This window comes from Actinopolymorpha sp. B17G11, from assembly GCF_040196095.1.
GTDB lineage: Bacteria > Actinomycetota > Actinomycetes > Propionibacteriales > Actinopolymorphaceae > Thermasporomyces.
Window position 1 is genome coordinate 57,672 of sequence record NZ_JBEFTW010000003.1, and the last position, 57,671, is coordinate 115,342.

Below are 57,671 nucleotides of genomic sequence, written 5' to 3' on the forward strand. Positions count from 1 at the left end.
GTCAGATGTTGCGCGAGTACGCCCGGCTCGGGTGCGGTCCGGGTCCGCCCGACCGGCGAGAGGTGCGACGCCACCTTGAAGCGGTACCAGTAGTCACGTCCCGGATCGAGGCTGTCGAGCTCGATGTGGACGCTGTGCGCATCTTCCGGGCGGGACGTGACGCTGCCCGACGCGACGATGTCGCTGAACCGGTCGTCCTTCGCGACCTGCCACTGCACCGGCACCGTGGCGTCCGGCATGCCGCCCAGTCCGTCGTCGGCAAGGGGTTCGGGAGCAAGCCGGGTCCACAACACGAACCCGTCATGGCTGGGGTCCCCCGACGCAACCCCCAGGGTGAAGGGGTACATGCGGGCGTAGATCGGCGGTACCTTCTCCGCGGCATGTGCCGGTACTCCGGCCCCGAGAAGGGACCCGGCGGCCAGACTGCCGGCGAGAAACGTCCGCCTGCCAAGGCCGTCGGATCGGTCGTTCGTTGGGGACACGCTTCCACCTCCGCGTCGCTTCGGCTTCTTCGGAAAGCCCGTCGCGAACGCACGGTGTTCGTTCGGATGCGCTTCGGCGTTCGGGTCGGGTCCTCCAGGATGGGCGCCGATCAACGCCTCGGCGAGGCCTTAGCCGATCATGGCGCGGCCAACATCTGACATGCGAAGGCAGAAGGTTGGAGAAAAGCGCCGGCGGCGGGCTGTCAGCCGCCGGAACTCAGCCGCCCGAGATGGCGACCTCTGCGGCGGCGAGGTCGGCGCCCACGCCGTCCCGGTCCGACAACCAGCCCGCGGGCAGGGTCACCGGCCGCGGACTCCCCTGCCTCCCGCGCGGCAGCCCCAGAGCCGCCTGCGGAAACGGCTGATCGGCGTCCAACTCGGCCAGCAACGCGTCGAGCTCGGCCAGGCTGGAGACCAGGGCGAGGGCGCTGCGGAGGTGCTGGCGTACGGCGAAACCCTTGAGATACCAGGAGACGTGCTTGCGGAACTCCCGGCAGGCCCGGTCCTCGCCCATGTCCTCGACGAGCAACCCGACGTGCCGCCGCATCACGCGGGACACCTCACCCAAGGCAGGCAGCACCGTCGTGGGCTCGCCCGCGAAGACCGTCGCCAGGTCGCGGAAGAGCCACGGCCGGCCGAGACACCCGCGCCCGACCACCACTCCCGCGCAGCCGGAGTGCTCGACCATGCGAACCGCGTCCGCGGCCTCCCAGATGTCGCCGTTGCCGAGCACCGGGATGCCGACGTGGGCGACCAGCGCACCGATGGCGTCCCAGTCGGCCTCGCCGCTGTAGTGCTGCGCGGCCGTACGCCCGTGCAGGGCGATCGCCGCGCACCCGGCCTGCTCGGCGATCCGGCCCGCGTCGAGGTAGGTCAGGTGGTCGTCGTCGATCCCCTTGCGGGTCTTCATGGTGACGGGCACGCCGTAGGGCCGCGCCGCCCCGACCGCAGCCCGGAGGATGGCGTCGAGGAGGCCGCGTTTCCAGGGCAGGACGGCCCCGCCACCCTTGCGGGTCACCTTGGGCACAGGACAGCCGAAGTTGAGGTCGACGTGGCTGACGTCGTACTCCCCGCACAGGATCCGGGTCGCCTCGCCGACGTAGCGCGGGTCCACGCCGTAGAGCTGGACCGACCGGACCGCCTCCCCCGGATCGAACGCCAGCATCCGCCGGGTCGACTCGTCGCCCTCGACCAGCCCGCGTGAGGTGATCATCTCGCAGACGTACAGCCCCGCCGCCGGCGCAGCGCCCTTCCCGTTCCGCGACGGCCCCGCGGTCCCTGCCGCCTCAGCCTGTTCCCGACACAGCGTCCGGAACGCCGCGTTCGTCACGCCGGCCATGGGAGCGAGGACGACCGGCGGGTCCACACGGTGCGGGCCGACAGTCAGCGCCGGGGTTGCTGCTCGCATGCCCACATTGTGTCCCGTCCCCGGATGCCGGAGCTCAGGGACTCAGGACTCGGGACTCAGGACTCGGGCCGCAACGCGAGCGCCCCCGTGGGCAGGAGCTCTCCGCGGTAGGTCACCGCCTCGTTGTAGACGTCGGTGACCCAGCAGGTGAAGGCGTTCCGGTTGCCGACCTCGACGAGCTCGAGGCCGATGATGTCGCAGGTCACGCGAGCCGGCTTGAACGACTGCCGGGTCGCTTCGTAGATCGCCTTCTGCTCCGAGACCGGCAGCCGCTTGGCCGTCCAGCTCGCCTGGACCTCCGAGCGGCTCACCTTCGCGCGGACGCCGAACCGCGTCGAGGAGCCCCACAGCGAGACGTCACAGCTGAAGTTGTAGGTGCCCACCTGGATGATGTCGTTCTCCGACACGGTGCAGTCGGCCTTGGTGGTCTTCGGATCGACCACGCCCGCGGACTTCCACACCTCGGTCTTGAGCTGGTACGCGATCCGGGTGAGTTCGGTGTCGGACTTTGCCGGTGCCTTCGGCATCCGCGGAGTCGCGAACGTCTCCTCAGGTTGGGGCAGCGGCGACATGGTGACCGTCGGGGCCGCCGACTTGCGCTTCTTCGGCTTCACACTCGCCGGCGCGCTGGACATGGGTTGGGCGACCCGACGCGGCGACGTGTCGCCCTTGTGCGGCGTGCTCTCGGACTTGTCGGGCGGGAGCCGGAGCGCAGGACCAGATGCCTGGAGGGCGCAGCCCGTCACGAGCGCGAGGACCCACACCAACAGACCCACACCCGCAACCCGGCAGATATGTGCTCGTCGTGTCTTCACAGCAGTCGTGCCACCACAGCAGAGGAAAGGAGGACTCAGCAGCCGGCGAGACGCTCGGCGAGGTATCCCTCGACCCGGTCCAGGGACACCCGCTCCTGCGCCATCGAGTCGCGCTCACGCACCGTCACGCAGAGGTCCTCCAAGGTCTCGAAATCAACTGTCACACAGTACGGCGTACCGATCTCGTCCTGCCGACGGTACCGGCGTCCGATCGCACCGGCATCGTCGAAGTCCACATTCCAGCACGTACGCAGCTGTGCCGCCAGCTTCCTGGCCCGTGGCGACAGGTCCGCATTGCGGGACAACGGCAGGACCGCCGCCTTCACCGGAGCCAGCCGGCGGTCGAGGCGTAGGACGGTCCGCTTCTCCAGCTTGCCTTTGGCGTTCGGCGCCTCGTCCTCGGTGTAGGCGTCGAGCAGGAACGCCAGGAATGCGCGGGTCAGCCCGGCTGCCGGTTCGATGACGTACGGCGTCCAGCGCTCGCCCTTGTCCTGGTCGAAGTAGGACAGGTCGGCGCCAGAGTGCTTGGCGTGCGTCGTCAGATCGAAGTCGGTGCGGTTGGCGATCCCCTCGAGCTCGGCGAACTCCTCGCCACCGAAGCGGAAGCGGTACTCGATGTCGACCGTCCGCTTGGAATAGTGCGAGAGCTTCTCCTTGGGATGCTCGTAGAACCTCAGGTTGTCGGGATCGATGCCGAGGCCGACGTACCAGTCCCACCGGGTCTTGAGCCAGTAGTCGTGCCACTCCTCATCGGTTCCCGGTTCGACGAAGTACTCCATCTCCATCTGTTCGAACTCCCGCGTACGGAAGATGAAGTTGCTCGGCGTGATCTCGTTGCGGAAGCTCTTACCCGTCTGGGCGATCCCGAACGGCGGCTTGCGACGCGCCGAGGCCATGACGGTCGCGAAGTTGACGAAGATCCCCTGCGCGGTCTCCGGCCGGAGGAAGTGCAGACCGGTGCCGGCGCCGGATCCCCCGCCGTGGGACCGCTCGTCACCCGGGTCGACCGCACCGAGATGGGTCCTGAGCAGGCCGTTGAACATCCGCGGCTCGGTGAAAGCACCGGTCGTGCCGCACACCGGGCAGGCGACGTCGGCCAGGTCACCGGCGGGCGGCGTCCCGTGCTTGGCCGCATGCGCCTCCTCGAGGTGGTCGGCCCGGAACCTGCGGTGGCAGCTCTGACACTCGGTCAGGGGATCGACGAACGCCTCGACGTGCCCGGACGCCTCCCACACCGCCCGCGGCAGGATCACCGACGAGTCGAGCCCGACCACGTCGTCGCGGGAGCGGACCATGCACCGCCACCACTGCGTCCGGATGTTGTCCTTGAGCTCGACGCCGAGTGGGCCGTAGTCCCACGCCGACCGGGTACCGCCGTAGATCTCCCCGCAGGGAAAAACGAAACCGCGACGCTTGCAGAGACTGACGAGGGTGTCGATGCGGTCGGCTGGCACGTGGTCGCTCCATCCGGCTGGGTGTCGGCGGGGTACGCGGAACTCCACAGGTTACCGGGACGTTGCAGCACCTGACGCAGGGTTCGGACAGCCTGTGGGGGAAGATCGGGGTGAGAGGCGCCGGCCCAGGCGCCCGACCCGACCTGATGTCAGGAGAACCGTGTCCAGCGGGCCCCACTCGCCACGTCAGTCGCGCACCACCTCGGCCGCTCCGGCATCGAGCGGGTTCCGGGCGCGCGTCGAGAAGGTGAGCTATCCCCTCCTCGTCCGCCTGCACACCCTGCCGCGGTGGCTCGTCGCGCTCATCCCGGTCGCGCTGCTTCTCGGCGGCCTGACGGCTCCTCGGCCCTACAGCTCGGTGTGCCTGGCCGCCCTCGTCCTGGTGATGGGCTGGGTGGCCTATCTCGCCTGGCATCACGGCGATCGCCTTCGCCGGGTGTTCAGGGTCGTCGCCCTCGGACTCGCTGTCGTGGCGCTGGTCCTGAGCCTCCTGCCCTGAGTGCCGCGGGCGCGGGCGCGGTTGACATACCGGTCGCCCTAATTGACAATGATTCTCATGTTCTTAGGGTGGAGGCGGTCCCGGGGCCGCGGAGTGCTGGTCGGAGCCTGCGCGGGCGTCCTCCTGGTCGTCCTGGGGGGAGTCACCGGCTGCGGAACCGATACCGAAGGGGCCCCCGGAGCCGGCGACAAACTGGCGGTGATCACGGCCTTCTACCCGTTGCAGTACGCAGCGGAACGGATCGTCGGATCCCACGCCGACGTCACGAACCTCACCAAACCCGGCGCGGAGCCGCACGACCTCGAGCTCACGCCCCGAGACGTCGCGACGATCGAGGAGGCCGGGCTCGTCATCTACCTGAACGGGTTCCAACCCGCGGTCGACGACAGCATCGCGCAGGTGGCGGGCGGCCACAGCCTCGACGTCACCACCCTGGCCAGGCTGACCCGACCGGCCGCCTCGGACGTACATGAGGACGCTCACGAGGACGGGGAAGAAGACCACGCGGACAACGAGGCCCGAGGAGCGCCCGACCCCCACTTCTGGCTCGACCCGGTACGCCTCGCCGGGGTGGGCGACGGGATCGCCGAACGCCTGGCCGCCCTCGACCCCGACCACGCTCAGGCGTACGAGCGCAACGCCGGCGCCCTCCGCGCGGACCTGGAGGCCCTGGACGAGGAGTTCGCCACCGGCCTCGCGACGTGCACGAACCGTGAACTGGTGACGAGTCACGCGGCGTTCGGGTACCTCGCCGCCCGCTACGACCTCGAGCAGGAAGGCATCGCCGGGCTCTCACCCGAGCAGGAGCCGTCGCCTGCCGAGCTCAGTGCCGTCGCGACGTTCGTCCGCCGCCACGACGTCCGTACGATCTACTACGAGACACTGGTCGACCCGTCGATCGCGGACACGCTGGCGACGGAGACCGGGGCCGACGTTGCCGTCCTCGATCCGCTGGAAGGGCTCACCGACGAATCGGCCGGCACCGACTACCTGAGCGTCATGCGAGCCAATCTCGCCACGCTGGAGAAGGGCCAGGACTGCTAGTGCCCCCCGACGACCACCCGTCGTCCGCGACCACCGCGCCGCAGGTCACACCGCCCGCGGGCACCGCCGCGCGCGGAGGTCCCGTCGTCCGGATCCTCGGCGGCGCGGTGAGCTACGCAGGCGTGCCGGTCCTCAGTGGGATCGACGTCGAGGTCCACCCGGGCGAGGTGGTCGCGCTGCTCGGCCCGAACGGTTCCGGCAAGTCGACCCTGCTGCGCACCATCCTGGGGCTCGTCCCCCTCGCCGCCGGCTCGCTCGAGCTCTTCGGCACTCCAGGTGAGCGGTTCGGCGAGCGAGCTCGGATCGGCTACGTCCCGCAACGGCAGACCGTGGGCGGCGGTGTCCCCGCGACCGTCGGCGAGGTCGTGAGCACCGGCCGCCTGGTCAGCCACCGGTGGCGGCCCTGGCTGACCGGAAGTGACCGCGGCATCGTGGCCGACGCGATCGCGACCGTCGGGCTGGCCGAGAAGACACACGAGCGGATGTCCACCCTCTCCGGCGGCCAGCAGCGCCGCGCCCTGATCGCCCGCGCCCTGGCGAGCCAGCCCGACCTGTTGGTCATGGACGAACCGTTCGCCGGTGTCGACGCACCCAACCAGGAGATCCTCGCCGCCACCCTGTCCACGCTGGTCGCCGGCGGGGTCACGTTGCTCCTCGCCACCCACGAGATGGCGCCGGTCGCGGCCCTGGTCAGGCGTACGGTCGTCGTCGACCATGGCCGGGTCCGCTACGACGGGCCACCGACGGAGGCTGTCCTCAGCCTCGGAAGCGTCCGGTGACCATGGAGATCCTGCAGTTCGACTTCATGCAGCGGGCGCTGCTCGCCGCACTGTTGATCGGCCTCACCGCACCGGCGGTCGGCGTCTACCTCGTCCAGCGGCGGCTCGCACTGATCGGCGACGGCATGGGCCACGTCGCCCTCACCGGCGTGGGCGTCGGTCTCCTCACCAACACCGCACCGATCTGGACCGCGCTCGCCGCGACCATCGCCGGCGCGCTCGCGATCGAGTTCATGCGGACCAAGGGGCGCACCAGCAGCGACGTCGCCCTGGCCGTCCTCTTCTACGGCGGCATCGCCGGCGGCGTCGTGTTGATGGCCAAGTCACCCGGGAGCACGCCGGCCAACCTCAACGCGTTCCTGTTCGGGTCCATCACGACCACCTCGCCGGCCGACCTCGTCGTGTTCGCCGCGCTCGCGATCGGCGTGCTCGTCACGACGATCGGTGGTGCCCGGCTGTTCTTCGCGGTCGGGGCCGACGAGGAGTACGCCCGGACCGGTGGCCTGCCCGTGCTCGGGCTCAACGTCGTGCTCGCCGTGATGGTCGCCGTGACCGTCGTCGTGTCGATGCGGGTCGTCGGGCTCCTCCTCGTCAGTGCGCTCATGATCGTGCCGGTCGCCTCCGCCCAGCGTCTCGGCCGCAGCTTCGCCGGAACCGTCGCGACGGCCATGGTGATCGGCGTGGTCGTGAGCGTCGGTGGTGTCGGTGCGTCGTACTACGCCGACACGCCCTCGGGCGGCACGATCGTGCTGGCGGCGATCGCGGTGTTCGTCGTCATGGCGTTGGCGTCCGGGCTGCGCTCCCTGCTCCGGCGGCCCCATCGAGAGGCAGAGGATCACCTCCACCAGCACGGCCCCGGCTGCGGGCATCCTGCGATCGACCATGACGATCACATCGACTACGTCCACGATGGGCACCGCCATGCCGTCCACGGCGCGCACTACGACGAGCATTAGTGCTCTCCGGGACGCCTCGTCGCTGGCGTGAGACCGTCGGCGAGAATGGACCCGCGACCGGCGATCGAGGAGGTATCCAGGTGACCACCGGGCCGAAGCTGCGGGCGACCCGCCAGCGCGCTGCCGTCGCCGAGGTCCTCGACGGAATCGACGACTTCCGCAGCGCGCAGGACATTCATGCCCTGCTGCGATCGCGCGGTGAGACGGTCGGACTGACGACCGTCTACCGCACCCTCGCCTCACTCGCGGACGCCGGCGACGTCGACGCCATCCGTACCGCCGACGGCGAGACCGTCTACCGCCGCTGCGCGACCTCCCGACACCACCACCATCTGGTGTGCCGGTCCTGCGGGCGCACCGTGGAGGTCCAGGGCCCGGCAGTCGAGCGGTGGGCCGACCGCGTGGCTGGCGAGGCCGGATTCGTCGACGTCACCCACACGGTCGAGGTCTTCGGCACCTGCGGCTCCTGTGCGGCCCGGTGACAGCGACCAGCCCGTAGCGACGACCGGCCCGTGGCGACAGTGTGCCGGCCTGGACGAGGGCCCCTCAACCACATCGGCGGCGGCCCGGAGCATGATCACCGAGGGGGCCGGTCCGACGTCAGGAGCTCCCGTCGACGACGTTGGGCTCGGCCCCACCGAAACGCCGGTCCCGTTGGGCATAGATCTCGATAGCCCGCCACAGATCCCGCCGGTCGAAGTCCGGGAACAACGTGTCGAGGAAGACCATCTCCGCGTACGCCGACTGCCAGAGCAGGAAGTTCGAGGTCCGCTGCTCCCCCGAGGAACGCACGAACAGGTCGACATCGGGGAGATCCGGTTCGTAGAGATAGCGCGCCAGCATCCGCTCGTCCACCCGGTCGGCGCGAACCTTTCCCGCCGCGACATCCATGGCGAGCGCCCGCGCGGCATCGGCGATCTCCGCCCGGCCGCCATAGTTGACGCAGAACTGCAACGTGATCACGTCATTGTCCTGCGTACGCTCCGCGGCCTCCTCGAGCTCGGCGATGACGCTCTTCCACAACCGCGGCCGCCGGCCCGCCCAGCGCATGCGTACGCCCATGGCGTCGAGTTCGTCGCGCCTACGGTGGATCACGTCCCGGTTGAAACCCATCAGGAACCGCACCTCGTCAGCGGAACGACTCCAGTTCTCGGTGGAGAACGCGTAGGCCGAGAGCGTCTTCACGCCGATCTCGATCGCACCCTTGATCACGTCGAGGAGGGCGCCTTCGCCGCGTTCGTGCCCACGGGTACGCGGCAGGCCACGCGCTTTCGCCCAACGGCCGTTGCCGTCCATCACCAGCGCCACGTGCCGCGGCAGGAGGTCGACCGGGATCTCCGGCGGCCGGGCGCCGGACGGGTGCCGGTCGGGTGGGACGACCGGCGGGCGTGGCCGGACCGGCGGACGGCGGCGACGCCGCATTCCTGGGCTCATCCTGCGCCCACGCCTGTGTCCATGCTCGCGTCACTACCCGGCCCCGGCACCCGGCACGCCCCTCCTTCGCGACCTCGTTCCTCACCGACCACTCCACCCACTCGCTCGCCGCCCCGCTCCGTGCTCATGGTCCCGCGCGGCGCCGTATCCATGGTCCCGCCCCGCTCCGTGCTCATGGTCCCGCGCGGCTCCGTGCTCATGGTCCCGGGCGGCTCCAATCGCTCGACGTGCGGGAGGGATCGGAGGGCGCGTTCCAGATGCCACTGGAGGTACGCCGACACCATGCCGGTCGCCTCGCGGCGGTGACGGGCGTCGCTGGCGTCGGCCACCTCCCACTCACCGGTCAGCAGAGCCGCGAGGAGCCGCACCGTCTCCGCGGCCGGCAGCGCGACCCCCGCGGGCCGACAGTCGGCGCACACCATGCCGCCCGCCGCCGGGGAGAACGCGCGGTGCGGTCCCCCGATCCCACACCGTGCGCAGGCATCGAACGACGCTGCGTAGCCCGCGACCGCCAGAGATCGCAGCAGGTAGGAGTCGAGGATCAGTCCCGGATCATGCGCCACCTCGGCGAGCGCCCGGAGCGCCGCCACGAGCAGCAGGAACTGCTGGGTGGCGGGTTCCCGCTCCTCGGCGGTGAACCGTTCGGCCGTCTCGAGCATCGCCGCGGCCGTCGTGTAGCGGCCGTAGTCGGCGTACATCGCCTCGGCGTAGGGACGGCGGGTCTCCGCCTGCGTCACCACGTCGAGCGAGCGCCCCACCGCCAGCTGGACCTCGACGTAGGAACACGGCTCGAGGCGGGCGCCGAAGCGTGAGGTGGTCCGCCTGACGCCCTTCGCGACCGCGCGTACCCGACCGTGGTGCCGGGTCAGCATGGTGATGATGCGGTCGGCCTCGCCGAGCTTCTGGGTACGCAGCACGATCGCTTCGTCGACGTACAGGGTCACGCCGCCATTCTTACCTGTCGCCAGCCCCCGTGGCAGAGCAGGCACCGCACGGGGTTTGGCCCGCTGTCAGAGCAGACTCAGCAGCCCGATCACGGCGATGCCGTTGATGAGCAGATGCGCGACGATGGCGGGACCGAGCCGGTCGGTGACGAGCCGGACGTACCCGGCGGCCAACCCGGCGGCGAACAACAGCGCGACCCTCGTCGGCTCGAGGTGGATGACGGCGAACAGCCCCGCGGTCAGCAGGAGGGTTGGCCATCCACCCAGCCCGCGCCGCCGGAGCGCCGACCACCACGCCCCTCGAAAGTGCAACTCCTCGACGAACGGGGCGGCGAGCGCGAGCGTGGCCAGAGCCACGACCTGCCAGTCGGCCTGGGCTTCGCCTGCGGCGACACCCAGCGACGAGGTGGGAGTGTCGCCGGTGAGCTGCACATAGACGAGAACGAACACCACGGCGGCGACGAGGACCACCAGACCGCCCAACGCGCCGATTCCGAGGTCGACCGGGCGGAACCGCCACGCAAGGTCCGAACGCGGCCCGTTCCCACGCCGCAGCGACATCACGATCGGCAACCCGGCCAAGGCAAGCCAACCGACCGGAGTCGCGACGATTCCGGCAGTAACCGGATCGGCTCCCAGCGCAACCAGTGCGACCGACACGCCGAACGACAGTACGACGAACCCCAACAGCGCGGCGACCACGGTGGGAATACCCCACCGTGGGGATATGGGCGCAGACGCGACTGATTCGGGGGGACTGGTAGTCGTCACTCCCCCATCATCCCGCTTCCGCGACCCGCCAACTCGAGCCCTGGGTTTGACTGTGCGCCGATGAGGGGCAAGGGTGGAATGACCGGCAGTCAACGCACCAGGGAGTGATTCACCACCTGCCCAGCCGGCCAGGGCCCCTACGCGGCAGTGTGCGGTTCGCGCATGCCGTTCTCGAGTGGGGCCTGTTCACCATCTCCACACACTCGAATCCGAGGAGCAATTTTGCTTGCGCTCACCAACAACGCTGCGCTCGTCATCCAGTCCTTGACGAACAGCCCCGAGCTTCCCGGAAGCGCAGGACTGCGCATCACCGCGCAGCCTGAGGACCAGCAGAGCCTCAGCCTCGCGGTCGCCCCGGAACCCACTGATGGCGACCAGGTAGTCGAGGAGCAGGGTGCCCGCGTCTTCCTTGAGGCAGGCGCGTCGACCATGCTCGACCAGATGGTCCTCGATGCCGAGGTGGACGCTCAGGGCAGCGTCCAGTTCTTCCTGGGTACGCAGTCCGGCGGCACGCCTGCCGCTGGCGCAGCGACCAACTGACCGTCGTTCCTTCGGACCTCACCGAACGGACGATCTCACCTCGACCGCGGCCACAGCGTCGGCGGCGGTAGTGGTGCATGTCGACTCTGCCGGGACCGCGACAGAGTGCGTTCGACAAGCGCCGTCCCTGTCGAACGCACTCTGTCCCGGCCCGAGCCCGGCTCGAATGGTTGCACGAGACCTCGCGAGGGCTCGAACGCGTCGCGCAATGAGCCGGCCCGGTTCCAGCCTCCCCCAACGCCTGCCTCCGCGTGATCGCCCTGCCCGGTTCAGGATGTGCCGGCAGGATCCTCCCAGTACCACGCCTCGGGGTCGTACGCAGCGGGCGTCGGGTGGTGCCAGTCGTTGACGAGACCGCCGAGTGCCGTCTGCTCGCGGGTGGGTACGTTGCGCAAGCCCTGCTTGACGAGCTCGACCCTGGGGAAGTTCGCGACCGCGCCAAGGAAGAACGGTCCTTCCTCCACGTGGATCTTCACCATGTCCCAGAACATCCCGTCGCGTGCGACCGCGTCCGGCTCCACGCGTGCACGGTCCGCGAGATCCCATAGCTGCTCGATGGGTCCGCCCTCTTCGGGCTCCATCCGAGGTGGTGTCCGCTTGTACGGATCAACGTCGAGTTGCTGCTTCTCCACCGGGGTTCCGCGGACCGAGTAGAACTGTCCCTGCAGCGGCGCCCAGCGGGAGGGCTCCATGGGCATGAGCCACAGCAGGTCGGCGCCGAAGGTGAGGGTGCTCGTCTCCCACGCCGTCTTGCTCATGAGCTTGCCCTGCGCCCACTGGTCGTCCAACGCCTCCGGCGAGACCGGGCTGAGCCGGGTGTCGATGCCGATCGCGTCCCAGCTCTTCTTCAGGATGTTGTTCTTCTGCATGTGCTCGCCGCTTGGATCGGCGTCGGCGGGGTACTCCAGTCGTACGACGAGCTTGGTGCCGTCGGGCATCTCGCGCTTGCCGTCGCCGTCCTTGTCGACCACGCCGATCTCGTCCAGCATGGCCTTGGCCCGGTCTGGGTCGTAGTCGACCCAGGAGTCACGCCACTGCTTGTAGACAGCCATACCGTCGCCGCGGTGGAACTCCCGGGTCTTGGGCCCGTAACCGCCCGTCGTCAGGTCACCGGTGTTGAAGTAGATCGACTTCCGGACCTCGGCACGGTTGTAGGCCAGCGAGAGGGCCTGCCGGAACTCCTTCATCCGGATGAGCTTGCGCATCTTGGGGTCGTAGTAGTCCTGGCTGAAGAAGAAGATCGATCCGGTGCCCGAGCCGCTGTCCCAGAGGATCATGTCCAGCTGGTTCTTCGACTGCGTGGCCTTGATGCCCGACACGTCGCCGAGGTTCAGACCGGCGAACGCCCCGTGTACGTAGTCGAACTGACCGTTCTGGATCTGCAGCTTCATGGTCTCGGGATTGTCGACCACGCCGAAGTTCAGCGTGTCGACGTAGGGCAGCTGGTTGCCTTCCTTGTCGACCACCCAGTAGTACGGGTTCCGCTCGAACGTGGCCGACCGTCCCTCCCGACGTGACTTCAGCAGCCAACCGGTCATGGTCGGCGATTCGGGGTTGGTGGTGGCGTTGCGCTTCGCGTCGAAGATCTCCGCCCAGTTCTCCGGGACGCTCTTGTTGTACTTGGGATGGAACTGCTTCATGTAGTGCTTGGGTTCCATCCACGACGCGGCGATGCCCCGGTTGACCCAGTTGGCGATCATGTCCGGCACCATCGGGGCGGGCGCGTCGAAGGTCATCACGAGCGTCAGGTCGTCCGGCGCCGCGAGCTTCGCGATACTTCCCGTCCCCGAGCGCGCCTCGTCCGGTATGCCTTCGGCGTACTCCTCGTTGAGGACCATGTCCTCCCACCAGAACATGATGTCCTCGGTGGTCCACGGCTCGCCGTCCGACCACTTCAGACCGGCACGGAAGTGGAACGTCCACTCCGACGCGTCCTCGTTGCTCTCCCAGCTCTCCGCGAGGCCCGGTCCGAGGTCGAGTCCGTCGTTGAGCCAGCGAAGCGGCGAGTGGCCGTACATGTATTCCTTCATGTCCCAGCCGTCGGTGCTTTCTGACACGAGCCGCATGCTTCCGCCGTACTTGCCCGTCGTGGCCCACCGGTGCGGGATGACGTACGGATGTTCCGGCAGTCGCTCGGCGACCGGCGGCAGGTCTCCCGCCTTGACCAGCTCGGCGAGGCTGGGTGCCTCGTTGAGCTTCGCCGGCGGTGGCAACGGCTTGGGCTCCGAACCCTTGGCCGCCTTGCCGGTCGGGGCCTTGGTGGTGCCGGAGTCCCGACCGGGCGTGTCGCCAGAGCCGGAGCACGCGTTGAGCATCACCCCGCCGACTGCGAACGCGGCGCTGTAGAGAAATCCCCGCCGGCTGAGTGTGTCGCGAGCCGCCATCGTCACGACCTCCAAGAATGCGATCGGCGGCCTGCGTCGGCCGCCAGCCAATCGTCGATTCGATTCGACATAGAAACGTGGCCGAAACAGTAGTCCGGAGCAGCGGAGTACTGTCAAGGCTGCAGCCGTGAGTGCTGCCTTCGTGTCCATTACCGGACACACTCGCCTTGCCTCACAGCGGATTGAGACCGCTTGACAGGTTTTCTCAGGCCGCCGTAGCGTCCGAGCCGACAGGGCCCGCATCGTCGAACGTCATCGAATTGATTCGACGATGTGTTCCGTCGCCTTGCTGTCCGGTGGTCAGTGAGAGGATGAGGCGGCGCGGACCCGAAATGAGATGTTGAGTTTGCCCGCACGGCCGGAGGGAGCATCGGTGGTCACCATTGCCGACGTCGCCCGCAGGGCGGGTGTCGCACCCAGCACCGTCTCCTACGTCCTGACCAACCGCCGGAGCATCTCCGCCACCACCCGGCAGGCCGTCGAGGAGGCGATCCGCGACCTTGACTACCGCCCGCACGCGGGAGCCAGGGCACTCCGTGGCGCACGGACGCGGGTCCTCGCCTTGTCCTTCCCGCGGGAGACGGTGCCCTACCACGCGATCGGCGGTCGCTTCGTCCACCACGTCAGCGCGGCTGCCCGCGCCCACGGCCACGACCTGTTGCTGCTGTCGGCGGAGGAGAGCGTCTCCGGACTCCGCCGGGTCGCCGGCAGCCGGCTGGCCGACGGTGTCGTCGTGATGTCGGTGCTGACCGACGACCCGCGGATCCCCGTGCTCGACGAACTCGGCTTCCCCGCCGCGCTGCTGGGACGCCCGCGGGCCAGCGGCGGCCTGCCGTGGTCCGACTACGACTTCGAAGGCGCGGCCGCGTTGGCCGTCCGGGAACTCGTGCGCGCGGGTCACCGCGCACTGGCGTTCGTGAGTTCCTCGGATGCGGAGTTTCGCGCCGGGCTCAACTACGCCCCGCGGGCATTGGCCGGTGCCCGTGCCGCAGCTCGGGAAGCCGGAGTGCACCTGACCGTCATGCGCTCGTCGTCCTCGCACCGCACACTCGTTCGCCGGACTCAGGCCCTGCTCGCCGCCGATCCGGCGCCCACCGCCGTGATCCTGCACCACGAGGTTCCCGCCATGCCCGCCATCCTGCGCGAGGCGGGCTACTCGATCCCGCGCGACATGTCGCTGGTCGTGATCGGCGCGACACCTGACCTCGCGAGCGACCTTCCCGTCGCGCGCTCAGAGCTGCCCGTCCAGGAGATGACCCGCACGGCGGTCGAGCTGGCTCTGGCCAGCATCGAGGGCGAGGTGTCGGGAGGTGGGTTGATCCCGGCACGATGGACCAAGGGGCAAACTATCGCTCCACCCCGCGCCGACCATGGCGGCCGGCGCGCATGACCCGAGACGACCGATGCCAGCTGATCACCTTGTGGGAGACATGGGCACGAGCGAGCGCACCATCCGAGTCACCGTATGGAACGAGAACGTCCACGAGACGACCGAGGAAGCCGTACGACAGCGTTATCCCGAAGGGATCCATGGCGCGATCGCGGCAGGGATCCGCGACCAGTTGGGAGCGGGCGCGGCCGTGCGGACCGCGACCCTGGCCGACCCCGAGCACGGACTCACCGAAGAGGTGCTTGCCGACACCGACGTCCTGACCTGGTGGGGACACGCCGCTCACGGCGAGGTCAGTGACGAGGTGGTCTCCCGGGTCCAGCGCCATGTCCTCGGCGGCATGGGCCTCGTCGTCCTTCACTCCGGACACCTGTCGAAGATCTTCCGCCAGCTGATGGGCACGACCTGCACGCTGCGCTGGCGAGCGGGGGATGACCGGGAGCTCGTGTGGACACTGAAACCGCATCACCCGGTCGCCCGCGGAGTGCCGAGCCCGATCGTGATCCCCGCCCAAGAGATGTACGGCGAGGTCTTCGACATCCCGGATCCGGACGAGCTCGTCTTCGTCAGTTCGTTCACCGGTGGTGAGGTGTTCCGCAGCGGTTGTGTGTTCTACCGCGGCAACGGGCGGATCTTCTACTTCAGCCCCGGCGACCAGGCCTACCCCGTCTACCACCAGCTCGAGGTACGACGGGTCATCAGCAACGCCGTGGCCTGGGCGGCGCCGACCGGCGACGGCCGGGACGCCCCGAAGCTGCGCAACAGCCCGCTCGGCTGGTATGACGAAGAGGCGGAGGGGCAGTCGTGACGAATCCCGCCAGCGGCTCGTCCGGCACGAGCTCCTCAGACGGCAACGCGCCCCTGCGGGCCATCCTTGTCGGCGTCGGTGCGATGGGACGCGGTTGGCTGCGCAACCTCCAGGCAGCGGACGACGTCGAACTCGTCGGCGTCGCCGACCTCGATGTCACAGCCGCCAAGGCCGCACTCGACGACGCCGGGCTGAGCGGCGTTCCGGTGGCTGGCACCCTGGAGGAGTTGGTCGACGAGACCGCGGCCGACTTCGTGGTCGACGTGACGATTCCCGAGGCGCATCATGCGGTGACGATGCAGGCGCTGCGCCGCGGGCTGCCCGTGCTGGGTGAGAAGCCGTTGGCGGCCACGCTGTCCGAGGCGCTGGACCTGGTAGCCGCGGCCCAGGTGTACGACCGCCTCTTCATGGTCAGCCAGAGCCGCCGCTACAACCCGCAGCTGTTCGCGTTCCGGCGGATGATCCGGCAGCTGGGCGGGCTCGGCATCCTGGTGGCGGAGTTCTTCAAGGCCCCGCATTTCGGTGGCTTCCGCGACGCCATGGACCATCCGCTGGTGCTCGACATGGCGATCCACACCTTCGACAGCGTGCGGTTCCTCACCGGAACCGAGCCGGTCGCGGTCTACTGCGATGAGTACAACCCCGCGTGGAGCTGGTACACCGGCGACGCCGCGACGACCGCGATCTTCGAGATGAACGACGGCTCACGCTTCGTCTACACCGGCAGCTGGTGCAGCGAGGGGTTGGAGACGTCCTGGAACTCCGCGTGGCGCGCCAGCGGTGAGCACGGGACGACGTTGTGGGATGGCGACGGTCCCCCGACCCTCGAGATCGTCGAGGGCCGGGCGACCGCGCCGGTCAGCGACACCGGCGAAGTGGATCCACTCGACGGAATCGCTGGCTCGTTGCGGGACTTCGTTCAGGCGTTGCGTTCCGGCACGCCGCCGATGGGCGAGGCACGCGACAACCTGATGAGCCTCGCCATGGTGCACGCCGCGATCGCGTCGGCCGGCAGCCGCCAACGGGTCCTGGTCGCCGACGTCCTCGCTCAAGCCCACGCCGAAGCGCTGGCCAGCGTCGACGACGCCGCCGTGGGTGATGTGCTCCGGTCCTGGACAACACTCACGCCGCCATCCTGAGTCCGGCCGCCGCGGTCGCGTCGCCGTCGTACGAGTCCTGCCATTTCCCCACGATGCACGGTGAACTGCCGTGCATCGCGGGGACTGTTGACCGCGGCGCGGTTCAGCGGCGGGCGCGGTTGACGGCTGAGACGACGGCCTTGAGCGAGGCGCTCACGATGTTGGCGTCGACACCGACACCCCAGCACACCTCGTCGCCCACCTCGCACTCGACATAGGCGGCCGCGGTGGCGTCGCCTCCCGCGCCGAGCGCGTGCTCGCTGTAGTCGAGGACCCGAACGTCAATGCCCACCTGACCGATCGCGTCGACGAACGCGGCAATCGGGCCGTTGCCCTCACCGGAGAGCGTGCGCCGCTCCCCCGCGACCAGGACGTCGACCGTCAACGCGTCGCGCCCGTTCGTCATCGTCGAACTGTGCACCGAGTCGAGCGCGAGATCCGTGCCAGGGTTGAGGTACTCCGCCTCGAAGATCCGCCAGATGTCCGCGGCCGGGACCTCACCACCTTCGGTGTCGGTGTGGTCCTGCACGATCCGGCTGAACTCGATCTGCAGCCGCCGCGGAAGGTCCAAGTGGTGCTCTGCCTTCATCACGTAGGCGACGCCGCCCTTGCCGGACTGGGAGTTGACCCGGATCACCGCTTCGTACGTACGACCGACGTCCTTCGGGTCGATCGGGAGGTACGGCGCCTCCCAGGCGAACTCCCGCACCGGCACCCCGGCAGCAACCGCCGCTCGCTCGTGCGCCTCCAGGCCCTTCTTGATCGCGTCCTGGTGCGAACCGGAGAACGCGGTGTAGACGAGATCGCCGGCGTACGGATGACGCGGGTGGACCGGTAGCTGGTTGCAGTACTCCACCGTGCGGCGGATCTCGTCGATGTCGGAGAAGTCGATCTGCGGGTCGATGCCCTGCGAGAAGAGGTTCAGCCCAAGTGTCACCAGGCAGACGTTGCCGGTGCGTTCGCCGTTGCCGAACAGACATCCCTCGATCCGGTCGGCACCGGCCATCACGGCCAGCTCGGCGTCGGCGATCGCCGTGCCCCGGTCGTTGTGGGTGTGGACCGACAGGCAGACGTGCTCGCGCCGGGACAGCTGCCGGCTCATCCACTCGATCTGGTCGGCGTAGACGTTGGGCGTCGACCGTTCGACCGTGCAGGGGTAGTTGAGGATGATCTCGCGGCCGGCTTCGGGCTGCCACATGTCCATGACGGCCTCGCTGACCTCGAGGGCGAAGTCGAGTTCGGTGTCGACGAAGATCTCCGGGCTGTACTCGTAGCCGAAGTCGGTGTCGGCGAGCAGTTGGTCGGCGTACTTCATCACCCACTCGGTGCCGTTGACCGCGAACGCCTTGCACTCCTCGCGGTCCACGCCGAAGACGACCCGGCGGAACAGCGGCGCCGTGGCGTTGTAGAGGTGGATCGTGCCGCGCTTGGCACCGACCAGGGACTGCGCGGTGCGTTCGATCAGTTCCTCGCGGGCCTGGGTGAGGACGGAGATCGTCACGTCGTCGGGGACCAGGTCCTCTTCGATCAGTTGGCGGCAGAAGTCGAAGTCGGTCTGGCTCGCCGACGGGAAGCCGACCTCGATCTCCTTGTAGCCCATCTTGACCAGCAGGTCGAACATCCGCCGCTTGCGGGCCGGGCTCATCGGGTCGATGAGTGCCTGGTTGCCGTCGCGGAGGTCGGTCGAGAGCCAGCGGGGTGCCCGGGTGATCCGGGCGTCGGGCCAGGTGCGGTCGGCCAGCTCGACGGGAGGGAACGCATGGTAGCGATGAAAGGGCATGGCGCTGGGACACTGACGGTTCGGCATCGGAAAGTCCTCGGGATCTTCGCTGGGTTCTCGCTGACGTGTCGGCGCGGCCAGGACGTCGAAGAACTCCGCGGCGAGGAGCCCGGCCTCTTAGAGGGCCCCGCCGCGGCAGCGAAGGAGGAGTCGCACATACCGCATGAGGTGACCCACCTTAGCGGGCGTTCCGGCGGACCGCGCAAGTGGCCTGGTCGATCGGCGGATTCGGGGTCGAAATCCCGTTGCTCTCCGGCCGCCTCTGGCCGCACCCTTGGCTGCTATGGATCTCCAGCGCCTTGACCCCCGTGACGACGCCGCCGTGGACGCCTCGATCGCTCTCGACGACGCCGTCCGGGCGGTCGACGAGCCGTGGAACCCGTCCTGGCCCCGTCGCTCGTACGTCGCGCACCTCACCCACGGTTGGGACGGCGAGCCCGGCGAAAAGTGGCTGCTCTGGGAAGCCGACCGGGTGATTGGCCACCTCTCGCTGCACCTGTCGTACCGCGAGAACCTCCACCGCGCCGGCGTCGGGATCGTGGTCCATCCGGACGAACGCCGCAAAGGGCACGGGACGCGCCTGCTCGACGAGGCATTGGAGCGTGTACGCAAGGCCGGCCGGAGGCTGGTGGGGACGGGCACTTTGGCGGATTCGGGGCATGCGGAGTTCGCCAGAACGATGGGTTTCAAGAACGTTCTGGTCGAGGTGCACCGGCGCCAGGACCTCCAGGCGATCGACCACGAGCGCGTCGCCGAGCTGCGCGAGAAGGCCCGCGAGGCCGCCCGTGACTACACACTGCTCCGGGTGACCGAGGCCATCCCGGACGATCTCCTCGACGCGGTGGCCGAGCTGACCGGAGCCATCAACGACGCGCCGACCGGCGACATGGAGGTCGACGACGACGTCTTCGACGGCGCCCGGATCCGTGCCTTCGAGGCCGGCCGCGCCGCGGAAGGCGTCCACATGTACCGCCTCATCGCCCGCCTCGGCACTGACGGCCCGCTGGCCGGTCACACCATCGTGGGCGTCCACCCGGACCTGCCCGAATGGGGCGGCCAGTACGACACCGCGGTGGCGCGGGCGCACCGGGGCCACCGGCTCGGCATGCTGCTCAAGGCGGAGATGATGGCGTGGCTCGCGGAGGCGGAGCCACAGGTGCGCTGGGTGGACACCTGGAACGCCGAGTCGAACTCCCACATGATCGGCGTCAACGAAGCCCTCGGCTACCGGATCGCCGCCCGCTACGACAGCTGGGAACGCGACGTCTGACCAGGCCGTTCCGCTCTGACCCGGCGGACGAGGTCCTCGGCGGCGCCGGCCCAGTGCGGGAAGTCGAAGGAGAACCCCGCGTCCCGTAGCCGACCTGGGACGACTCTGCGGCTCTTCAGCAACAGTTCGGTGTCGGTACGAATGACGAAGGCGCCGAGCTCGGCCATCCACCTGGTGGCCGGCAGGCCCAGCCGGGTTCCCCACGCCGAACGCAGGGCACGGATGAAGTCCCGATGCGGCAGAGGTTCGGGCGCGGCCAGGTTGACGGGTCCCGCGAGATCGTCGCGGCCAATCAGGAGGTCGACCGCGCGAACCATGTCCTGCTCATGGATCCATGAGACGTACTGTGCGCCGCCCGCGACGGGGCCGCCCAGACCCAGCCGAACCATCCGGAGCATGACGTCGAACACCCCACCTCGGTCCGGACTCATCACCATCGCAGTGCGTAACGCGACACTGCGGGTGTGCGGCGTGTCGGCCTGATCCTGCGTACGTTCCCACGCCTTGGCGATCTCGACGCTGAACGCCCAGTAGCCGGGGACGTCGGGTTCGGTTCCGCCGATGATGCCCGTCGCCTCGTCGTTCGGTGCGTCGAAGCGGTGGGCGTAGATCGTGGCGGTGCTCATCTGCAGCCACACACGGGGCGGCGTCGTCGCCTGCTCGATGGCCTCGCCCACCGCGCGCGTGGAGTCCACCCGTAAGTCCATCATCGCCCGGAGGTTGGACTCGGAGTAGCGACAGCTCACGCTGCGGCCAGCGAGGTTGATCACCGCGTCACAGCCGTCGAGTTCCTTGGTCCACGCTCCTTGCGTACGGCCGTCCCAGCTCTCGTGGCGGACGCCCGGCGCCAGTCCTCGGCCGTCGCCTCGGCTGAGAACCACGACCTGGTGGCCCGAGCGCACCAGCGCGCGGCTCAGGATGCGCCCGACCTGACCGGTGCCACCAGTAATCACGATCTTCACAGGCTCTCCTCACCGCGCGGTCCTTCGCCCGCACCGTCACCACGCCACGGTCAGAAGCCCAGGCGGCGGAGCTGTTTGGGGTCGCGCTGCCAGTCCTTCGCCACCTTCACGTGCAGGTCCAGATAGACCGGCGTTCCCAGCAGCGCCTCGATCTGGTGGCGTGCCCGGGTGCCGACGTCGACCAGCCGGCGGCCCTTCGTACCGATGACGATCGCCTTCTGGCTCGGCCGTTCGACATAGAGGTTGGCGTGAACGTCGAGCAGCGGCTTGTCGTCGGGTCGGTCCTCGCGCAGCCCCATCTCCTCCACGACCACCGCGATGGAGTGGGGAAGCTCGTCGCGTACGCCTTCCAACGCCGCCTCGCGAACCAGTTCCGCGACGAGAATCTCTTCGGGTTCGTCCGTCAGCTCCCCCTCGGGATAGAGCTGCGGACCAGCCGGAAGTTGGCTGATGAGGAGATCGGTGAGCAGGTTGATCTGGAACCCCGAGGTGGCCGACACGGGGACGATCTCGTCCCAGGTGATGCCGGTGTCGTCCGCCAGCTTCGAGACCGCGAGCAGCTGCTCGGACATCGCGGTCCGGTCCACCAGATCGGCCTTCGTGACGATGGCGACCGTCGGCCGCCGGCGGACCTTCGCGATCTCGCCGGCAAGGAACCGGTCACCTGGTCCGATGCGTTCGTTCGCCGGCAGGCACACACCGACGACATCGACCTCGCCGAGGGTGGTGAGGACGAGGGCGTTGAGCCGCTCCCCGAGCAGAGTACGTGGCCGGTGCAACCCAGGGGTGTCGACCAGCACGAGCTGCGCCTCGGGCCGGTTGACGATGCCGCGAACAGTGTGACGGGTCGTCTGTGGCCGGGCCGACGCGATCGCGACCTTGCGGCCGACGAGGGCGTTCGTCAAGGTCGACTTGCCGGTGTTGGGGCGTCCGACCAGGCACGCGAAACCGCTCCGGTACTCCTGCGTACTCTCGCTCACCCCGTTGATTCTCCCTTACGCCTTCGCGGCTGGAGCTCTGGCAGCAGGAGCTTCAGGTCGACCTCGGAGCTTCAGGTGGACGCGGACTCCGTGACCGAGCCGTCCGCACCCGCGAGAAGGATCGGGACGCCCTCGCCACCCAGGTCGCGAACCGCCGCGACATCCTCCGTGGCCACGGCGGCTTCCTCGGCCACGACAGCGGCGGCCTCCAGGCCCTCTGCGCCACTGGATACCGCCATGGCCACCGCGAGGCGCAGCGCGGAGAGCTGGAGTGACGACAGCGAGACCGTGGCCGCCGTGTAGGTGCGTCCGGTGGTGTCACGCACCGCGGCCCCCTGCGCACTCCCTGCCCGGGATCGGGTGGCCCGGGCGAGCGTCACGATCTTCGCGTCCTCGGGATCGAGCTCCTGACTGGTCACGGACCGATCCTAGAGGGGCGACCGAGAGCCTGTGGCCGGTGCAGGCCCGTCGGCATTCGGGATCCGTTCGTCCACCCGAAGGACTTCTAGGATCGTCCGCATGGGACGTGTTGCGGGCAAAGTGGCATTGGTGACCGGCGGCGGAGGCGGCATCGGGCAGGCGACTGCCCAACTGTTGTGGGAGGAGGGCGCATCGGTCTCGGTGGTCGACGTCGACGCCGGCGAGGCCGAGCGTGCGGCGCGCGAGATCGACGCCGGTGGTGACCGGATTCTCGCCCTCGGCGCCCGGCTGGACGAGGAGGCCGAGGCGCGACGGGCGGTGGACGAGACCGTAGGCAGGTTCGGCCGCCTCGACATCCTGGCCAATGTCGCCGGAGTCCGCGTCTACGGTCCCGTTACGGAGGCCGACACCGGCTCCTGGGACACCATTCTCAAGGGCAACCTGCTCCAGGTCGGCTACTGCTCGAAGTTCGCGGTGCCGGCGATGGTCACCTCCGGCGACGGCGGAAGCATCGTCAACGTCTCGTCCGCCAACGCCCTGCGTGGTCGCAGCGGGATGGCGCAGTACGACGCGACCAAGGCGGCCGTGCTCGCGCTCACCCGGTCGATGGCCCACGACCACGCGGCCGAGGGGATCCGGGTCAATGCCGTGTGCCCGGGCCCGACGCTCACGATGTTTCACGTCCGCAGGCGGGCGGCCTCGACCGGTGAGAGCCTGGACGAGGCGCGCGCGGCGCTTGCGGCCGGCACACCGACGTTGCTGAAGCGACAGGCCGATCCGCGTGAGATCGGCTACGCCATCGTGTTCCTCGGCAGCGACGAGGCGTCGTATGTCACCGGCGCGACTTTCATGGTCGACGGCGGCCTGTCGGCGTAGGAAGTGGAGGAACGACCGCTCGCGAAGGCCACCGCGCGCCGGTAGCGGATGCTGGCCCGCGGCCTCTCACATCCGCCACCGGTCGCGCGCCTCGTTGTCCGGCACGGAGCGGCACGTTCGGGCCGGCACGTGCGTCATGGCGCCGCGAGCGCCTCGGTCGGCGAGAGGCGCGCGGCCCGGATCGCCGGATAGACGCCGGCGAGTCCACCGATCGTCAGCGTGGCAAGGACTCCTCCTACCAGGACCCAGGTGGGCACCACGGCCGGCCATGCCTGGTAGAAGGCGTAGCCCACGGTGACGGCGACACCCAGGACCACACCGGCGATCCCGCCGAGCATCGACAGCAGCAGCGACTCGGCGAGGAACTGCGTACGGATCTGTCCCCGCGTGGCACCGAGAGCCCGCCGTAGCCCGATCTCGGCTCGGCGTTCCAGGACCGAGATCACCATGGTGTTGGCGACCCCGACCCCACCGACGAGCAGCGCCACCGCCCCGAGACCGAGCAGCAGACCGGTGAACGCATCGCCGGCCGCACGCTGGGCGACAAGGGCGTCGGACGGGCGTGAGACGTCCACCTCGTTCGGTGCCGCGGGATTCGCGGTGGCCGCGAGGACCGCCTGCACCGCTTCCACCTGACTGTCGTCGGACCGGGTGTAGACCGTGGTGGGATAGCCGTCGAAGCCCAGATAGGTGTCCGCCGCCTCCCAGCCGATCAGCGCGGCCGAGTCGAGCTCCGACGCCAGCGGCGCCGGGTCCAGGATGCCCACGACGGTGAACCACTCACCACCGACCAGGATCCGCACGTCCGGTCCGGCATGGCCGATACCGAGCCGCTCGGCCGCGGCCGATCCCAGAACCACGGCGGGATACCGTCCCGTCGCGGCGTTGAGCCAGGTCCCGGTGCGGACCTGTGCACCGACGGTGTCCGGGAGGTCCAGCCGGACGGCGTAGGTCGCAAGACCTCCGGTCTGCACCTCCGGGATCAGGTCAGAGCGGTAGACCTTGGCGTCGCCGAGCCGACCGACCGCCGACGTGGACGTGACCGGGCCGATGCGGTCGATCATCGACTCGGCCTCGGTCGGTAGGGTCGCGTCCTGCCCGAACATGGTCTGCCCGGGCGAGACGGTGAGCAGGTTCGTGCCCAACGCCGCGAGCTGGCGGTCCAGATCGGCCTGCGACGACGTGGAGATCCCCACCACGGAGACCATGGCCGCGATGCCGATGGCGATTCCCAAGGCGGAGAGGAACACCCGCAAGGGGCGCGACCGCAGGCCGGCCCCGCCGACCCGGACGACGTCGCCCGGGCGCAGGCGGGCCGGCGTGAGGCGAGGCGGCGCCGTCTCAGCGCGGGCTTCGGTGAGCATCGCCATCACCACACCCCCGATCCGGTCGGGACGCCGTTGCCGCCCGGCGCTCCGCTGGCTCCGGATGCCCCCGACGCGCCGGGGGCTCCGGATGGCCCCGACACGCCGGTGGGTGGCCGCCTCCCGATGGTGTCGGCGATCACGCGGCCGTCGCGCATGCTCACATGCCGGGGCAGGCTCGAGGCGATCTCCCGATCGTGGGTGATCACCACCACGGTCGTACCGGCGGCGTTGAGGTCGCGCAACAGCGTCATCACCGCCGCCCCGGAAGCCGAGTCGAGGTTGCCGGTCGGCTCGTCCGCGAGCAGCAACGGCGGGTCCCCGACCACGGCCCGGGCGATCGCCACCCGCTGCCGCTCCCCACCTGACAGCTCGTGCGGCTCGTGGTCCAGCCGGTGCGCCAGCCCGACACGGTCCAGTGCCGCTGTGGCGCGACGGCGCCGCTCCCGTCGCCCGACTCCGGCGTACAGCAGTCCGTCGGCCACGTTGTCCAGCGCCGGGACTCCCGCGGCGAGGTGGAACTGCTGGAACACGAAGCCCACCTGCCGCGCCCTCAGTGCGGACAGGTCCCGGTCGGGCAACCTGGCCACGTCGCGGCCGTCGAGCGCGACGGACCCCGACGTCGGCCGGTCGAGAGTGCCCAGGACGTTCAGCATCGTGGACTTGCCCGATCCGGAGGGGCCGACGATCGCTACCAGCTCCCCCGTGCCGATCCGCAGCGAGACACCGGCCAGGGCGTGGACGTCGCCGGAATAGTGCTTGGTCACGTCGACGAGCTCGATCACTTCGGCACCCCCACCCGGGTGCCCTCGTCGATGCCCGCGCCGTCGATCTCCACCCGTCCGTCGGAGAACAGCCCGGTCGTCACCGGTACGTAGCGGCTGGTGGATCCCGTCACGACCTCGATGCCGTAGCCACCCTCGGCGAGGGCGACCAGAGCGGTGACCGGCACCGTCAATACGTCCTTGCGTTCGGACGCGGTGAACACCACGTCGACCGCTGCGGCCGTGAGGTCCCCGGTGGCCTTCTGATCCTCGAGCGAGATGACGGCCTCGAGCTTCGTCTCGGGATCGCTGTTCTGGTCGGCGGCGGGCTCGATCACCGTCGTCACCTGGTCGATCGTCCCGGCCACCTTCGTACCGTCGGGCAGTTCTACGCTCACCTCGGCACCCTTCGTCACCAACGATTGGTCGGACAGCTCCAGGTCGGCGGTCACGAGACTCGCGGTTCCGGTGTAGTCCAGGACCGCGAGTCCCGGGCCCGCCGGCTCGCCGCGCCCCACCTTGACGGTGTCCACCCGGACCGCTCCGTCGGCGAAGACGACACGGCCCAGGTCGACCCGGCCGGTCTCTGTCAGGCCGAGGTCCTCCTGCCACTCCTCGACCGCGTCCGCGGTGTTGTCGGTGTAGTCCTCGTCAACGGAGAATCCCTTGTAGCCAAGGGCTTTGAGGTTGCGCTCCAGCTGTTTGACGTCCGCGCCCTCGCTTCCCGGACCGAGCGTTCGGTACGCCGGCAGCTCGCCGTACATCAACACGACCGGCTGGTCGTCCACCTTGTACAACGCCCGACCGCGGGCGATCTCCTGCCCACTGTCGGGCAGCGCCGTCACCGTGCCCTGAACGCGGTTCGTCAGCGTGCTGCTGGGACCGAAGCCGAGGTCGCCGTCGACGGATTCGGTGCTCTGCATGGTCTGCCTGGTGACCTGCGTGGTGGCCGGCGGCAGGGTGGAGGCTGCTGCCTCCGCGGTGCCGCCATCCGAGCCCGAACCGGACCCGCCGAGGCCGAGCCAGCCACTGCCGAAAGCGCCTGCGCCGAAATCTCCGAGGCCGAACTCGCGGGCCACGATCCCGCCAGCGGCGGAGACAACCACACCCGTGACGGCCACCGCGGCGACGACGCCCGCCACCTTTCGCCCGCGGCCACGGCGCCGGCCACGCGGCTGCGGCGTCTGCGGGCTCCGCGGTGTCTGTGGGCTCTGCGGTGTCTGCGGTGTCTGTGGGCTCTGCGGTGCCTGGGGCCCCTGCGTCGCGGCGTCCCTTGCCGTCGTGCCGCTCACTGGGAACCACCTGGCGCTCCCGTACGGTTCGGCAGGAACTTCTCGCCACAGGCCTCCTGCGCGGCCTTGAAGTCAGGATCGCCGGCGATCGACTTGTCCAGCATCATCCTGCCGCCGTCGGGGTCGGGGAAGTCCGGTACGCCGTTGTCCCGCATGCACTGCGCGAACTTGCGCATGTTCTCCGCCATCTTCGGGTCCTGCCGCGGACCGTCCTTGCCGAACGGGGCGAACTTCTGGCACGCCTGCTGGGCCTGCTCGACCGTCTCGCGGTCGACATCGTCGCCGTTGACGCGGATCTGCACCCGCCCGCTCGAATCCGGGTCGTCCATCGGGACGCCGTTCTCACGCATGCACTGGGCGAACTTCAGCGCCTTTTCCTCCCGCTCCTCCTGGCTCATCCCGGCTGCGTCCTCGCCGCTGGCGCCACCGGGGTCGTCCGCTCCCGCATCCGCGGCACCGTCGTCGGCGGAGGCGACGCGAGCGGTGTCATCGCCCGAGCCACCCCCAGTGCCGGCACAGCCGGCCACGACCAGCAGCAGAAGCAGCACGATCACCGCTCCCAGCGCGGGTCGCTCAGGCACTCGACCTCGCATGATCACTCCCCTCGTCCGTACGGCCAGCGGATTGCCGGCCCCATTGGACGGCCAGTCCACTCCGACGGCGGTTTCCGCGGCGTTTCCGGACCCGTTAACGGCGAGGAAATACCGGGTGAGTCACCATCGAGTCGGGCCAGGCGGGCCGCAGGGGCGGCATCATGGGCAAGGAACGCGGACAAAAGGGGCGACGATGCGGGTACTGGTGGTGGAGGACGAACGCCTGCTCGCGGAGGCGATCGCGGAGTGGCTCCGCGGTGACGCCCACGCCGTCGACGTGGCACTCGACGGCGATGCGGCGCTGGAGCGGCTCGCCGTCCACGACTATGACGTGGTGGTCCTCGACCGGGACCTGCCGATCGTCCACGGCGACGACGTGTGCCGGACCCTCGTGGAGTCCGACGCGAGCGCGCGGGTCCTCATGCTCACCGCCGCCGCCGAGATCGGCGACCGCGTGGCCGGGCTGACGCTCGGCGCCGACGACTATCTTTCCAAGCCGTTCGCGTTCCCCGAACTGGCCGCCCGCGTGCTCGCCCTCGGCAGGCGTACCCGCCCGGCGGCTCCCCCGCTGCTGCAACGCGCCGGCATCGCCCTTGACCCGGCACGCCGACAGGTGTTCCGGGACGGACGCTACCTCTCATTGTCGAGGAAGGAGTTCGGTGTCCTCGCCGAGCTTCTTCGCGCCGACGGAGCCGTGGTCTCCGCCGAGGACCTGCTGGAGAAGGTGTGGGACGAACACGCCGACCCCTTCACCTCCGCCGTACGCATCACAGTCCTCAAGCTCCGCCGCAAGCTCGGCAACCCACCTGTGGTCGAGACCGTCGCCGGAGTGGGGTACCGGATCCCATGACAGACCCCCACAGCCTCGCTCGCTCGGCCACGCCACGCGCGGACGCCCCACGCCCAGCCGGGCGTCGGCGCTGGCTGCGCCCGACACTCCGGCTGCGGCTGACGCTGCTCTACGGCGGCCTCTTCTTCGCCGCTGGACTCGTCCTGCTGGCCGTGACCTACGTTCTCGTCAGCCAGCGGATGCCGGAGGCGACGGGTCTCTTCACCGCTCGCGTCACCGGTCCGGGGACTCGACTGCCGGACGAGGCGTTCATCCGGACCAGTGAGGGCGACCTGCTCACCGCGAGCGAAGCCTCGCGCTACGTCGCGACCAAGCAGGCCGAACTCCGGCGCGCCACGCTGACGTCGCTGCTCACGCAGGGGGCGATCGCGCTCGGCCTGGTCGGCTCCGCCGCCGCCGGGTTCGGCTGGTTGATCGCCGGAAGGGTCCTCGCGCCGCTGCACCGGGTCACCGAGACCGCCCGGCGGATCGCCGACGCCAAGGCAGCCGACCGGAGCCTGCACGAACGCATCGCCCTCCGCGGCGCGGACGACGAGGTGAAGGAGCTCGCCGACACCTTCGACACCATGGTCGAACGCCTTGACAAGTCCTTCGACGGGCAGCGGCACTTCGTCGCGAACGCCTCCCACGAGCTGCGGACACCTCTGACCCTCAACCGTGCCCTCGTCGAGGTGGCAATGCACCGCAAGAACGCCTCGCCCGACGTCCAACAGCTCGGCGAGACCCTCCTGGAGATCAACACCCGGCACGAGCGGCTCATCAACGGGCTCCTGCTGCTCGCGCGCTCCGAGAACGACGTCGTCGAACGGACCCCCGTCGATCTCGCCGACGTGGTGATCCACGTGACAGCGCACGCGAGCGGCGCCGCGCGCGAGCAGGGCATCGTCCTGCGCGACAAAGCAGCCGAAGCTCCCACGGCCGGCGACCCGGTGCTGCTCGAACGCCTCGTCCAGAATCTCGTCGACAACGGGATCCGACACAACCTCAGCGAGGGGGGATTCGTCGACGTCGCCAGCCGGCGGCACCCCGACGGCTGGGTCGAGGTCGTGGTCAGCAACAGCGGCGACGTCATCCCGCCGTACGACATCCCCCAGCTGTTCGAACCGTTTCGCAGGCTCGGAACCGACCGCCTCGTCACCGCCAAAGGGGCCGGCCTCGGGCTCTCCATCGTCCGATCCATCGCCCACGCGCACGGCGGTGACGTCGTCGCTCGACCACGGCCCGATGGTGGTCTCGTCGTCACCGTCGCGCTCCCTGGCGCTCCGGAGGTCGAGCCGGCCTGACCTGCCGGCGAAGTCGTACGCCTGTCGTCAGGTGGCCTCCGACCGCTCGGCGGCGGCCGCGCGTTCGGATTCGTCGACCCGGGTGACGAGGATCGTCGGGATGCGGTTACGCCGACCCACCGGCCCCTCGGCGAGCAGACGGAGGCCGTCGACGGTCACCTTGGCGCCCGGGATGGGCACCTTGTCGAGGTGCTTGGCCATCAGGCCGCCCACGCTGTCGACGTCCTCGTCGTCCAGCTCCAGGTCGAACAGCTCCCCCAGCTCGTGGATCGGTAGCCTCGAGCTGACCCGCACCGCGCCGCTGCCCAGGCGCTCCACCGCGCGCGGCTCGACGTCGTACTCGTCGGTGATCTCGCCGACGATCTCCTCGAGGATGTCCTCGATCGTCACCAGCCCCGCCGTGCCGCCGTACTCGTCCAGCACGATGGACAGGTGCGTCCGCTGCTGCTGCATCTCGCGGAGCAGCCCGTCGACCGGCTTCGAATCAGGAACGAACGCCGGCGGCCGCATCACCTGCTCCACGCGTTCGGTGGTTTCGGCCTGGCGGTTGTCGTAGACCCGTTGGGTCACGTCCTTGAGGTAGGCCACCCCCACGATGTCGTCGAGGTTCTCCCCGATCACCGGGATCCGTGAGAAACCGCTGCGCAGCGCCAGGGACATCAGCTGGCGCAGGGTCTTGTGGCGTTCGATGACGACGATGTCGGTCCGGGGCACCATCACCTCGCGGACGATCGTGTCGCCCAGCTCGAACACCGAGTGGATCATCTCCCGCTCGCCCGACTCGATCACCCGGCTGGCCTCGGCGATGTCGACCAGTTCGCGGAGCTCGGCCTCGGTGGCGAACGGCCCCTCACGAAAGCCCTTCCCCGGTGTGAGCGCGTTACCGAGCAGGATCAGGAGCTTCGGCAGCGGCCCCAGCACCCGCGTCAGCCCGATCAGCAACGCCGAGGTGACCAGGGCGACCCGGTTGGCGTGCTGGCGGCCGAGCGTGCGTGGTGCGACGCCGACGACGACGTACGACACGACGATCATCACGCCGGCCGCCGTCAGAACCGCCGCCCACGTCGGTTGGACCATGCCGATGACCACCTCTGCCACGAGGATCGTCGCGGTCAGCTCACAGGCGAGGCGGAGGAACAGTGCGGTGTTGAGGTAGGGCGCGCTGTCCTCCACAAGCATGCGGACGCGCTCACCGCCCCGCCGCCCGGCCGCGACGAGACCGTCGGCACGTGACTTGGAGAACGTCGAGAGGGCGGCCTCGGCAGCGGCCAGGACGCCCGCGACGAAGACCAGGACGGCCGCGAGGACGAGAAGAACCGTGTCGCCACCCATCAGCGCCGCCGTCGTTCCGGCTCACAGTCCATCAGCGGTCACCATCCATCAGCGCAACCGTCCATCAGCGCAACCGTTCATCGGGCCTCACGTCCAGGGGCGCGATCGTCCATCAGCGGCCCGCCCCCTGCCGCAGTGGCTGCCACTCGCCGAGCAACCGCGCCTGCAACGCGAACATCTCCCGATGCTCCTCCGGCTCGCCGTGGTCATAGCCGAGCAGGTGCAGGATGCCGTGCACCGTGAGCAGGTGGAGCTCATCCTCTCGCGAGTGTCCGGCGTCCTTGGCCTGCCGGTCGGCCACCTGCGGACAGAGGACGACATCCCCGAGCAGGCCCTGCGGCGGATCCTCGCCCTCTCGGCCCGGACGGAGCTCGTCCATCGGGAACGCCAGCACGTCGGTCGGGCCCGGCTCGTCCATCCAGCGCAGGTGATGCTCGGCCATCGTCTTCTCGTCGACGAGGACGACCGACAGCTCGGCCTGGGGGTGCACCCGCATCCGGTCGAGGGCGAACCGGGCCAGCCGGGCGAGCTCGCGTTCGTTGACGTCGATGCCGGATTCGTTGGCGATGTCGATGCTCATGGAAGGTTCACGCAAATGCCTCGATGATGTCGATCTCAGGTGGGAAAGAGACGGCTGACGGGCCCGTACGGTTTCCTCCGGTCGTCAGGTCGTCGCCTCAGCTCGCGTTCGTCGGCTGGGTTCGTCAGCACGGGTCCGTCCAGGTCCCCTCAGGGCCGCAGAGGTCCGGGCTTCCGCCGGCGTACGTCGACCGGACGGGCGGCGGTGTCGGACTCGCTCCGCCCTTCGTAGGCGTCGTAGGCCGCGACGATCCGTCCGACCAGCTTGTGGCGTACGACATCCTGGCTGGTCAACGAGCAGAAGTGCACATCGTCGAGACCGGTCAGGATCTCCCGCACCACCTTCAGTCCGGAGTAGGTGCCGCCACCCGGCAGGTCGATCTGGGTGATGTCGCCGGTGACGACCATCTTCGATCCGAACCCGAGCCGGGTGAGGAACATCTTCATCTGCTCCGGCGAGGTGTTCTGCGCCTCGTCGAGGATGATGAACGCGTCATTCAGGGTGCGCCCACGCATGTACGCCAGGGGCGCGACCTCGATCGTCCCGGCCGTGAGCAGCCGCGGGATCGAGTCGGGGTCGATCATGTCGTGCAGCGCGTCGTAGAGCGGCCGGAGGTACGGGTCGATCTTCTCCGACAGGGTGCCTGGGAGGAACCCGAGCCGCTCCCCCGCCTCGACCGCCGGGCGGGTGAGGATGATCCGGTTGACCTGCTTGGCCTGCAGCGCCTGGACCGCCTTCGCCATCGCGAGGTAGGTCTTGCCGGTTCCGGCCGGACCGACCGAGAACACCACGGTGTGCTCGTCGATCGCGTCGACGTAGTGCTTCTGGCCGAGCGTCTTCGGCCGGATCGTCTTGCCGCGGTTGGACAGAATGTTGAGCGTCAGGACGTCGGCCGGACGTTCGGACTCGCGGGCCCGGAGCATCGCGATGCTGCGTTCGACCGCGTCGGAGGTGAGGCCGTGGCCGGAGCGGACGACGGCCACCAGCTCGTCGAACAGCTGCTCGACGAGGATCCGCTCGTCAGGCTCCGCGACCACGGTGATCTCGTTGCCGCGGACGTGGATCTCGGCGTCGAACTCCTTCTCAGCGACCCGGAGGAACTCATCACGCGGCCCGAGCAGGCTCACCATGGAGATGCTCGACGGTACGACGATCTTGGTCTGTGACGGGGTGATCTTGCCCATGGGCGGCCTTGGTCGGCCCTCTCCTCCGTAGTCCCAACGTGCTGACACCCGGCTCCTGGCCGGTGAATCGACAGTCATGGTAGCCCGCGCGGGACCGGATGCGGACGGGTATTTCTTCCGTACTTTCCCGATCCGGGGCGATCCGACGCGATCTTCCGCCGCCAACGGCCCGGGCCCCCGCCGCCGACGGGCGCTCTTCTAGCCCAGCTGACCAGCCATCTGCCGTCCCCCGAGAACGTGGGCGTGGCAGTGCGCGACCCCCTGACCACCCTGCTCGCCGGTGTTGAGGGCGATCCGGTAGCCGTCGTCGGCGATCCCCTCGTCCCTGGCGACCGCCACACACTCCTCGAGCAGCAGCCGGAGCAGGTGGGGAGCGGCGGCCACGACTTCGGCCACGTCGGCGTAGTGGTCCTTGGGAACGACCAGTACGTGGACGGGTGCCTGGGGGCTCACGTCGCGGAAGGCGAGGGTCCGGTCGGTCTCACGGACCTGTGCCGACGGGATCGTGCCGGCGACGATGCCGCAGAACACACAGTCGGCTGATCGTTGTGCCACGGCGGTTCAGACACCCCTGTCGTTGAAGGCGTCCCGGATCCGCGAGAAGACGCCTCGACGTTCGGACGAGAACTGGCCGGTCGCCTTCTCCTCGTCCCGTAGCCTGGCGAGCTCGGTGAGCAGGTCTCGCTGTGCCGCGTCGAGCTTCGTCGGCGTCTCCACGACGACGTGGACGACCAGGTCACCGCGATGCGAACCGGACAGATGAGGTACGCCTCGACCGGTGACGACCAGGCGCTGCCCGGACTGCGTGCCAGGCTTGACGTCGACCTCGACGGTGTCGTTGTCGAGCGTCTCCAGCGAGATCGTCGTGCCGAGCGCCGCGGCCGTCATGGGCAGCGTCACCGAGCAGTGCAGGTCGGCGGCGCGCCGGGTCCACACCTCGTGCGGGGCGACCTGGATCTCGACATACAGGTCGCCGGCGGGACCGCCGCCGGGGCCCACCTCACCCTGGCCGGCCAGCTGGATCCGGGTGCCGTCGTCGACGCCGGCGGGGATCCGGACGGCGAGGGTACGCCGGGACAGCACCCGGCCCTCCCCCGCGCACTCAGGGCACGGGGTGGGGATGATCGTGCCGAACCCCTGGCAGCGGGGGCACGGCCGGCTCGTCATGACCTGGCCGAGGAAGGACCGTTGGACGGAGCTGATCTCACCGCGACCCTCGCAGACCGAGCAGCTGGTGGGTGTCGTGCCTGGGGCAGCGCCCCTGCCCGAACAGCTCCCGCAGACGACGGCCGTGTCGACCTGGACCTCCTTGACGGCGCCGTACACCGCCTCGGCCAGATCGACCGAGAGGCGCAGGAGCGCGTCCTGGCCACGGCGGGTCCGGGGTCGCGGCCCGCGGGCGGTCGTGCCGCCGAAGAACGCGTCCATGATGTCGGTGAACGAGAAACCCTGCCCGAATCCCGCACCTTGTCCAGCCGCACCGAGCGGATCGCCCCCCAGGTCGTAGACCTCACGCTTCTTCGGGTCCGACAGGACCTCGTAGGCGCGGGTGACCTCCTTGAAACGCTCGTGGGTCTCCGGATCCGGGTTGACGTCAGGGTGCAGGGTGCGCGCCAGCCGGCGGTAGGCCTTCTTGATCTCCTCCGCGGACGCGTCGCGCCCGACTCCGAGGAGTTCGTAATAGTCCTGGCTCATGCTGTGGGTGGCCTCTTGCACTGACTCATTCCCTTGGGACTCATCTTCCTTAAGACCCCGCTGCCTCTTTGAGAAGCTATTCCTCAGCGAGGATCTGACTGACATATCTGGCGACCGCCCGGACCGCACCCATCGTGCCCGGATAGTCCATCCGGGTGGGTCCGACGACACCCAGGTGGGCGAGTGTCTCGTCCCCAGGACCATAGCCGGTCGCGACAACGGAGGCGGCGGCCAGCTCAGCGTAGGGGTTCTCGTGCCCGATCCGGACCGTGAGGCGGGCGGGAGCGGTCGACTCGCCGAGGAGCCGCAACAGCACGACGTGCTCCTCCAGCGCCTCGAGTACCGGCCGGATCGAGGAGTGGAACTCGTGCCCGAGCGGGATCAGGTTGGCGGTGCCACTGACCGCGATGCGTTCCTCCGGGCGTTCGACGAGGGTCTCGAGGAACGCCGACACGATGCTGGCGACGATCGGCTGGTCGTCGGGCGCGAACGCCTCAGGCAGGTCGACCACGAGCGACTGCACCTCGGCGAGCCGCGCCCCCATGACCGCAGCGTTGAGGCGGGCCCGGACATCGCCCAGCAGCGCGTCTTCAGGGGCCTTGCCGACGTCGACGACACGCTGCTCGACCCGGCCCGTGCTGGTGATGAGGACGATCAGCAGCCGGGTGGTGGACAGCAGCACCAACTCGACATGGCGGACGGTCGACCGGGACAAGGTGGGGTACTGCACGACCGCGACCTGGCGGGTGAGCTGGGAGAGCAGGCGTACGGTCCGGTTGACGACATCGTCCAGATCGACCGCGCCCTCGAGGAACGTCGAGATCGCCCTGCGCTCCGCGCCAGACATCGGCTTGATCGTGCTCAGCCGGTCGACGAACAGCCGGTAGCCCTTGTCCGTCGGGATCCGGCCAGCGCTCGTGTGCGGCTGGGCGATGTAGCCCTCGTCCTCCAGCGCGGCCATGTCGTTGCGGACCGTCGCGGAGGAAACGCCCAGGTGGTGCCGGTCGACAAGCGCCTTGGAACCGACCGGCTCCTCGGTGTGCACGTAGTCCTCGACGATGGCGCGGAGGACGGCCAGCTTGCGTTCGTCGAGCATGGAGCCCGCACCTCCTCGCGTCACGGTTGACCTGAGGGCGGGGCAGCGGCATGTGCCTGGCACTCCCCGAACCCGAGTGCCAGTCTACGGGGAGAGGCCCCGAATGTGCGTCCTGAGCGGATGCGAGGCTGTGGATCGTGGACACGAACACGCACGGATGGACCGAGGTCGGGCCGGGCTGCTTCGCCCGCCGCTACCCGTCGTACGACCTCACGATCGGGGCGGTCGTGGGTGCCGACGGCATCCTGCTGGTCGACACCCGGGCAAGCCTGGGCGAAGCCGACGAGTTGCGCGCTGACCTGCGTCGCCTCTCCCGCGCGCCGGTGCGCTGGGTGGTCGACACCCACTGGCACTTCGATCACTGCTTCGGCAACGCCCGGTTCGCCGACGCGGTGATCTACGGCCACGAGTCCGTGCCCGCGATGCTCGAGGCGCGGGCCGACGGCGTGCGTGCGGAGCTCTCGGCGCGGTCCGCCGAATGGGCCACGGAGATGGCCGCACTGGAGGTGGTGCCGCCGGGACGGACCTTCGCGTCGGTCGCGATGGCCGATCTCGGCGACCGGGTGGTGGAGCTCGTGCATCCGGGACGCGGCCACACCGACGGCGACGTCGTGGTCCGGGTTCCCGACGCCGACGTGGTCTACGTGGGAGATCTCGTCGAGGAGTCCGGCCCGCCGTCGTACGGCGACGACTCGTACCCGCTCGAGTGGGGTGCGACGCTCGACGTGGTGGCGGGACTGTTGACGACGCGGACAGCGGTCGTGCCCGGGCATGGCACGGTCGTGGACCATGCGTACGTCGGGGAGCAGCGCGGCGACCTCGTGGGCGTCGCCGGGACGATCCGCCGCCTGGTCGAGGAACGGGTGCCGATCGAGCGGGCATGGGAGGCAGCCGAGTGGCCATGGTCGCGGGAGGCTTTGGCCGAGGCGATCCGGCGGGGGTACGCACAACTGCGCGACACTCGCGGACGGCGGACACTGCCGCTCGTGTGAGGCGGCTACCCTCGCTCTCCATGGCCGGATCCTCACCTCCCGCTGACCGTTACGGACCTGACGTTCTCGAGAGCGACTGGCGGGCGCCGAAGCGCGGACGCTCGGTCGACGTCGCCGTCGAGCCCGACATGGTGGTCGAGGACGCGACGACCGGCTTCTGCGGCGCCGTCGTCGACATCGAACGCACACTCGTGGTGCTGGAGGACCGGTTCGGTGCCCGGCGAAGCTATCCGTACGGGCCCGGGTTCCTGCTGGAAGGGCGGCCGGTCGTTCTGCGTCCGCCGGCCACGGGAGGCTCGGCGGCGGGTGGACCACGGCGCACGGCGTCAGGGTCGATCGCGGTCTCGGGTGCGCGGGCCCGCGTCGCCCGGGCGAGCCGGATCTACGTCGAGGGCCGCCACGACGCCGAGTTGGTCGAGAAGGTCTGGGGCGACGACCTGCGGATCGAAGGCGTCGCGGTGGAGTACCTCGAAGGAGTCGACGACCTCGCGAGTGTGGTCACCGAGTTCGCGCCCGATGCCGACCAGCGGCTCGGCGTCCTCGTCGACCATCTGGTGCCTGGCAGCAAGGAGAGCCGGATCGCCGCGGAGGTGGCGGCCGGGCCGTTCGGTGCGTACGTGCTCGTCGTCGGACATCCGTTCGTGGACATCTGGCAGGCCGTACGCCCAGAGCGGCTGGGGCTCGACGCCTGGCCACGGATTCCGCGGGCGACACCCTGGAAGCACGGGATCTGCGCGGCGCTGGGGTGGCCGCATGCCGAGCAGGCGGACATCGCGCAGGCCTGGCGACGGATCCTGGGAGGTGTCCGGACCTACCGCGACCTCGAGCCGGCGCTGTTGGGCCCGGTGGAGCAGCTCATCGACTTCGTGACCGTGGGCGGTCCGGCGGACGCTGGTTCGTGATCACCGCGCAGAAACCGGGCACGTCGCCGGTGGCGGTCGTCAGGTGCGGGCAGGCTCTGTGCTCCACCCCAGCAGATCGCGTACGACCGCGTCGGCAAGGAGGCGACCTCGACTGGTGAGCACGGCGCGACCGGCCGCCAGAGCTGAGGCCTCCAGCAGGTCGTCACCGGCTGCCCGCTGGGCGGCCTCGACGCCTTCTGGTCCGAGGACGTCGAGGGCGAGGCCGGCTGCGAGGCGGAGTTCCAGCATGATCCGTTCGACCCTCCGGTCGGCCGGGTCGAGGGTTTCGCGGGCGTGCGCGGGGCTCGCGGCGGCGGCGAGGCGTTCGGCGTATGTCAAGGGATGCTTGACGTTCCACCAGCGGACCCCGCCGACGTGGCTGTGCGCGCCGGGGCCGACGCCCCACCAGTTGCCGCCGGTCCAGTAGAGGAGATTGTGGCGGCAGCGGGCGTCGTCAGACCATGCCCAGTTCGACACCTCGTACCACGACAAGCCTGCCCTGCTGAGGGTTTCGTCGGCTTGCAGGTAGCGGTCGGCCAGGACGTCATCGTCCGTGGCGGCGAGCACACCACGGCGGATCTGGCCGGCCATCCGGGTGCCCTCTTCGATGATGAGGGAGTACGCCGAGATGTGGTCGGCACCGGCGGCGACGGCCGCGTCAAGGGTGGCTTGCCAGTCGTCGTCACTCTCGCCCGGCGTGCCGTAGATGAGGTCGAGGTTGACGTGTGCGAATCCCGCGGTTCGTGCGTCGGCGACGCACTCTTCTGGGCGGCCGGGTGTGTGCTGCCGGTCGAGCGTCGCGAGCACGTGTGGACGGGCACTCTGCATGCCGAACGAGATCCGGGTGAATCCCTGCGTACGCAGGCGTTCGAGGGAGGAATCGTCGACCGACTCGGGGTTGGCTTCGGTCGTCACCTCGGCGTCGGAGGCGAGGCCGAACTCGGCGTCGACGCTCCGCAGGACCCGGCCGAGGTCCTCCGGCGGGAGGAGGGTCGGCGTGCCGCCTCCCACGAAGACGGTCGAGACGGGAACCTCGGCATCACCGAGGACCTTGCGCGCAAGCCGGACCTCGTTGATCGCCGCGTCGGCGTACGACGTGCGGGAGGCACCGGGCGCCGTTCCGAGCTCGTCGGCCGTGTAGGTGTTGAAGTCGCAGTAACCGCACCGGGTCGCGCAGAACGGCACGTGAACGTAGATCCCGAACGGTCGCGCGGTGATCTCCGCGAGGGCGGGCGCCGGAAGAGCTCCGTCCGCGGGAGCCGGATCGCCGTCGGGCAATGTGGAAGGCACCCACCCATTGTCCGTCGTCCGGTCACCTTCGACGGCCATCGGTGCGGCCGACAGCCCGGACGATGCATGCCAAGTCCCCACGATGCATGTCGAATTTGCCGCGCATTGTGGGGAATGTTCACGTAAGCGTGATCATTCCCCGCGTACGGCGACGGCGGGACTGGCGGACCTCAGGAGGTGCCGGGCCTCAGGCGTAGAAGGAGTCGAGGATCTCGGCGTAGCGGGTCTCGACGGCCTTGCGGCGAAGCTTCAGGCTCGGCGTCATCTCACCGTCCTCGACGGTGAGGTCATGGTCGAGGATCGCGAACTGCTTGATGGTCTCCCACCGGTTGAGCTTGGCGTTGAGTTGGTCGATGTAGCCCTGCACCATCGCCCGTGCGGTGTCGGAGCCGACGATCTCGGCGTACGCCCGCCCTTCGAGCCCGTTCTCGGCCGCCCAGCCCACGATCGCGTCGGGATCGAGGGTCACCAGCGCTGAGGTGAAGTTGCGGTTCTCCCCGTGGACGACGATCTGGCTGGCATAGGGGCAGAGTGCCTTGAACGCCGCCTCGATGAGCTGGGGCGCGATGTACTTCCCACCAGAGGTCTTGAACAGGTCCTTCTTCCGGTCGGTGATGCGAAGGACCCCGCCCTCCTCGAGCTGGCCGATGTCCCCGGTGTGGAACCAGCCGTCGGCGTCGAGAACCTCGTCGGACAGCTCCGGCATGTTGTGGTAACCCCGCATCACGCCTGGCCCCTTGACCAGAACCTCGCCGTCGTGGGCGATGCGCAGCTGGGTTCCCGGGAACGCCGGCCCGACCGTGCCGAACTTGAACCTGCCCGGCAGGTTGACACACGTCGCCGCACTGGTCTCGGTCAGGCCGTAGCCCTCCACGATGAGGATGCCCGCCGCGTGGAACCACTCCGCGATGTCGCGGCTCAACGCGGCCGCACCGGATACGAAGAAGCGCAGCCGCCCACCGAAGCGTTGCTGGATCTTGCTGAACACCAGCCGGTCGGCCAGTGTGTACTGCACGGCGAGCAGCCCCGAGGGCTCCTTGCCCTGCTGGCGCAGCGCCGACACCTTGCGGCCGACGTCGAACGCCCAGGCGAAGAGCTTGGCCTTGATACCGCCCTCCTGCTCCACCGTCGACACGATCCGGCCATGGGCCTTCTCGAAGATCCGTGGTGCGGCGCCCACGAAGGTCGGTCGGACGATGGCGAGGTTCTCGATGATCTTGTCGACCCGGCCGTCGACCGCCGTCGGGAACCCGATCTGCAGCTGCGCCGTCAAGAGCACCTTGCCGAACGAATGGGCAAGGGGAAGCCAGAGGTACTGCAGATCGTCAGGGCGCAGGATCTGCACGGCGTCGACTGCGGCGCCCTCATAGGTCCAGCAGTCGTGGGTCAGCCGGACCCCCTTGGGCTTGCCGGTCGTTCCGGACGTGTAGATCAGGGTCGCCAGGCTGTCCGGACCGATCGCGGCCGCGGCCTCGTCGATGGCGGTCGGGTGCTCGGCGAGGAAGTCCTTGCCCCGCTCCTCCAGGTCGGCGAGGGTGATCACGTCGTCGCCCTCGTCGGCAGTTCCGGCGAACGTCACGATCGTCGTCAGCTCGGACAGTTCCGAGCGATGCTCGCGAACCTTCTTGACCTGCTCGTCGTCCTCGGCGAAGACGACCCGGCTGCGCGAGTCGCCGAGGATGTACGCCACCTCGCTGGAGGTGGTCGTGGGATAGATGGTCGTCGTCGCGGCGCCGGCACACATGATCGCGAAGTCGGCCAGGATCCACTCGTAGCTCGTGGCGGCGGCGATCGCCACCCGCTCCTCCGGCTGGATGCCCAGCGCGATGAGGCCGGCGGCCAGCCGCCGTACGCGGTCACCGGTCTGCTGCCAGGTCGCGGACTCCCAGCGGTCACCGACCGGGTATCGGTAGGCCTCCTCCTCGGGCGTGCTCGCGATCCGGTCGAGGATCATCCGCGCGACCGTGGGCGCGCGGTCGTCGACCTTCGACTGGTCAGGCTGGGCTGGATTCGTACCCCAGATCAGGTCACTGGTCATCGCAGGCCTCCGCCTCAATTCCGCAGTCGTACCGATGGCTCGTCCGACGGCCCCGAGCGGGCTCACTCCACCGTAGTGAGTGGCACCGGGCTGTGGCACGTTCGGCACAGAATAGCCAGGCTGAGGCCTATTTCTTGCCGGAACTCGACCCTGCCTTGGCCGAACCCGACCCGGGACCGTCCGTGGTCGACAGGGCGGCGACGAACGCCTCCTGAGGAACCTCCACCCGGCCGACCATCTTCATCCGCTTCTTGCCCTCTTTCTGGCGTTCGAGCAGCTTGCGCTTGCGGGTGATGTCACCGCCGTAGCACTTCGCCAGAACGTCCTTGCGGATGGCCCGGATGGTCTCACGGGCGATGATCCGCGACCCGACCGCCGCCTGGATCGGCACCTCGAACTGCTGCCGCGGGATCAGCTCACGGAGCTTCTGGGCCATCGTGACGCCGTAGGAATAGGCCTTGTCCTTGTGGACGATCGCGCTGAAGGCGTCGACGGTCTCGCCCTGGAGCAGGATGTCGACCTTCACCAGGTCGGCGGCCTGCTGACCGGTGGGTTCGTAGTCGAGGGAGGCGTACCCGCGGGTCTTGCTCTTCAGGGCATCGAAGAAGTCGAAGACGATCTCCGCCAGCGGCAGGGTGTAGCGCATCTCCACCCGGTCCGCCGACAGGTAGTCCATGCCCTGCAGCTGTCCCCGCCGCGACTGGCACAGCTCCATCACCGCGCCGATGAAGTCGGCCGGCGTGAGGATCGTCGCCCGCACGACCGGCTCGTGCACCTCTGCCACCTTGCCCTTCGGCGCCGCCCCCTGCTTCGACGTCACCCCCACACCCGACGGGAACTCACTCGGGTTGGTCACGACGTGCTCGCTGCCGTCCTCCATGACCACGCGGTAGACGACGTTGGGGGCGGTCGAGATGAGGTCGAGGTCGAACTCGCGTTCCAGGCGTTCGCGGACGATCTCCATGTGCAGCAGGCCGAGGAAGCCGCAGCGGAAGCCGAAGCCCAGCGCGCCGGAGGTCTCCGGTTCGTACAGCAGAGCGGCGTCGTTGAGCTGCAGCTTGTCGAGTGCCTCGCGCAGGTCGGTGTACTCGTCGCCGTCGACCGGGTAGAGGCCGGCATAGACCATCGGGTTGGGGTGGCGGTACCCGGCGAGCGCCTTCGTCGCGGGGTTGCTCGTGACCGTCACCGTGTCACCGACACGGGACTGCCGCACCTCCTTCACCCCGGTCATGATGTAGCCGACCTCTCCGACGCCGAGCGACGGTGACTTCTTCGGCTCGGGCGAGATGACGCCGACCTCGAGGGTTTCGTGGGACGCTCTCGTCGACATCATCAGGACCCGCTCGCGGTTGGCGATGCTGCCGTCGATCACGCGGATGTAGGTGACGACTCCGCGGTAGGTGTCGTAGACCGAGTCGAAGATCAGCGCCCGGGGCGGCGCGTCGGCGTCGCCCTTCGGCTGCGGCACCTGGGCGACGATCTCGTTGAGGAGGTGCTCGACACCTTCGCCGGTCTTGGCGGAGACCCGCAGCACGTCGCTCTCGTCGCAGCCGATGATGCCGGCGAGTTCCGCGGCGTACTTGTCCGGCTGCGCCGACGGCAGGTCGATCTTGTTGAGCACCGGGATGATGTGCAGGTCGGCGTCGAGGGCGAGATAGAGGTTCGCCAGCGTCTGCGCCTCGATCCCCTGCGCGGCGTCGACCAGCAGCACCGCACCCTCGCAGGCGGCGAGCGACCGCGACACCTCGTAGGTGAAGTCCACGTGGCCGGGCGTGTCGATGAGGTTCAGGACGTACGACGTGTCCGCGTGGGCACCCGCACTCGCCCGGAACGGCAGGCGTACGGCCTGGCTCTTGATCGTGATCCCGCGCTCACGCTCGATGTCCATCCGGTCGAGGTACTGCGCCCGCATGGCCCGCCCTTCGACCACGCCGGTGAGCTGGAGCATCCGGTCGGCCAGCGTCGACTTGCCGTGGTCGATGTGGGCGATGATGCAGAAGTTCCGGATGAGCGCCGGATCGGTCTCGCCGGGCTGCGGGATGGTGCCGGGAACTGGCCCGGACCTGGAAGGCAGAGAAGCAGCGGGCACGGACGGTCCATTCGAGTGTGGATGGGGGTCGCTCCTCATCATCCCATGCCCGGACAACGGGCCCGGCGCTCACGGCGTGCTTCGGCGATGATCGACACTGGACGAATCGGACAGGTCGGCTGCAGGCGGCCCGGAATCGCCTCGATCAACCGACACTGTGCTGGCCGACGACGCGCGTCGACCGAGAAATGCGTTGTCGGCGTCCGGCGGGGTTTGTCAGCATCGACGGATGTCCTCCCTGCCGGGCACCAATCCTTCCGCTGCTCCGACCCGGGCAGCTGGCGTGCGGATCTCCTTCGACGAGGTACCCGCCCCGGTCCGCCGGTGGGTCGAGCGCGAGCTCGGATCCCCGGTCGTCTCCGCGTCGACCCAGAGCGGTGGCTTCTCCCCCGGCGCGGCGGCCCGGCTGGTGACCGCCGACGGGCGGCGCGGATTCGTCAAGGCCGTGGGTGGTGCACTCAACCCCGACAGCCCGGGCCTGCTGCGTCGGGAGCGCACGACGATGGAGGCCGTGCCCGCGTTGCCGTGGACGCCGCGTATGCGGTCGGCCTACGACGACGGCGACTGGATCGCCCTGCTCTTCGACGACATCGAGGGGCGGGAGCCGGCGCACCCCTGGACGGCTGAGGACACCGACCTCGTGTTCGGCGCTCTCGCCGATCTCACGGCGGCGCTCACGCCGACACCCTGGCCCGAGGCCCCGGACCTGAGCGACGCCGGCATCTTCCGTGGCGGCTGGGCCGTTCTTCAGGAGTCGCCGCCCGCCGACCTCGACCCGTGGGCGGTGGCACGCCTCGACCTGCTGCGGGAGTACCAGCAGCGGGCCCGGGCCGCCGTTGTCGGCGAGTCCCTCGTGCACTGGGACATCCGCGCCGACAACGTACTCATCACCGGTACGGGAGTCGTCTTCGTCGACTGGGCGTGGGCGGCACGAGGCGCCCGCTGGGTCGACACCGCGCTCGCAGCACTCGACCTCGTGATCAGCGGTTCGAGCGTCGACGTCGACGACCTGCTCAGCCGGCACCCCTGCACCAGGGACGCGGATCCGCTCGACGTCACCGCCCTCCTCGCCACCGTGACGGGCGCTCTCACGGAAAGGTCCCGGGCACCGGTTCCACCGGGGCTGCCGACGATCCGTGACTACCAGCGCGTGGTGGCCGATGCCCTGACGGCGTGGATCCGCCGACGCATGTCCTGACGACGGTCCGCAAGCATTCGTTGCCGCGTCGAGATCCGGGCGGGCTTGCGCGCAGTTGTGCGCGCTTGGTAGTGATATGCGTACGCATTGTGCAGGTCCGCGCGGCAGGGGGTCTCGGTGGGGGGAACAGCGGAAGCGGTCCAGCGTGCCCTCAACGCCTTGACCGGCCACGGCACGGCGACCTTCCGGCATGCAGCTACCGGCCGCACCACGTCAACGTGCCCAACCACATCCACCGGCCCAACCACATCCACCGGCCCAACCACATCCACCGGCCCAACCACATCATCCCGCTCGGACCGCCCTGGCGTCCCGAACGCGTCCGGCTGCGCGAATGAGCCCGGGTCCACCGACCTCGTGCACCCCGTCCGTGAACTCCTTGGCGAGGGCGACTGGGACTTCCGCATCGACCCGCGGTGGTGTGCCGTCGCGCCACCTGGCCACCAGGTGCGGACCCACGGCTGGTTGCTCCACCTGTCGGCGACACCGGCCTCGGCGACCTCCGTGCTCGCCCACGCCCTCCCGGTACTCCGCGAGCATCGCGTGGCCTTCCGGTTCGCCGTGAGCACCGACGCCGTTGGCTGGCTGACCGGCGGGGACTGTGACCCACGGGTCAGCGGCAGGTTCCTCACCGTGTATCCCCACGACGACGCGGAAGCCCCCCACCTCGCGACCGCACTCCATGCCGCGACCGCTGGGCTCCCCGGCCCGCGGATCCTGGCCGATCGCCCCGTCCGCTCCAGTAGCCTCGTGCACTACCGCTATGGCCGCTTCGAGGATGCGTACGACCTCGACGATGACGGCGTCCTGCGTCCGGTCGACCTCGACGCGGTGGCAGCGCTCGGTCCTCCGTCGCCGGTCCATGCGATCCCGCACATCCAGCCGGGGACGGTGCTGCACGGGCGGTTCGTCCTGCGGCGGACCCTCGACCAGACCGTCACCGGTGGCCGCTATCTCGCCCTCGACCGTACGAACGATCGCGAGGTACTCGTCAAGCACGCCCGCGCGCACGCCGGCGGCGACCACACCGGTGCCGACGCGCGTGAACGCCTCCAGCTCGAAGCGGCGGCCCTGCGGCACCTCGCCGGTGAGGTGCCGGTCCCCCGGGTGTTCGAGGTGTTCGACCAGGACGGCGACCGGTTCCTCACCACCGAGCACCCGCCGGGGCGGCCGTTCCTCGACTGGGTACACGCGACTCACCGCGAAGCGGTCGTCAATCCGACCGGTCACATCTTGCTGATGGCGCGGCGGCTGGTCGCGCTCGTCGCCGGCGTCCACGCCGCAGGCATCGTGCTCCGGAACCTGAGCCCGGGCAGCGTGCTCGTGGCACCCAACGGGGCGTTGACGCTCGTCGACCTGGAGGCCGCCGTCCCCGCGGGGCAGCCGGCTCCGCCTCCCTGGCCCTCCAGCTACCTGGCACCCGAGTGCCGTGACCCGCGCCAGGTGGCTGGCGTGGACGGATCGCTCACCGCGACCGTCGCCGAGGACCTGTGGAGCCTCGGCGCGCTGTTCTTCCTGCTCGCCACCGGAACCGAACCCGACCTGCCTCTCGACGTACCCGCTGACCGGCCGATCCGGGACCGGCTGGCGGCCTGGCTCTCGGTCGTGGCGCGGGACCACCCGTCGGCGGCGGTCGTCGCGCCACCGCTCCTCGGCCTCCTCGCCACGGCGCCCGACTGCCGGTGGAGCCTGTCGCGGGTGGAGAAGTACCTCGCGTCGCCCGAGCGGCGGTCCACCGGGGCAGGCGGTCACTCCGGCGTTCGCCTGCCCACGGTCGCGCAGTTGGTCAGCGACGGGCTCGACCACTTGCGGGATGCCGCCGCGGTACCGCCAGACAGTGACATCAGGGCCGACCCGACCGACAGCGGGACCGACGTACGAACCGACCCCGGAACTGTGCGACACGGCGCGGCAGGTGTCCTGGGCACGCTGATCCAGGCGTCCATGAGCGCCCGTGACCAGGATCGGCTGCTGGCGGCCGTCCGAGAGGTGTCCGCACGGTTGGTCGCGCATCGCCCGCCGGGTCAGTCCGGGCGTGCGCTGCCGGGTCTCCTCACCGGGCGCGCCGGCACGGCCTGGGCGCTGGCCGACGCCGGTGTCGCACTCGACGATCCCGCGCTGGTGGCCGAGGCGCGCGCCATGGTCTCGTCCCTGCCGACCGACTGGCCGCTCCCGGGAGTCGCCCACGGACTCGCCGGGGCCGGGCTCGCCCACCTGCACATCGGCCGGCTGACGGGCGACGAGGAACTGCTCGACCGCGCACAGGGCTACGCCGACGCGGTTGTCGCGGCAGCGCACCTCGGCGCTCACGGCCCGCTCTGGCCGGTCCCCGCCGACGCCCGATCCGCGCTCGCCGGCAGCTGCCACTACGGGTTCGCCCACGGGGTCGCCGGGATCGGCTACTTCCTGCTCCTCATGGCACACGAGACCGGCGACGAGTCGTACGCCAAGGTTGCCGAGGCGGCCGGCCACACTCTCTGCGAGGCCGCGACGACCGACACCGACGGGGCCGCGTGGTGGCCGGCAGGCCCGGACCATCCGGCACCCTCGCCACACCGGTCCGCAGGACCGGCGGGGATCGGGACCTTCCTGCTACGCCAGTACGCCGTCACCGGCGAGCCAGGCATCGGTGCGTACGCCGTGGCGGCCGCGGTCGCCGTGCACAAGGCCAGGTGGCGGGTTCGGTCCGACGGCTGCCACGGCCTGGCAGGCAGCGGGCACTACCTGCTGGATGCCGCGCAGGTACTCGGCGACGACACCTACCGGACGTGGGCCGGTGAGGTGGCGGAGGCGATGGCCGTCCGGCACTGCCGGCGGGCGGGCAGGCTCCTCGTCCCGGACCAGGTGGCGCCACCGGTCAGCACCGGCGTCGCCGACGGCGGCGTCCGCAATGCCGGCACCGGTGGGGAGACCGACGTGGCCGACAGCGTGTCGTTCCTGCTCCGTCTCCTTCGGGGCGGACCGCGCCCCTGGATGGTCGACGGCTGCCTGGCGGACCGTGCGCTGGAGATCGCTGGTGAGGACCTGCGGCCGTCCTAGTCCTGCGGCCGTCCTGGTCCTACTGAGGGACCCGCTCACGGACACGCCCCACCGTCACCATGCTGGAGCCGGCGCGCGCACCTTACGTGTCGTCGCGGGCCGGTGGGGTGTCCTGGCTGATCGCGCTGGAGACCTCGGTACGAGAGAAGACGCCGAGCTTGTGCAGGATGTTGGACACGTGCACGGCGACGGTCCTGGGAGAGATGTAGAGACGCTGGGCGAGTTCGGTGTTGGTGAGGCCCTCCGCGACGAGGAGCGCAACTTCGCGTTCGCGCCTGGTCAGTGCCGCCACACCGCTGACCGCGGAACGGTCGTCCGTGGGCGCCAGGTCCAGCTGGGCACGTAGCTGGTCGAGCTGAGCCACCCGCCAACCGCCCCACCGGGCGAGCAGATCGGTGGCCGCGGTGACCTGCTGGACGGCCGCGTCACGCTTGCCGAGCGTGAGCAGGCAGCGGGCAGCGCCGACGTGGGCAGTACCCCGGATCGACGGCAGCATGGCGAACGACTCCGACACCTCGAGGTAGCCGGCGAGTGCCGCGGCGGTCTCCCCCTGCGCTTCGCCGACCTGCGCCCCCGCCAACGTCCGCTCGTCGTCCCGGACGTCGCCCCCGAGCAGCGCGCGGCTCATCCGTACGACCTGCGGCAGCGGCAGGCCGACGGACAACGCCGCCGAGATCAGGTCGTGCGCCTGCTCACCGCTGCGCCATGGCTGTTCGGCGAGCGCCACGAAGATCTCGTCCAGGTGCCGCTCGGCGGTGGCGAGTTCACCTCGCCGGCAGGCGACATGGAACGCGAGGCCGGGGATGGTGATGCCCGAGAACGCGGCCTCCGTGCGCAGCTCGGCGATGATGTCGTCGACGCAGGCGAGTTCGCCGGCCTCGAGATACAGCCCGGCCAGGAAGACCGCGTGGTGGTCGGCCCGACGTCCGCCGCGGAGGTACCCGCGGTCCCGGTTCCGGCCCTGTTCCAACGTCGCGATCGCCGCGTCCAGATTGCCCTCACGCATCGCCAGCCGCGCCCGGCCCTGGAAGTACGCCGCGACCGCGAGCGACTCGAAACCGGCCCGTTCGGCGTCGATGCGCATGCGTTCCAACATGTCGGCGTGCTCGCTCGGCGACGCCGGCGGAACATCATGAACGAGGTAGTTCAACGCGCGGGCGGCGAGCACCCACTCACCCAGCTTCTCCGCCTCGTCGACGAGCCCCGCCAGTATCGTGCGGCCCTCTTCGTTGGTCACCGACCGGTCGGACAGCGCGGAGCCCTTCTCGACCAAGGCGGCCAGGCGCACGCGCGGCAGATCGAACTCGCCGGCCAGCGCCAGAGCCCGATCCGCCCACTCCACCGCGGCGTCGAGGTCGTCTCGGAGCTCGGCCGACTGGGCCACCGCGGTCATCGCCCGGGCCTGGATCGCCCCGGGCGGCAGCTGCGCGACGAGTTGCTCGACCTCGTGGGTCAATGTCTCCATCTCGCGGGTCTCGTCGGACTCCCAGGCCAGGCGGATCAACAGGTACAACGCATCGGCGCGGTCGCTTGCCGTCGGCGCAAGGTCACGCCACCGGCGGGCGTAGCCCACGGCGTCGTCGAGAAGGCCCGCCAGCCAGGCGGCCTGGGCCGCCGCAGCAAGCAGCTCCGCGTCGTCACCCACCTCGTCCATGCCCATCTCGGCGAGCTGCAGAGCCTGGAACGCCGATCCGATCGACAGGTAGAGCGCCGCACCACGACGGGCCGCCTCGACCATGTCGTCGTACCGTCCGGCGGCACGTGCGTGGCGGGCAATCATCGCGGGATCAGATCCACCGGTGGCGAGCAGAACCTCGAGTGCGGCCTCATGCAACCGTCGCTGCTGCCGGCCGAGCAACTGCCCGGAGATCGCCTCGCGGACCAGGGCGTGGCGGAAGCTGAACTCGTCATCGCTGGACTCGACGAGGACACCTCGGGCGACGAGCCCGCGCAGCGCCGTGATCAGCTCGTCCTCGTCCGCCCCGGTCACGGCGGCAAGCAGGTCGAACGGAACCCGATGACCGAGTACGGCGGCGGCCTCCACGATGCGCTGGTCGCGCGGCTCCAGGTCGTCGACCTGCCGCCGGAGCACCTCCGAGAGGCTCCACGGCAGCGGGCTCTCGCACAGTGACGCGAGATCGTCCCCGGTGTGGCCCCGGATGAGCTCTTCGAGGAAGAAGGGGTTGCCGCCCGTGCGCTGGTGCAACGCCGCCACCGAGCGATAGGGGATCGGCGCGCCCGCCACGGAAGCGAGCAGCGCGGCCGTGTCCGACTCACCGAACCGCTCGAGCGCCACGTGGGCGACGGTGTGCCGGCGTTCCAACCGGCCAAGAAGCCCGGCGACCGGATGGCGGCTCGTCACCTCGTCCGGGCGGTACGTCCCGATCAGCAGTCGCGGCCCGGTCTGGCCGGCGATCCGCTCGAAAAGCGCCGCGCTCTCGGAGTCTGCCCAGTGCAGGTCTTCGAAGACGATGACCGCCCGCCGGTCGTTGACAAGCTCGTTCACGATGGCGAGGCCGGCGTGCAGGCGCTCCACCGGACTGCGCGCGGGATCGGCCAGTGCGTCCAGGAGATCCTCCTTGACGCCTGGCCGACCGTCCACCGCGTCCAACAGCACTTCGTACGGGCGCGCCAGTGAACCGGGCTCCGCGCGCCCCACCAGCACCACCGGATCGGCGGGAAGGCCGGCCAGCAGCTCGTGGATCAGCCGCGTCTTGCCGATGCCCGGCTCGCCCGCGACGATCGCCACCTGCGGATGGCTGGACGCCGCGAGCTGCTGGAGTTGGCGCAGCTCGCGGTCACGTCCCACCATCACCGCGCTGGCGCCGCCGCGCGCTCTCTGCACGGCGTCAGGCTACCGCCAGCAGAGGGAACGCTACCGGCCACAGCGCCGGCCCTGGCCCCGTCCGGCGCCGGCACGTTGCCCCACGTGTCGGCTTGTTTCCTGCGTGCCTTGCGCGCCTTTCGTGCTTGACGAGCAATCGCCAGGAGCCGGCGGCGATCCGCCTCGGCGATCAGTGCCTGGTGACGCTCGTGCGCTACGGTCAAGCTGAAAGCTGGATGACCGAACATCGTTGTCTCCCTCGTCTTTCTCTTGTCTCGTTGGTGTCTCCATCCTTGGTCGGCGGGGAGCTTCCGACATCCGCAGCGGTGACCTATCTTCCCGCCGCGGTGGAACGTAGATGCGCCTAGGCAGGTGCGTACGTATGCCTAGGGCGTGTCTCGACGTGGCCGGTGTCCTTGATCGTTTCCGGCGCCCTGTGTTGCCTGCTGGTGGATTTTCAGATAGAAGATCACTTCAAGTCCTTTTCGTCTGATATACGTCAGATGGCCGATATGGGGGGTGGCGGGGGTGGCGGGGCACGTCTCTGGCCGGGTTGACCATGTGCGTTTGACCGTCGTCGTCTGTGCGCTGGCCCTGATCGCGTCGGTCCTGCAACCGGGACAGACGCGTCAGGAGGCGGAGGCCGCGGTGGCTCCGCGGGCGCTGCCGGGAGCCGGTCCAGTGGACCGGGCGGCACCCGCGTCGGCGACACCGGACAAGCCGTTCGCGCCGGGTGAACGTCCGCCGGTCGTGCCACGTGGAATCTTCGCCAGCAGTGAGCCGCGAGAGCTGTCCACTCAGGACTGGCTGCGCGTGTCGAGCCAGGGTGGGGACCTGCAAGCGACCGACACCCCGGTCTTCACCCGGACGTTGCTGCGGCCGGGCTACGTGCTCGGCGACACGTCGCTTCTGGCGTACTTCAACGTCGATGAAGACGCGCCGTGGACGTCCTGGCGGGTGACGCTTTTCGACGCCGAGTCGCAGACCGAGCAGGCGTCGACGTCGCTGACCAGGGACGACCTGCGCCAGTCCGGCTGCGCCGCACAGCGCGACTACTGCCGCTCCTTCGGTGCGTCCGACGGGTGGGATCTCGACCCGGCCAAGCGGTACTTCCTCACCTTCACCGCCGTCTTTCCCGACCGCGAGGTGCCGTCGGTACCCACGCAGCGGGCCAATCCGCGCCGCACGATCCTGCCGCCACCGATTCCGGACAGGCAGGCCGCGGGCTGTGGCTGCGGCAACGCCCTGGGCATGACCGATGCCCGGCAGGCTGTGCGCGGCGTGGGCGTGAACACGGCGACTGGAGCCTTCAGCCGGGTGGAGCAGGACCTGGCGATGGCCTCGTTCGGGGTGCCGTTCGTCTCCACCCGGATCTATTCCTCGGCTAACCCGGCGAATGGTCTGTTCGGTCCCGGCTGGGCGTGGTCATACGGCATGCAGGTCGCGGCATCGGACCGTGGCGCATTGGTGCGTGCCGATGACGGCGCGATCGTGGAGTACCGGTTGGCCGACGGTCGCTACCAGCGCCCGGCTGGCGTTCGTTCGACGCTGCGCAAGACCGATGCAGGTTGGACGCTCGTCACCCCCGGGCAGATCAGCTACGACTTCGACGGCCAGGGCCGGTTGACGTCGATCCACAACGCCCGCCAGGTTGGCGTTCGGCTCGCCTACACCGCGCAAGGGGTGGAGATCACCGACGCCTCTGGTCGCCAGGCCGAGGCTCGGATCGAGGATGGCCTGATCCGCAGGATCAGCCTCCCGGATCGCCGGAACGTCGAGTTCGCCTACGACAGGCGCTCCCGGCTGGTCGCAGTCGAAGACGCGCGGGGCCACGTGTGGCGGTACCACTACTCCGCGGCTGGGCTGCTGACCGAGGTGGTGGAACCGGAGACCGACGAGGGCCACGACGAGGACGACGGTGGGGTCGTTGCGATCCGCAACGAATACTCCGCGTCGGGCCGGGTGATCCGGCAGTTCGACGCACAGGGCCATCGGACGACCTTCGCCTGGAACGCCGTGAGGCAGGAGGCGAAGACCACCGACGCCGACGGCGTGGTCGCCTACGACGGCTACCACGACAACGTGCTGATCCACAGCCAACGGGGCAACGGCGATGTCGACAACCACCGCTACGACCGCAAGCTCAACCGCAGTCTCGTGGTCAACGGCAGGCAGAACCAGAACGAAGCGGCATTCGACGCGCGGGGTAACCAGACGGTCGGGTCGGCGCCGCAGCCGATGAAGTTCGACCAGCGGACGAAGTACGACGAGCGCAACAACCCGATCGAGTTCGTCGACGAGCGCGGCAACAAGTGGAAGAACACCTTCAACAGGTTCGACGAGCTGGTCGAGAGCGTCGACGCGGAGAAGCACAAGATCCGCTACGCCTACGACGAGCGTGGACTGCTCCTCACGCGCACCGACCAGCGCGGCAAGGTGACCCGCTACGAATACCTGCCCGCAGACGACACCAATACCGGACTGCCGGCCGCGATCATCTCACCGGAGGGTCGGCGGACGGAGTTCTCCTACGACGGCACCGGTCGGCGGATCGCCGTGGTCGATCCGCGCGGGACCGGCGAAGACGCCGACCGGGACGAGTTCACGACCCGGTTCACCTTCGATGACCAGGACCGCATCGTCGACGTGCGCGAGCCCGGCAAGCGCCACTCGTCGCGTACGGAGTACGACGCCGTGGGCCGGATTGTCGAGACGGAGACCCCGACCGGAGTCGACACGGAATACCGCTACTTCGCCGACGGTCCGCTGCGCTCGGTCGAGGACCCGCGCCGGAAGGTCTCGTACGCCTACTCCGATGCCGGGCGACGCACCAAGACCCGTGTACACCTGGACGACGAGCCCGACATCGTGACGACGTACGCCTACAACGCCAAGGGACTGCTGCAGTCGGTCACCTCACCGCGCGGAAACGCACCGGGGGCGGATCGCAAGGACTTCACCACAACGTACCGCTACGACGGCAACGACAGCCTCGTACGGATCTCCCGTCCCTACCCAGACGGCCGCGTCGTCCACGAGGACATCAAGACCGACGCACTCGACCGGACCACCTCGACGGTCGACGCGTTCAGCAAGACTTCGGCATTCCGCCGGGACAACACCGGCAACGTGACGGCCGCCACCGACACGCTGGGTCGCACCACCCGACTGACGTATGACAGGAACGGGCGGCAGACCGGCCTCACCGATTCCGGCCGGAACTCCACCCGCTTCACCTACGACGCCGCCGGCAACAAGACCAGCGCCACGACGGCCACCGGCGGCAAGACCACCTGGACCTACGACGACGACGGCTTCATGGTCGCCATGACCGAGCCGCGCGGCAACGTCGATGGCGCCGACAAGGAGCGCTTCACCACTCACTACGAGTACGACCTGGCCGGCAACCTCGCCAAGGTGATCGACCCGCTCGACCACACCACGAGCTTCACCTACGACGCCAACAACCGGCAGACAGCGGTCACCGACGCCAAGGGCAACACCACCCGCTACAGCTACCGGGAAGACGACCAGATCCGTGCCGCGATCGCCCCTGACGCGTCGCACCGACGCCACCTGCCCTCCCACGGCTCCACCGTCTACGACTACTACGACGACGGTCTGCTCGCCTCCGTCCGCGACCCGAACCACCACCGGACCCGGCTCGACTACGACGAGGCCGGTCGGGTGACCAGCAGCACCGATCCGCTCGGCCGGCGGGCAGAGATCGGCTACGACCCCGAGAACAACCCGGTGTCGATGATCACCATCGGCAGGCACGAGGAGCTCTCTGACGAGGAGCGGGCAGAGCGGACCATCGTCGACACCTACGACATCGTCGGGCGCCGGGTGAAGCGGGCACTCGGCTCGGACGGTCCGGTCTACACCTGGGGTTACGACGCCGAGGACAAGATCACCTCCTACGGCGACCCGACCGGCCGTCGCAACGTGAACTACGACGACGAGGACCAGATCCAGGAGGTCATCCGTGAGTGGGCGGGGGGCGCGGAGGAGCGGTTCTCCTACGACTACGACGCGCGGGGCAACATCAGCTCCCGCACCTACCCGGACGGCACGCGGATCACCGCCGACTACGACGCGGACAGCCGGATCACCAGCCTGACGAGCGACGACGGTGCTGCCGGCGGCAACCCTGCCACGTGGCGATTCGGCTACGACGTTGCGGGGCGGCGTACGTCTACCACGCTCCCGGACGCGACCGGGCTGGTGGAGCGGCGTAGCTACGACGACGCTGGCCGGCTCACCGACATCGGCACCACCCGTACGCCCGGTTCAGAACCGGGTCCGGGCGTCCAGGATCCGGTCTCGAGGTTCGCCCTCGACCTGGACGAGGTCGGTAACCCGACAAGGGTGGTGACCACGCGTGGCGGGGTTTCGGAGTCGGTGGCGTACGACTACGACAAGGCAGACCGGGTCACGTCCGCCTGCTACGGCGCGATCTCCTGTGACGGCAGGTCCGCGGGCCGGATCGACTACACCTACGACCTGGTAGGCAACCGGACCAGTCAGAAACGCACCGGCAGCGCGGGTCACGACGTCACGCGCTACTTCTACGACGCGGCCGACCAGCTGCAGAAGCAAGTCAAGCTAGCCGGCCCCGCCATCGACGCGCAGCTGGACATCGACGCCCTTCTGGAGCTTGGCCTCGACGACTTCGGCGCCAGTCTGGACATCGGTGCTCTGCTGGGACTCGACGTCGACCTGGGTGTCCACGCCACCGGCTACGACTACGACGAGCAGGGCAACCAGATCAGGGCCGGGAAGGACACCTTCGCCTACAACCTCGACCACAGCCTCGCCAAGGCCAGCGTCGACGGGCAGACCGCCAAGTTCGCCTATGAAGCGACCGGGCTACGAGTGTCCGCCACGATGGGCAGTGGCCAGAACGCCGCCACGCAGCGTTGGGCGTGGGACATCAACGGTGCTCTTCCGCAGATCGCGCTCGACACGGTGACGGGGCGCGACGGGCAGACGCTGGAAAAGCGCGGCTTCAGCTACGGTCCCGACGACGAGCCGCTGGCGTTGCTCGACCCGTCGACCGGCGCGCATTCCTACACCCACGACTGGCTCGGCGGCGTCGCCACCATGCTGTCGCCGACCGGTCAGGTGGAGGCGGGCTACGACTACGACCCGTTCGGCAACCCGCGCGAAGGGCCAACGCTCGGCGGTGGCGAGGAAACCGAAGCGGCCGAAGGCGAGACTGACAACCGCGACAAGCAGGGCAACGACGACGGCCTGCTCGGCGGCGTTCTGGGTGGCTCGTCCGGTGGCTCGTCCGGTGGCTCGTCCGGTGGCTCATCGGACCGTTCGGGCGGGAGCTTGCTGGGCGGGGTGCTCGGAGGCTCGTCCGACAGGTCGTCCGACGGCTCGCATGGTGGGCTGCTCGATGACGTGGTCGGCAGCGGACCTGACCGGTCGGCCAGCCCGACAACCAGCCCGACGCCCACCGCGACAAAGAGCAAGCCCGGCAAGTCAGTGGCCGCAGCACCGAAGAGCAAGGCGGACACGGCGGCGGGTCCGAAGAATCCACTGCGGTTCGTTGGGGCGTACCAGGACTCCAGCCTTGGTGAGGGCAACTACTACCTACGGGCGCGCAACTACAACCCCGGGACCGGCCGGTTCACCGCCACCGACCCGATGCCCGACAGCCTCACGGCCATCTCGTCCTACGCCTACGTCAACAACAACCCGCTCTCCCATACCGACCCGACCGGAGCCATGCTGGCCGCAGACGGCGGCGGAGGTGGCGGCGGCTCGTCCGTTGAGACTGACCCTGGAACGAGCCCGGACGAGGTCAACGGGCCGAGCCCGGAGGAGCTGGCCAAGGCACAGCAGATCCAGAGCAAGAGCTGGGTCGACGTGATCCTGGAGGCCGGCGGCCAGGTCCTCATGGAGTTCCTCGGCATCAACGACCTGCTCAACTGTCTCAAGGGCGACATCGTCGGCTGTGTATCGCTGGTTGTCGGGATGCTGCCGTGGGGCAAGATCTTCAAAGCGAAGAAGATTGCTGAGGCGATCTACCGCGCCGGCAAGGCCGTCATCACGTTCTCCAAGGAAATCAAATGGGCACGCGCCATCATCAAGGGCTCGAAGAACGCGGCCAAGGCAGCCAAGGACGCAGCCGCCGCGGCGGCGAAGAAGGCGGCGCAAAAAGCAGCCGCCGCCAGAGCGGCCGCGAAACGAGCCGCCAAGGAGTCAGCGGAACGAGCAGCCGCCAAGGCGAAAGCCCTCAGATCCAAGGCCAAGAAGACCGGCGACAACGCCGACGGCCCGAGCAAAGCACCCCCAACACGCCCAGGATGCAACAGCTTCGTAGCCGGGACCATGGTCCTGCTCGCCGACGGCACCAGCAAACGGATCGAGAAAGTCGAGCCAGGTGACACGATAGTTGCCACCAACCCCCGAACCGGGAAGACCGCGAAGCGTCAAGTCACACAAACCATCCGGACCGATCACGACAAGCAGTTCGTCGACGTCACCGTCCGCGCCGCCGGTGGCAGGCACACGATCACCACAACCGACCACCACCCCTTCTGGTCGAAGACCAGCAAACGCTGGATCGATGCAGGAGATCTCCGGCGCGGCGAGCGACTTCTCACATCCGGCCGCGGCGACGTCCGGGTGGGAGCCGTACGTGAGTACGCCGGTACGCAGATCACCTACGACCTCTCGGTCGACACCACCCATGCGTACTATGTGCTGGCGGGTGAGACGCCGGTACTCGTCCACAACTGCGACACCTTCCCGAACCAGATGGGTGACCAGCTCGATGATGAGCTCGCTCGCGCGGACGGATTGGGAGTGACGCCTTCGCGGCCCGGAACATCGGGGTTCGACGAAGCTGTAAACTCAGGGACGGTCAAGTGGGCCGTTCTGGAAGATGGCAACCTTGTGATCCAGCCGAAGTTCGTCAATGGACAAGAGATATCGCATGCGGTACTCAGCCGAGGTGCTCCAGTACGCGCAGCCGGAGAGGCAGACATCGCCGGCTCGTCCGCCGGAGGGTATTTCGGGCTGGATATCAACCCGCACAGCGGTCACTTCTTACAGGGCCTACCGGCCAGCGCATCGGCAAGGAGTGTTCAGATCGGGAAGGAAGCATTTGGAATGGCGGGCATCATCTTCTCATGAGAAGTCCATTCCAGGAGCTTGTTCGGCTTGACCGAAAGCAGCTTGTGGCAGCCCTGGCTTCTCAGAACTTCGATGTCGCCAGCATGGATTCGGAAGAGTGGCTTGGCCTCGTGCAGTTGCTGACCACACGCATCATTGATGAATGCGTAGGATTGACTGCCGCGGAGTGGAGGTCCAGCAGTCGTGCGCTGGGTTACGTACTCGAGTCTGCCAGTGCGGCTGGCGCCCTGGTCCCCGGGGAGACTGCAGTTCGGCGGCTCAACCTCACCGCTGCCCTGTTCCAGAAGGTCTCTCCCAACGAGGAAATCGATCTGCTGAGCGCGGAGCAGACCGCGGAACTGCTCTTTCGCGAGATTCCGATCGCCCCAGAGCAAGCCCGGGCATTGGCGTCAAGATGGACGGAGCTCGACATCGAAGAAATACGCCAGCTCCGTTTCATCAAGAATCTGTTGACACCTGCGCTCATGTTGAAGGACGCCCTCGATGACGCTCGACTAGACACGTGGGAGCAGATATATCCGTTGCTTCCCTGAGCGTGCGCTACGCAGGCTGGTGACCATCGCGGTGGTCGCCCCTGCCGGCGCCTGTTGGCGGCTCGGCCCGACGTTCGGATAGACGACGAGATGCGACGAACGCCAGGCACCGCAGGCGGCGCTACCGCAAGGTCAACTGGGTCGTGCTGCTGGACGGCGCAGACCATGGCTCCCGTCGAGCACTCCCCGTTCCCGCACCCCGTCGCCTGGGAGGGAGAGTGGGCTTGGTGGCGCGCCAGGGCGCGATCCAGAACCCGACCACCTCAACCATCGGCCGTACCCTGATTGAAGCAGTCAGTATTTGATCAAGCGCGGACCCCGGCCCGCTGTCGCGACGGACCGAACGAACCCGGGACCGACCACCCCGCTGAACCCGGGCGAGGTCTCGGGCTGTCAGGATCGACCGATGACCGCGCCAGCCGCACCCCTGGTCCCGCACGGAGCAA

Annotated in this window: 45 protein-coding genes and 1 pseudogene (2 of these 46 cut by a window edge); 20 read left to right on the forward strand and 26 right to left on the reverse strand. The window is 69.2% G+C overall.

The genetic code is table 11. The features are described 5' to 3' along the window. The 4 genes from ABN028_RS04510 to ABN028_RS04525 form a co-directional block, all read right to left on the reverse strand. Nucleotides 1-482 carry the 5' end (the start) of an alkaline phosphatase D family protein gene (locus ABN028_RS04510; protein ID WP_349695723.1) on the reverse strand. 1,198 nt of this gene lie to the left of the window's left edge, so only the first 482 of its 1,680 coding nucleotides appear in the window; it begins with the start codon at nt 480-482; its stop codon lies off the left edge, out of view. Between the two features lie 217 nt (nt 483-699). Continuing rightward, a complete protein-coding gene (dusB, locus tag ABN028_RS04515) occupies nt 700-1,890 on the reverse strand; it encodes a tRNA dihydrouridine synthase DusB (protein ID WP_349327673.1) in 1,191 nt (396 codons plus the stop codon). A 56-nt stretch (nt 1,891-1,946) separates the two neighbouring features. Continuing rightward, nucleotides 1,947-2,666, reverse strand: coding sequence for a hypothetical protein (locus tag ABN028_RS04520; RefSeq protein WP_349695724.1), 720 nt, complete (start codon nt 2,664-2,666; stop codon nt 1,947-1,949). A gap of 74 nt (nt 2,667-2,740) precedes the next feature. Then, on the reverse strand, nt 2,741-4,159 hold the full coding sequence (locus ABN028_RS04525) for a glycine--tRNA ligase (RefSeq protein WP_349327671.1): 1,419 nt from the start codon (nt 4,157-4,159) through the stop codon (nt 2,741-2,743). Between ABN028_RS04525 and ABN028_RS04530 the strand changes: the two genes are divergently transcribed. The 5 genes from ABN028_RS04530 (at nt 4,143) to ABN028_RS04550 (ending at nt 7,919) form a co-directional block, all read left to right on the forward strand. Next, a complete protein-coding gene (locus ABN028_RS04530) occupies nt 4,143-4,658 on the forward strand; it encodes a DUF6703 family protein (protein ID WP_349695725.1) in 516 nt (171 codons plus the stop codon). The two genes, ABN028_RS04525 and ABN028_RS04530, sit on opposite strands and share 17 nt — an antisense overlap. Nucleotides 4,659-4,715: 57 nt before the next feature. Continuing rightward, a complete protein-coding gene (locus tag ABN028_RS04535) occupies nt 4,716-5,702 on the forward strand; it encodes a metal ABC transporter substrate-binding protein (RefSeq protein ID WP_349695726.1) in 987 nt (328 codons plus the stop codon). After that, nucleotides 5,702-6,481 (forward strand): metal ABC transporter ATP-binding protein, encoded by a 780-nt coding sequence (locus ABN028_RS04540; RefSeq protein WP_349695727.1) that lies wholly within the window; start codon nt 5,702-5,704, stop codon nt 6,479-6,481. The genes ABN028_RS04535 and ABN028_RS04540 overlap by 1 nt, the downstream gene beginning before the upstream one ends. A 2-nt stretch (nt 6,482-6,483) precedes the next feature. Beyond that, a complete protein-coding gene (locus ABN028_RS04545; protein WP_349327760.1) occupies nt 6,484-7,437 on the forward strand; it encodes a metal ABC transporter permease in 954 nt (317 codons plus the stop codon). A gap of 80 nt (nt 7,438-7,517) precedes the next feature. Next, on the forward strand, nt 7,518-7,919 hold the full coding sequence (locus tag ABN028_RS04550; RefSeq protein WP_349695728.1) for a Fur family transcriptional regulator: 402 nt from the start codon (nt 7,518-7,520) through the stop codon (nt 7,917-7,919). Nucleotides 7,920-8,037: 118 nt separating this feature from the next. Here the strand turns inward: ABN028_RS04550 and ABN028_RS04555 are convergent, their stop codons facing one another. The 3 genes and pseudogenes from ABN028_RS04555 to ABN028_RS04565 form a co-directional block, all read right to left on the reverse strand. After that, entirely contained in the window at nt 8,038-8,859 is an 822-nt protein-coding gene (locus tag ABN028_RS04555) for an isoprenyl transferase (protein ID WP_349327666.1), read from the reverse strand. A 230-nt stretch (nt 8,860-9,089) separates the two neighbouring features. Next, nucleotides 9,090-9,815 (reverse strand): annotated as a pseudogene (gene recO, locus ABN028_RS04560) (DNA repair protein RecO); the annotation flags it as partial. Between the two features lie 66 nt (nt 9,816-9,881). Beyond that, nucleotides 9,882-10,586, reverse strand: coding sequence for a CPBP family intramembrane glutamic endopeptidase (locus ABN028_RS04565; protein WP_349695730.1), 705 nt, complete (start codon nt 10,584-10,586; stop codon nt 9,882-9,884). Between the two features lie 222 nt (nt 10,587-10,808). Here ABN028_RS04565 and ABN028_RS04570 point away from each other — a divergent pair, with 222 nt between their 5' ends. Then, a complete protein-coding gene (locus ABN028_RS04570; RefSeq protein ID WP_349327663.1) occupies nt 10,809-11,126 on the forward strand; it encodes a Fe-S cluster assembly protein HesB in 318 nt (105 codons plus the stop codon). Between the two features lie 269 nt (nt 11,127-11,395). Here ABN028_RS04570 and ABN028_RS04575 read toward each other — a convergent pair whose 3' ends face one another. Continuing rightward, a complete protein-coding gene (locus tag ABN028_RS04575; RefSeq protein ID WP_349695731.1) occupies nt 11,396-13,510 on the reverse strand; it encodes an ABC transporter substrate-binding protein in 2,115 nt (704 codons plus the stop codon). A 373-nt stretch (nt 13,511-13,883) separates the two neighbouring features. On the opposite strand from ABN028_RS04575, the gene ABN028_RS04580 reads away from it, so the two are divergent. From ABN028_RS04580 to ABN028_RS04590, 3 genes are read left to right on the forward strand one after another with little or no spacing between them, the layout of a single operon-like run. Next, nucleotides 13,884-14,900 (forward strand): LacI family DNA-binding transcriptional regulator, encoded by a 1,017-nt coding sequence (locus ABN028_RS04580; RefSeq protein WP_349327662.1) that lies wholly within the window; start codon nt 13,884-13,886, stop codon nt 14,898-14,900. 40 nt (nt 14,901-14,940) lie between these two features. After that, complete coding sequence (locus tag ABN028_RS04585; RefSeq protein ID WP_349695732.1) at nt 14,941-15,708, forward strand: ThuA domain-containing protein; 768 nt, start codon at nt 14,941-14,943, stop codon at nt 15,706-15,708. Continuing rightward, nucleotides 15,705-16,847 carry a Gfo/Idh/MocA family protein gene (locus ABN028_RS04590; protein ID WP_349327660.1) on the forward strand — a complete coding sequence of 381 codons (1,143 nt, stop codon included), beginning with the start codon at nt 15,705-15,707 and terminating at the stop codon, nt 16,845-16,847. Before ABN028_RS04585 ends, ABN028_RS04590 begins: the two co-directional genes overlap by 4 nt. A 103-nt stretch (nt 16,848-16,950) precedes the next feature. On the opposite strand, the gene leuA is transcribed toward ABN028_RS04590, so the two are convergent. Continuing rightward, nucleotides 16,951-18,627, reverse strand: coding sequence for a 2-isopropylmalate synthase (gene leuA / locus ABN028_RS04595; RefSeq protein ID WP_349695733.1), 1,677 nt, complete (start codon nt 18,625-18,627; stop codon nt 16,951-16,953). 283 nt (nt 18,628-18,910) lie between these two features. On the opposite strand from leuA, the gene ABN028_RS04600 reads away from it, so the two are divergent. Continuing rightward, a complete protein-coding gene (locus ABN028_RS04600; protein ID WP_349695734.1) occupies nt 18,911-19,897 on the forward strand; it encodes a GNAT family N-acetyltransferase in 987 nt (328 codons plus the stop codon). On the opposite strand, the gene ABN028_RS04605 is transcribed toward ABN028_RS04600, so the two are convergent. The 3 genes from ABN028_RS04605 to ABN028_RS04615 form a co-directional block, all read right to left on the reverse strand. Then, entirely contained in the window at nt 19,870-20,859 is a 990-nt protein-coding gene (locus tag ABN028_RS04605; protein WP_349695735.1) for a TIGR01777 family oxidoreductase, read from the reverse strand. The genes ABN028_RS04600 and ABN028_RS04605 overlap by 28 nt on opposite strands. Before the next feature lie 50 nt (nt 20,860-20,909). Continuing rightward, the gene (gene era, locus ABN028_RS04610) at nt 20,910-21,848 is read right to left on the reverse strand and encodes a GTPase Era (protein ID WP_349327758.1); all 939 of its coding nucleotides are present in this window, start codon (nt 21,846-21,848) and stop codon (nt 20,910-20,912) included. 62 nt (nt 21,849-21,910) lie between these two features. Then, nucleotides 21,911-22,258: a cytidine deaminase-like protein gene (locus ABN028_RS04615; protein ID WP_349695736.1), complete on the reverse strand. Its 348-nt coding sequence runs from the start codon at nt 22,256-22,258 to the stop codon at nt 21,911-21,913. A gap of 100 nt (nt 22,259-22,358) precedes the next feature. On the opposite strand from ABN028_RS04615, the gene ABN028_RS04620 reads away from it, so the two are divergent. Continuing rightward, entirely contained in the window at nt 22,359-23,135 is a 777-nt protein-coding gene (locus tag ABN028_RS04620) for an SDR family NAD(P)-dependent oxidoreductase (protein ID WP_349695737.1), read from the forward strand. Between the two features lie 134 nt (nt 23,136-23,269). Here ABN028_RS04620 and ABN028_RS04625 read toward each other — a convergent pair whose 3' ends face one another. The 4 genes from ABN028_RS04625 to ABN028_RS04640 are packed head-to-tail and all read right to left on the reverse strand — an operon-like array spanning nt 23,270 to nt 27,148. Continuing rightward, entirely contained in the window at nt 23,270-24,505 is a 1,236-nt protein-coding gene (locus ABN028_RS04625) for an ABC transporter permease (RefSeq protein WP_349695738.1), read from the reverse strand. Continuing rightward, nucleotides 24,505-25,284 (reverse strand): ABC transporter ATP-binding protein, encoded by a 780-nt coding sequence (locus ABN028_RS04630; protein WP_349695739.1) that lies wholly within the window; start codon nt 25,282-25,284, stop codon nt 24,505-24,507. Before ABN028_RS04630 ends, ABN028_RS04625 begins: the two co-directional genes overlap by 1 nt. After that, complete coding sequence (locus ABN028_RS04635; protein ID WP_349695740.1) at nt 25,281-26,555, reverse strand: peptidoglycan-binding protein; 1,275 nt, start codon at nt 26,553-26,555, stop codon at nt 25,281-25,283. The genes ABN028_RS04630 and ABN028_RS04635 overlap by 4 nt, the downstream gene beginning before the upstream one ends. After that, nucleotides 26,552-27,148 (reverse strand): hypothetical protein, encoded by a 597-nt coding sequence (locus ABN028_RS04640; RefSeq protein WP_349327648.1) that lies wholly within the window; start codon nt 27,146-27,148, stop codon nt 26,552-26,554. Before ABN028_RS04640 ends, ABN028_RS04635 begins: the two co-directional genes overlap by 4 nt. 193 nt (nt 27,149-27,341) lie before the next feature. Here ABN028_RS04640 and ABN028_RS04645 point away from each other — a divergent pair, with 193 nt between their 5' ends. Together ABN028_RS04645 and ABN028_RS04650 are read left to right on the forward strand one after the other, a co-directional pair. Then, nucleotides 27,342-27,998 carry a response regulator transcription factor gene (locus ABN028_RS04645; RefSeq protein WP_349327646.1) on the forward strand — a complete coding sequence of 219 codons (657 nt, stop codon included), beginning with the start codon at nt 27,342-27,344 and terminating at the stop codon, nt 27,996-27,998. Further along, nucleotides 27,995-29,281, forward strand: coding sequence for a sensor histidine kinase (locus ABN028_RS04650; RefSeq protein ID WP_349327644.1), 1,287 nt, complete (start codon nt 27,995-27,997; stop codon nt 29,279-29,281). Before ABN028_RS04645 ends, ABN028_RS04650 begins: the two co-directional genes overlap by 4 nt. Before the next feature lie 27 nt (nt 29,282-29,308). Here ABN028_RS04650 and ABN028_RS04655 read toward each other — a convergent pair whose 3' ends face one another. The 6 genes from ABN028_RS04655 to hrcA all read right to left on the reverse strand — a co-directional run bounded on the left by ABN028_RS04655 (nt 29,309) and on the right by hrcA (nt 35,168). After that, nucleotides 29,309-30,613, reverse strand: coding sequence for a hemolysin family protein (locus tag ABN028_RS04655; RefSeq protein ID WP_502877567.1), 1,305 nt, complete (start codon nt 30,611-30,613; stop codon nt 29,309-29,311). Nucleotides 30,614-30,725: 112 nt separating this feature from the next. Continuing rightward, nucleotides 30,726-31,193: an rRNA maturation RNase YbeY gene (gene ybeY, locus ABN028_RS04660; RefSeq protein WP_349327642.1), complete on the reverse strand. Its 468-nt coding sequence runs from the start codon at nt 31,191-31,193 to the stop codon at nt 30,726-30,728. A 149-nt stretch (nt 31,194-31,342) separates the two neighbouring features. Continuing rightward, a complete protein-coding gene (locus ABN028_RS04665; RefSeq protein ID WP_349327640.1) occupies nt 31,343-32,377 on the reverse strand; it encodes a PhoH family protein in 1,035 nt (344 codons plus the stop codon). A gap of 198 nt (nt 32,378-32,575) precedes the next feature. Next, the gene (locus ABN028_RS04670; protein WP_349695741.1) at nt 32,576-32,932 is read right to left on the reverse strand and encodes an HIT domain-containing protein; all 357 of its coding nucleotides are present in this window, start codon (nt 32,930-32,932) and stop codon (nt 32,576-32,578) included. 6 nt (nt 32,933-32,938) lie between these two features. After that, the gene (gene dnaJ, locus ABN028_RS04675) at nt 32,939-34,072 is read right to left on the reverse strand and encodes a molecular chaperone DnaJ (RefSeq protein ID WP_349327637.1); all 1,134 of its coding nucleotides are present in this window, start codon (nt 34,070-34,072) and stop codon (nt 32,939-32,941) included. 76 nt (nt 34,073-34,148) lie between these two features. After that, nucleotides 34,149-35,168, reverse strand: coding sequence for a heat-inducible transcriptional repressor HrcA (hrcA, locus tag ABN028_RS04680; protein WP_349327635.1), 1,020 nt, complete (start codon nt 35,166-35,168; stop codon nt 34,149-34,151). A 137-nt stretch (nt 35,169-35,305) separates the two neighbouring features. Here hrcA and ABN028_RS04685 point away from each other — a divergent pair, with 137 nt between their 5' ends. Together ABN028_RS04685 and ABN028_RS04690 are read left to right on the forward strand one after the other, a co-directional pair. After that, nucleotides 35,306-36,160: an MBL fold metallo-hydrolase gene (locus ABN028_RS04685; RefSeq protein WP_349695742.1), complete on the forward strand. Its 855-nt coding sequence runs from the start codon at nt 35,306-35,308 to the stop codon at nt 36,158-36,160. Between the two features lie 20 nt (nt 36,161-36,180). After that, nucleotides 36,181-37,062, forward strand: coding sequence for a DUF3097 domain-containing protein (locus ABN028_RS04690; protein WP_349695743.1), 882 nt, complete (start codon nt 36,181-36,183; stop codon nt 37,060-37,062). A 39-nt stretch (nt 37,063-37,101) separates the two neighbouring features. On the opposite strand, the gene hemW is transcribed toward ABN028_RS04690, so the two are convergent. The 3 genes from hemW to lepA all read right to left on the reverse strand — a co-directional run bounded on the left by hemW (nt 37,102) and on the right by lepA (nt 42,479). Then, nucleotides 37,102-38,352, reverse strand: coding sequence for a radical SAM family heme chaperone HemW (gene hemW / locus ABN028_RS04695; protein ID WP_349327629.1), 1,251 nt, complete (start codon nt 38,350-38,352; stop codon nt 37,102-37,104). A 187-nt stretch (nt 38,353-38,539) separates the two neighbouring features. Then, nucleotides 38,540-40,390, reverse strand: a complete 1,851-nt coding sequence (locus ABN028_RS04700) for an AMP-dependent synthetase/ligase (protein WP_349695744.1) — start codon at nt 40,388-40,390, stop codon at nt 38,540-38,542. A 127-nt stretch (nt 40,391-40,517) separates the two neighbouring features. Further along, nucleotides 40,518-42,479 (reverse strand): translation elongation factor 4, encoded by a 1,962-nt coding sequence (gene lepA, locus ABN028_RS04705; protein ID WP_349695745.1) that lies wholly within the window; start codon nt 42,477-42,479, stop codon nt 40,518-40,520. A gap of 229 nt (nt 42,480-42,708) precedes the next feature. On the opposite strand from lepA, the gene ABN028_RS04710 reads away from it, so the two are divergent. After that, nucleotides 42,709-43,677, forward strand: coding sequence for a phosphotransferase (locus ABN028_RS04710; RefSeq protein WP_349695746.1), 969 nt, complete (start codon nt 42,709-42,711; stop codon nt 43,675-43,677). Nucleotides 43,678-44,034: 357 nt separating this feature from the next. Continuing rightward, a complete protein-coding gene (lanL, locus tag ABN028_RS04715) occupies nt 44,035-46,716 on the forward strand; it encodes a class IV lanthionine synthetase LanL (RefSeq protein WP_349695747.1) in 2,682 nt (893 codons plus the stop codon). A gap of 82 nt (nt 46,717-46,798) precedes the next feature. Here the strand turns inward: lanL and ABN028_RS04720 are convergent, their stop codons facing one another. Beyond that, complete coding sequence (locus tag ABN028_RS04720; RefSeq protein ID WP_349327620.1) at nt 46,799-49,561, reverse strand: AAA family ATPase; 2,763 nt, start codon at nt 49,559-49,561, stop codon at nt 46,799-46,801. A 546-nt stretch (nt 49,562-50,107) separates the two neighbouring features. Here ABN028_RS04720 and ABN028_RS04725 point away from each other — a divergent pair. The 3 genes from ABN028_RS04725 to ABN028_RS04735 form a co-directional block, all read left to right on the forward strand. Beyond that, nucleotides 50,108-56,692: a polymorphic toxin-type HINT domain-containing protein gene (locus ABN028_RS04725; RefSeq protein ID WP_349695748.1), complete on the forward strand. Its 6,585-nt coding sequence runs from the start codon at nt 50,108-50,110 to the stop codon at nt 56,690-56,692. Beyond that, nucleotides 56,689-57,225 carry a hypothetical protein gene (locus ABN028_RS04730; RefSeq protein ID WP_349695749.1) on the forward strand — a complete coding sequence of 179 codons (537 nt, stop codon included), beginning with the start codon at nt 56,689-56,691 and terminating at the stop codon, nt 57,223-57,225. Before ABN028_RS04725 ends, ABN028_RS04730 begins: the two co-directional genes overlap by 4 nt. Nucleotides 57,226-57,631: 406 nt before the next feature. Continuing rightward, on the forward strand, nt 57,632-57,671 hold the 5' end (the start) of the coding sequence (locus ABN028_RS04735) for a phosphotransferase family protein (protein ID WP_349695750.1). It continues 1,019 nt past the right edge of the window; only the first 40 of its 1,059 coding nucleotides appear in the window; it begins with the start codon at nt 57,632-57,634; its stop codon lies off the right edge, out of view.

Bases quoted from the DNA above. Each gene is read 5' to 3' on its own strand.
- dusB (WP_349327673.1), bottom strand. From the start codon at position 1,890: ATGCGAGCAGCAACCCCGGCGCTGACTGTCGGCCCGCACCGTGTGGAC.
- ABN028_RS04530 (WP_349695725.1), top strand. From the start codon at position 4,143: ATGCGGTCGGCTGGCACGTGGTCGCTCCATCCGGCTGGGTGTCGGCGG.
- ABN028_RS04535 (WP_349695726.1), top strand. From the start codon at position 4,716: ATGTTCTTAGGGTGGAGGCGGTCCCGGGGCCGCGGAGTGCTGGTCGGA.
- ABN028_RS04545 (WP_349327760.1), top strand. From the start codon at position 6,484: ATGGAGATCCTGCAGTTCGACTTCATGCAGCGGGCGCTGCTCGCCGCA.
- ABN028_RS04555 (WP_349327666.1), bottom strand. From the start codon at position 8,859: ATGCGGCGTCGCCGCCGTCCGCCGGTCCGGCCACGCCCGCCGGTCGTC.
- ABN028_RS04575 (WP_349695731.1), bottom strand. From the start codon at position 13,510: ATGGCGGCTCGCGACACACTCAGCCGGCGGGGATTTCTCTACAGCGCC.
- ABN028_RS04585 (WP_349695732.1), top strand. From the start codon at position 14,941: ATGGGCACGAGCGAGCGCACCATCCGAGTCACCGTATGGAACGAGAAC.
- leuA (WP_349695733.1), bottom strand. From the start codon at position 18,627: ATGCCCTTTCATCGCTACCATGCGTTCCCTCCCGTCGAGCTGGCCGAC.
- ABN028_RS04600 (WP_349695734.1), top strand. From the start codon at position 18,911: ATGGATCTCCAGCGCCTTGACCCCCGTGACGACGCCGCCGTGGACGCC.
- ABN028_RS04620 (WP_349695737.1), top strand. From the start codon at position 22,359: ATGGGACGTGTTGCGGGCAAAGTGGCATTGGTGACCGGCGGCGGAGGC.
- ABN028_RS04625 (WP_349695738.1), bottom strand. From the start codon at position 24,505: ATGGCGATGCTCACCGAAGCCCGCGCTGAGACGGCGCCGCCTCGCCTC.
- ABN028_RS04640 (WP_349327648.1), bottom strand. From the start codon at position 27,148: ATGCGAGGTCGAGTGCCTGAGCGACCCGCGCTGGGAGCGGTGATCGTG.
- ABN028_RS04645 (WP_349327646.1), top strand. From the start codon at position 27,342: ATGCGGGTACTGGTGGTGGAGGACGAACGCCTGCTCGCGGAGGCGATC.
- ABN028_RS04650 (WP_349327644.1), top strand. From the start codon at position 27,995: ATGACAGACCCCCACAGCCTCGCTCGCTCGGCCACGCCACGCGCGGAC.
- ABN028_RS04655 (WP_502877567.1), bottom strand. From the start codon at position 30,613: ATGGGTGGCGACACGGTTCTTCTCGTCCTCGCGGCCGTCCTGGTCTTC.
- ybeY (WP_349327642.1), bottom strand. From the start codon at position 31,193: ATGAGCATCGACATCGCCAACGAATCCGGCATCGACGTCAACGAACGC.
- ABN028_RS04665 (WP_349327640.1), bottom strand. From the start codon at position 32,377: ATGGGCAAGATCACCCCGTCACAGACCAAGATCGTCGTACCGTCGAGC.
- dnaJ (WP_349327637.1), bottom strand. From the start codon at position 34,072: ATGAGCCAGGACTATTACGAACTCCTCGGAGTCGGGCGCGACGCGTCC.
- hrcA (WP_349327635.1), bottom strand. From the start codon at position 35,168: ATGCTCGACGAACGCAAGCTGGCCGTCCTCCGCGCCATCGTCGAGGAC.
- ABN028_RS04690 (WP_349695743.1), top strand. From the start codon at position 36,181: ATGGCCGGATCCTCACCTCCCGCTGACCGTTACGGACCTGACGTTCTC.
- ABN028_RS04700 (WP_349695744.1), bottom strand. From the start codon at position 40,390: ATGACCAGTGACCTGATCTGGGGTACGAATCCAGCCCAGCCTGACCAG.
- ABN028_RS04710 (WP_349695746.1), top strand. From the start codon at position 42,709: ATGTCCTCCCTGCCGGGCACCAATCCTTCCGCTGCTCCGACCCGGGCA.
- ABN028_RS04730 (WP_349695749.1), top strand. From the start codon at position 56,689: ATGAGAAGTCCATTCCAGGAGCTTGTTCGGCTTGACCGAAAGCAGCTT.